This is a genomic window from Massilia eburnea, from assembly GCF_009720745.1.
Lineage (GTDB): Bacteria > Pseudomonadota > Gammaproteobacteria > Burkholderiales > Burkholderiaceae_D > Rugamonas > Rugamonas eburnea.
Genome location: NZ_WNKX01000004.1, coordinates 281,642 through 336,555, shown reverse-complemented (window position 1 = coordinate 336,555; position 54,914 = coordinate 281,642). Strand labels below are relative to the sequence as shown.

Genomic DNA, 54,914 nt, shown 5'->3' with positions numbered 1-54,914 from the left:
AAGTCGATCACGGTGACCGAGCCATCGCTCATGCCCGGCAGGTTAAGCAAGGCATTCTGCACAAAGGCGTATTTGCCGTCCTTGGTAAAGGCCACGTGGTGCGCGCCCTCCGCCGCGGCAATGGACTTGAGCAGCTTGGGTTCCCCCGCTTTGGCCGAAATGTCGAAGATGTGCAGCTGGCCCGGCTTGGCGCTGGTTACATACATGCGCGAAGCCTGCTTGTTGAAATAGATTTCCAGCGGCACGCCGGCCTTGGCATCGGCAAAGTCATAAACCTGCGCCACCTCGAAATCCTTCTTCGCAGGATTCCAGCTGGCGGTCCACAAAGTGCCGCCATACATATTGGTGACATAGGCCACGGCGGGCTTCGCGTTCGGCACGAACAGGACTTCCACCGGCGCCTCGCCCGCAGGCGAAGCCTTCTTCGATACCTTGTAGGTGCCAAGCACTTTGCCGCTGCTCGCTTCCACCGCGCTGATCACCTCCCCGGCGTCGCCCAGGTCGGAACCGCGCACGGTAGACGTCAGCAGGATGCGGTCCGCGCCGCCGGAGACGGCCAGCCCGTGCGGGTAAGGCGCCGCCACTTTGATGGTATTGAGCACCTTGTCGCTCATGGCGTCGCCTACCACCATGGCCTGGCTGCCCATGCAGCTGATGTACCAGCGTTTGTGGTCGGCCGAGAACGCGACGTCCTCGCCCATGACGCAATTGGGGATACTCACGGTCGTCATGGCGTAGTCCTTGGACTTCATGTCCATTACGCGCAGCTCGCTCTTGCCCAGCGCCGTGACATAGGCCTTGCTCATGTCGTGGTTATAGAAGATGTGGTGCGCCACCAGGTCGGAAGGCAGCGGAATGTCCTTGACGATCTTGCCGAAGGTCCTGGAATTCGGGTCGACATCGACGATCGCGATGCCCTCCTTGCGTGCCGCCGGCGCCACAGGATTCTTGAGCGCCTTGAGCGATTCGGGAGACTTGGTTTCGTAGTTCATCATCGCCAGGATTTCGGCGCTGGCCAGGGCGGGGATGCCCAGGGCGACTGCGACGGGAAGCAGGAAACGGATACGCATGGTCCACTCCTTCTTTGCAGGGTCAGACATTGAATATTACGCCTGCGCGGCTAGAATCACCATATGCGCCTGCCCCGCCATGACTGGTTGTTTGCAACGCTAACGCTGTTGGCGGGCGCCCCTGTATGGGCCGCGCAACAGAATGCCAGTTTCGAAGTAAAACAGCAGCGCATTGCCGATCCGGCGCCCACGGTGCGCGTGCCGCAGGGCGATACGCTGGTCCTGGAATTGCGCAGCGATGCCCCGATGGACCTGCACCTGCATGGCTACGACCTGCAACTGGCGCTGAAGGCAGGAACGCCGGGCCGCCTGCAGCTGCAAGCGCAGGTACTTGGCCGCTATCCTCTGGCGGCGCACGGCAAAGGACATCACCACGCACCCGCCCTGCTTTACGTGGAAGTTGTTCCGCGATGAAGCGCTGGCTGCTGGCAGCCATTCCCTTGCCGGCGCTGGCGCACGGCTTCGGCCAGCGCTTTGACCTGCCGCTGCCGCTGTGGATGTTCATGAGCGGGGCCGGTGCGACGGTGGCGGTGACTTTCCTTCTGCTGGCGCGACAAGGCGATTTGCAGCCACGCCCGCCCGGGCAAGCCATCACGGTGCTTGAGCGCATCCCCATGCGCGGCGCACTGGAGACAGCGTTGCGTGCGGTGGTGCTGGCCCTGTACCTGCTGGTCATCTGCGCCGGCTTCATCGGCACCCAGAATCCATTCAAGAATATCGCACCTCCCATGGTGTGGGCGGTCTGGTGGGTCGGCATGGCCTTCATCTCCGCCCTGCTGGGCGACCTGTGGGCGCTGGTCAATCCCATCGACACCATTTACCGCTGGACGCTGGGCGAACGCCCCGGCAAGCTGGCCTGGCCAGCCTGGGCCGGCGTGTGGCCCGCCGCCATCCTCTTCTTCGTGTTCGTGAACATGGAGCTCAATTGGGAAGGCAGCGAGCAGCCCGCCAGCCTGGCGGCGGCGATGCTGGCCTACTCCTGCCTCACGTGGCTCGGCATGTTCTGTTTCGGGCGCCGCTGCTGGCTGGAACACGGTGAAGTATTTGCTGTGGTCTTTGGCCTGCTGGCGCGCTTCGCCCCGAATCAGGTGCAGGGCGGACGCTGGCAGTTGCGCCCCTTCGGCGCAGGGCTGCTGGTGGAAGCTCCGCTCGGCTGGCCGCATATTGTGCTGGTGATGCTGATGCTGTCCTCCGTCAGCTTCGACGGTTTGCTGGAGACACAACCCTGGCTGGACCTGCAAACGGCGTTCGATGCGCCGCCCGCCTTGCTGCGCGCCGGCGCCCTATGCCTGCTGCCCGCGCTGTTCCTGCTCGCCTACCTAGGCGTGTGCCGGGCGATTGCCGGGTGCGGCGGCGGCGCCGGACTGGCGCAAACTGCCGGCTGGTATGTACTGACGCTGGTACCGATCGCCATTGCCTACCATTTCGCCCACTACCTGTCGTTCCTGGCGATGGCGGGGCAATACCTGATTCCCCTGGCTTCCGATCCGCTCAACCTGGGCTGGAACTTGTTCGGCACGCGCTTCTATTTCATCCGCCTGGGCATCGTGGATGCGCGCATGGTCTGGTACGTGTCGCTGTTTGCCATCGTGGCCGGCCATGTGGCGGCCGTGTGGCTGGGGCACCAGACCGCGCTGCGCCAGTTCGGCGCGCGCGCCGCCCGCAGCCAGCTGCCGATGCTGGCGCTGATGGTGACTTATACCTTGCTAAGCCTGTGGATCATTGCCCAGCCGATCGTCAACGGTTGAGCATCGGCTCCAGCGTCTGCCACACCTGGCCGGCGCCGATGCCGTGCATGCAGTTCTGGTGGCCGAGCGGACACTCGCGCTGGCGGCACGGCGAGCAATCCAGGCGCAGCGAAATCGAAGCAGCCATATCGGAAAATGGCGGCGCGTGATCGGGATCGGTCGGGCCGTAGATGGCGATCACCGGCCGGTTCAGCGCGGACGCCACGTGCAGCAGGCCCGAATCGTTGCTGACCACCGCCGCCGAACGGGCGATCAGGGCCACCGCATCGGACAGCGTAGTCTTGCCGGCCAGGCTGGCCAGGCCGGGCGGCGCACCGGCCGCGGCAATCACCTCTTCGCAAGCCGGGCCATCCTTGGGGGAGCCGAGCAGCGCGACCTGGGCCTGCGGGTCACGCTCCAGGATGCGCTGGGCGAGCTGGCCGAAATGGGCCGGCGGCCAACGCTTGGCGCCGCCGAATTCGGCGCCCGGAGCGAATACCACCAGCGGGCGGGCCGGATCGATTCCGGTCTTGGCGCAAGCCGCAGCGATTTGCGCCGCGCCGGCTGCCATGCGCGGCTTGGGCAGGCTGCCGCGCAGCGGGCCGCCCGGTGCATCGGCCAGCGCCGCATAGAACGGCACCATGGGACGCGGCGGCGCATCGTCATGGTGCATCACATTAATCAGGCCGTAACGGCTCTCGCCCTTGTAGCCGACCCGGCGCGGAATGCCGGCTAGCCATGGGATCAAGGCATACTTGATGGTGTTGGGCAGGATGTAGGCATCGGCATAACCGCGCTGGCGCAGCAGCCGCGCATAGCGCCAGCGCTCCTTCAGCTGCAGCGAACCGTGGCGGAACGGCGTTTCCAGCACCTCGGCCACTTCCGGCATCTGGCGCCAGACCGGCGACACGGCCGGCGGCGCCAGCACGTCGATCGGGCGCTCCGGGTGCGCCGCTTTCAAAAGCTGGAGCAGCGGTTGTGCCATGACGGCGTCGCCGATCCAATTGGGCGAGATCACCAGGGTGCGGGCCGATTGCGGGTTCATGTCATCGAATTTCCAGTTCTTTTGGCCAAGCATTATTACCGATTGCAGCTAGGGCAACAACACCGGACTGCACGCAGTCCGCCCCGGCCCGGCTGCTATAATCGACGCTTTTCGGCCACCTTCGGTGACGATATCTCATTGCCTTTAATACAAGATTCAACGCCTGCCAAGATGCCCCTGCTTGCTGCTCTCCTGATTTTTTCCTTACCGGCGATCGCGCTGACAACGAAGTTCGGGGTCGGCACCGTCCTGGGCCTGACGCTGATCCTGTTTGCCTTGAATTTACGCGAAGGCGTGCTTGATTGTTATCGCGACAACTGGCCCAAAGTGCGTCCCATGGTGCTGGCGTTCAGCGCCTTCTTCCTGGTCTCGCTGCTGCGCATGATTTTCGACCACCAGCCGCTGCGCACCCTGGATGGTCCCTCGCGCATGTGGTTCGGCCTGGCAGCCATCGGCGTATTTTGCCACCTGAAATCCGAGCCGCGTCCTTTCTGGCTGGGCCTTTACCTGGGCAGCATCGCTGGCGCCGTGGTGGCCGTGGTGCAGGTGGCGGTGCTGGGCATGGAGCGCGCCGACGGCTTTACCCATCACGCCATCACTTTCGGCGACCTGGCCATCGCCATGGGCATGATGGCCATCTGCAGCCTGAATCCTTCGTCCAGGATGCGCTACCTGCCGATGCTGGCCCTGCTGGCCGGCCTGGTGGCTTCGGTGCTGTCCGGTTCGCGCGGCGGCTGGCTGGCCATGCTGCTGGCCGTGGTGCCGCTGGTGCGCTATGGCCACAGCATGCATGGCAAACACTTGCTGCTGGCGCTGGGCGCGACCGCCGTACTGTCCATATTGGCCTATTTCATCCCGGCGACCGGCATCGCGCTGCGCGTGCACGAGGGCATATCCGACGTCCAGGGTTACTTCGCGCGCGGGGACGCCACGACCTCGCTGGGCATCCGCCTGGAACTGTGGAAAGCGGCCTGGCTGATGTTCCAGGAACATCCTTGGCTCGGCGTCGGGCGCGATAATTTCGACATGGCGCTGCATGCCCTGGCCGACCGCGGCCTGCTGCAGCAGTCGCCGGCGCTGACTTATTCCAGCGCACATAACGATGCGCTGCATTTCCTGGCCACCGGCGGCCTGCTCGACTTCAGCCTGCTGATCGCCATGTACGTGGCGCCGTTCCAGTTCTTCCGCAAGATGTTCCACGCGCCCGATCGCGGCCAGCGCCGGATGGCCCTGGCCGGCATGGTGCTGGTTCTGTGCTTCGTCGGCTTTGGCCTGACGGACGTGATGTTCTGGCTGATGGCGCCCAAACTGTTCTACGTCACGATGGCGTGCAGCATGGCCGGCATGTGCCTGTACCTGACCGGCGGCGCCATCCAGCCGCCGCGCCGCATCCTGATTACCCGCACCGACAATATCGGCGACGTGGTGCTGACCCTGCCGATTGCAGGCTGGCTGAAACAGCACTACCCGGATGTACACATCACCTTCCTGGTACGCCGTTACGCGGCCGACACCGTTCGCCAGTGCCGCCACGTTGATGCCGTACTGGCGGTAGACGACTTGCCGGACCTGGCGCAAGGCCTGCGCGCCGCCGCCTTCGACACGGTCCTGCTGGCCTTCCCGCAGCGCGGCATCGCCAAGGCCGTCAAGCGCGCCGGCATTGCGCGCCGCATCGGAAGCGGGCGCCGTTTCTACCATTGGTGGACCTGCAACGAACTGGTCTACTTCAGCCGCGCCAGGTCGCACCTGCATGAAGCCCAGCTCACCTTCGAGCTGCTGCGCCCACTGGGGCTGCACGACATCCCGCCGCTGCAAGACGTCTGGCCGATGTACGGGCTGAGCGCGCCCGTCAGCGCCAAGGTCGACGCGCTATTGGGCGAGCAGGGCTATCACGTGATCCTGCACACCAAATCCAACGGCAACGGCCGCGAATGGCCGCTGGGTCATTTCACCGAGCTGGCCCGCCTGTTGCAAGCGCATGGCGATATCAAGCTGTGGCTGACCGGCAGCGCCGCGGAAGGCGAACTGCTGGCGCAGCAGGCGCCCGCGCTGCTGGCCCTGCCCAATGTGAACAATATCTGCGGCAAGCTGGAATTGCGCGAGCTGCTGGCGCTGATCGGCCGCGCCGATGGCCTGGTGGCCAGCGGCACCGGGCCGCTGCACGTGTCGGCCGCGCTGGGACGCAATACGCTGGGACTGTTCCCGCCGATCAAACCGATCGACATCGCGCGCTGGGGTGCGCTCGGCCCGCATACGACCAACCTGAGCACCAGCCAGGCTTGCGGCAAGTGCCAGGACAAGGCAGCCTGCAGCTGCATGGAGGCGATCACGCCGCAGCAGGTGCGCGACGTGATCGTCGGCTGGCGCGCGCTGCGCCGGGACGCGGCCTGAGGCTTATTCGCGCAGGGCGACGCGCACCAGGTCGGCCACGTTGTCCACGCCCAGCTTGGCCATCAGGCGCGCCTTGTGCACTTCCACCGTGCGCACGCTGATATTGAGCTGGGGCGCGATCTCGCGGTTGTGGCGGCCCATCACCACCAGTTCGAACACTTCGCGCTCGCGCGGCGTCAGTTCGGCCAGCAGCTGGTCGCGCTGGTTGCGCCGGTCCTGGTCCTGGCGCTGGCGCTGCTGCATCGAGAAGGCTTCTTCGATGGCGGCAATCAGCTTGTCGTCATCGAACGGCTTTTCCAGGAAGTCCACGGCGCGCGCCTTGAAGGCTTCACGCGCCGAGCTCACGTCGCCATGGCCGGTCACGATGATGACCGGCAGCAGGCAGCCCATCTCGCTCAATTTGCGCTGCAGGGTCAGTCCGTCCATGCCGGACATGCGGATATCGGCTACCAGGCAGCCGGACCATTCGGGCAGCCAGGCCTGCAAAAAAGCTTCGGCGCTGGCGAAAACGGCGGTACGGTAGCCGCGCACGCTCAGCAGCAGGCCAAGTGCGTCGCGCAGCGAAGGATCATCATCGACGATGAATACGGTAAGGTTTGACAAGGCTATTCTCCAGAGTCCAGCGCCGGCAGTATAAATCGAAAGACGCCATGGGCGGCAACTTCTGCCCATAAACTACCGCCATGCGCCTCCACGATGGAGCGGCTCAGCACCAAACCCAGGCCCATGCCGGTGGCCTTGGTCGAGACAAATGGCTCGAACAGACGCCCCAGCGCCTGCTGCGTCAAGCCATCGCCGCTGTCCTCCACGGTGAAGCGCAGCTTGCCGCCGGCATTCTCCGCCGTGACGCTGATGCTGCGCTCGCCGGCCGGGCGCATGCGCACCGCATCCAGCGCATTGGCCAGCAGGTTGCGCAGCACCAGCTCAATCTGCAGGCGGTCTACCTGCACCAGCAGCGGCGGCATTTCAGCGATGACCAGCTGCACGCCATGTTCGGCGAACTGGGGCCGGAACTGCTGCACGATGCCGGACAGCAGGTCGGCGGCGCCGACGTTTTCCAGCTGCATGGCGCCGGTGCGGAAGAAGTCACGCAAGCGCTTGACCACGTCCGCCGCCCGCGCCGACTCGTTGATCATCTGGCCAATGGCATTTTTCAGCAGGTCGCCCGCTTCGCCACGCGCCAGCAAATGCTCGCAAGCCTTGCCATACACCGCCAGCGCCGTCATCGGCTGGTTCAATTCATGCGCCAGCGCCGCCGCCATTTCGCCAGCCGCCGCCAGGCGCAGGGTCTGCTTCAATTCCTCCGCCACCTGGCGCCGTTCGTCGACCACGATGCCGATGAAGAAGCCGACCAGGGCCAGAACCGCGTCCAGCATCTGTAGCTCCGACACGGTGATGTTGTTGGCGTGGTTGGCCCGGACCAGCGTGACGATCGCCATCTGCAGCACGAATACCACCAGCACCGCGCCATTCACTCCCTGGCGCGAGGCGGCCCAGATCAGCGGCAGGAACAGGAAATAGAAATGCTTGAATTCGGATGTGACGATATAGCCGAACACCGCCCATAGCACGAAGATCGCCAGCGCCAGGTAGCCCAGGGTTTCCGGCTTCCAGGTCGCCTCGCGCAGCTGCTCGCGCGTTACCGGGTCGGCCAGTTTCAACAGCAGCGGCATGCTGACCACCACCCCCACCAGGTCGCCAAAGCCAAAGCGCCATACGGCGCGCAGCCATTCGCTCCAGGGCACCATGCCCAGCCCCGCCAGCAGGCTGATATGGCCCACCGCATTCAGCATCGTGCCGGCAGCCACGATGGCCAGCCAGCGATAGAAGCTTTCCCGGCTGCTGAAGATCGACAGTCCGCCCAGCACGTGGCGCAAGGCCTCGCCAAGCAGGCCGTAGCCCAGGATCAGCCATGCCGCCGTCAACAAGGTGCCCGGCCAGCCGAGCGGCATGCCGCGCACCAGCACCTCGCCGGCCACCAGGGCCAGGAACCAGGGCAGCGCGGCGCGCCGGCCATAGACCAGCCAGAACACCAGGCCCAGCGCCGTATCCGGGTTCCATGGGGTGATATTCAGGCCGAGCAGCGGCTCGACATAGCTGACCCAGTCGAATAACAGGTAGGCGGCCAGGAACGCGGCCGTCGCCGGCAAAAACGAAAAACGCATAAGGAAAAAAACGCAACTAAGTGTTTAACGTAGCAGGCTTGTTCATTTTTGAAATAAGCCGCATTGAAACATGTGTTGATCCAAGGAAATCCATAAGCGATGCACGTAGGGGTCATCACAGTATTGCTCACCTATTTGTGGGCAATTAGCATTATTAGATTGTAACGCACTGTTTCACTTAAATAACGCAATGTATCTGCACGCAATCACGCTGCGTTCCGGACTGGAACCCAAATCTTCGCTGTCCCGGCTCACCGCGGCGCTGAAACTGCATGCCCGCGCCATGACCACGCCGCGCCTGACGCGCGGCTGGCTGGAATTGCTCAACTCCCACCCATCCTTGCGCGAACTGGCCAACGTCCAGCCGCGCCTGATCCACAAGATTTACCGTCCCTGGCTCAGCAAGCGGCTATGCCAGCGGCGCCGCCTGGCGGCCTTGGGCGACCACTACCGTTTTATCGTCCAGGAAGGCTTGGGGGATGCGGTGCTGCAGGCCGCACGCGGCGGATTGCGGCTGGCCAGTTTCGCGGGAAAGTCGGGGGCCCACTATACCATCGATCTCAGGGCCATTGTCCCGATGGAACGCGAAGGCGAGCTGGTGCTGCAGCTGATGTGCCAGGGCACCCTTGTGTACTCCCTGGCGTTTTCCTTCGTGCAGGAAGGCCAGTTGCGCCAGCTCGGCATCGGCTGCGTGCAGGGTCCGCAATGCGGCGCCGGGCTCGAACTGGCGCGCGAAGCCACGCGCGACCTGCACGGCCTGCGTCCCAAAAATCTGCTGGTGCGCCTGGCGGGCCAGCTGGGCCACGCCTGGGGCTGCGAACACCTGGTCCTGGTGGGCAACCGCAACCGTACTGTCTGCGTCAAATCCGTGCGCAAGGGCAAGGTCAAGGCCGACTATGACAGCCTGTGGCAGGAACTGGGCGCAAGCAGGCGCCCGGATGGCGACTGGCAGATGGGGTGTGCGCCCCTGCAGGCGCCGGATTTGGAGGAAGTTCCATCGAAGAAACGCGCCGAGATGCGCCGTCGCTACGAATTGATGACCCAGGTCAACTTTGCCGTGCTGAGTTCACTCGGCCGCTAATCTTGCATGGCCTGCGCCGCCCAAGCGGAGTAGAATCAAGGCGTTACGCCAGCCTGTGCGTAGGACTTAGTTGAAGGGAGATGAAGATGCGCCTGGATATCTATCGTCGTGCCGAACACAACGGCATTTTTTCCTACCTCGCCGTGCCAGAGGGCAAACCCATCCCGCAAGAAGCCATCAACACCGACTGGCTGCCAGCCGAGCAATCGCTGGAAGTCGATGATGATGTGCAAGTCCTGCCTCATTACCATATCGATAGCCTGACCCAGCAAATGGGAAGTAAAGGCTACGCCATCACCGCGCTAAAAGACATGTAGTTAGCCGAACAGGTCGTCCAGGCCGGGCGGGCGGGTGCCTGTCTGCGGCTTGGCGCGGCCTTTGCGGCCGGTGTACTCTTCTTCGATATTGTCGCGGTAGAAGCTCCACGCGCTGCCCGAGGTGGACAGGCGCTGCCATACGTCGCGGCCGACGCTGTCGTAATCGATGGCGCTGCCGTCGTCGAATTCGACGCGCAGCACGCGCGTGCGCTCGTCGTAGCCGATGGCGCGCAGCTTGCCTGCGTTGATGCGTTTCATTTCCATCTCAAATCCCCTTTCCTTGACGCCGTTGCGCGCGCTCGACCAGTTCACGCGCTTCGGAAAACAATTCCGGATGCGCTGCGGCGCAGGTGGCGCGCTCGCTGGCGATACGCTGGCGGTCCTGCTCCAGGTTCTGCAGGTTCAGGTCCATGCCGAATGTGCCGGCCGGCACACCGGACAGCATACGCTGCATCATCACTTCGCCCAGCGCCGGCTTGTAGTGGCCCGCTTCCCAGTACCAGTGCGTGCGGCCTTTGTCGCCTGGGCCGGGAATCGGCTCGCAGTTGAACTCGCCAAAGCCGCTGAAATCATGCAGCATGATGCGCGCCTGCGGGTAGCGGGCGCGCGCCGCTTCCACTTCTTCCAGCACGATGTACTTCCACTCCTCGAAGCGAGGCCATAAACCGCTCGCTTCATACAGCGCCATCAGCTGCGCGTGGTAGGCGTAGAACAGCAGGTGCACCTCGACGCCCGGGTTGTCGCGCGCGGACGCATCCAGCAAAGTGCGCAGCTCTTCATGCAGGCCGCCGCGATCGAGGTCGCCGGGCGCCTTGCGCACCAGCGTGGCGGCATTCTCTTCCGCGCGCTGGCGGAAGATCTTGTAATAGCCCTCATAGCGCACGTACTTTTCATATTCGCTGAGCGGGTTCAGGCCGCGCTCGGTCATGGTTTCGGCTTCGCTGTCGCGCTGCATGGCGAAGGTGGTGGCGGCATCGCGCAAGGAGCCCAGCGACAGCAGGCTTTCCACCCTCCAGAGCCAGCCCCTCATGGCCGCCGGCACCGGCCGCGCGCCGCCGTGCTGCCCCGGCGCCAGCAGCGCGTCGTGGAACTCGATGCCGGCGATCACGCGCCTGGGCTTCACGCCAGTACTGCGCAAGTACTGCAGCTGCCCCACCGCCACCATGGTGCCGGTGCCGGCCAGGCCGAGGTTGTAGGCGCCGCCGCCCAGCGCAGGGCTGTCCGGATCGAAGCCCACTTCGACGCGAGAATTCCCGACCAGGAACTGGGTTGCGCCAACACGTTCGGCGCCCGCCAGCTTGATCTCGTTGCGGAAGCGGGTCGGCACCGGCTTTTTGGCATTCAGGCCAGGCTTGCGCAGCACGCCGTACAAATCGTAAGGATCGGCCAGCACGACCACGCTGGCGACCAGCATGAAGCCCCCCAGCATGGCCAGGCCCAGTTTGCGCAGGTAATGATGATGCGAGACGTTCGGCATGGTCAGAACTGGAAATAGAGGAATTCGCTGGGACGCGAAAGCGCCAGCATGCAGGCCACGGCCAGCAGGCCGGCGGCCAGTGCGGGACGCGGCGACGGCCGCCAGGAAAGGCGCGCCGGCGCAGCTGTGCCGTCATGGTCCAGCGCCGGCGAGAAGCGGTGCATGATCTGCTGCGTGTTCGGCGCGAAGAATGCGACCAGCGCCGCCACCACCACCCAGGTCCAGGTTTCAATGAACTGCGTACCGCCGCCCAGCGACCAGCCGATGCCCAACTGCTCCAGCGTATGCGCAAAGCCGCCCAGCCGCGCACCGATTGCATCGGGCAAGGTCACGCCTGCATGCCCGGCCATGCCGGCCACGATGCGCAGCGCCGAAGGCAGGTCCGCCGCGCGGAAGAACACCCAGGCGAAAGACACGGCGGCAAAAGTCAGCGCCCACGCCGCCAGGCGTCCCATGCGGCCGCCGCTGCCCTTCCAGCCCATGCGGTCCTTGAACATCTGCCAGGCGTGCGCAATGACCAGGTACAGGCCATGCAGCCCGCCCCACAGCACGAAGTTCCAGCTGGCGCCGTGCCACAGGCCGCCCAGCAGCATGGTCACCATCAGGTTGGCTTTGGCGCGCACCGCACCGTGCCGGTTGCCGCCCAGCGGAATGTACAGGTAATCGCGCAGGAAGCGCGACAGCGTCATATGCCAGCGGCGCCAGAATTCGACGATATTGAAGGACTTGTAGGGCGAATTGAAATTCAGCGGCAGGTGCACGCCGAACAGGCGCGAGAGGCCGATCGCCATGTCCGAATAGCCGGAAAAATCGAAGTACAGCTGGAAGGCATATGCCAGCACGCCGCCCCATGCCACCAGCAGCGTGGGCTCGCCCGGCGCCGCGAACAGCGTGTTGGCATATGGCGCAAGCGTATCGGCCAGCAGCGTCTTCTTGGCCAGGCCGATGATGAAAATCGTGGCGCCGACGGAAAAATTATCGGCGCGCGGGACGGCATTTCGCGGGTCTGCGAACTGCGGCATCATTTCCTTATGGTGCAGGACGGGACCGGCCACCAGGTGCGGGAAGTAGGTAACGAACAGCAGGTAATGGATAAAGCGCCCCTCCTGCACAAAGCCGCGCGCCGTGTCGACCAGGAAGGCGATCTGGGTGAAGGTGAAGAACGATATGCCGATCGGCAGCACCACCTGCAAGGCATCCGAATGATGGCCGGTCAGGCTGGTGTAGAAGAAGTTCGCGTATTTGTAGTAGCCAAGCAGCACCAGATTGGCGGCGACCGCGCCGGCCAGCCACCGCTTGCGCGCCCGGCCCTGCGCACGGCGGATCGCTTGCGCGCAGCCATAGTTGATCAACACGGAGCCAAGCAGCAACGGCACGTAGCGTACGTCCCACCAGCCGTAAAAGAACACGGAGGCCAGCGCCAGCCATGCCACACCCCACGTCGGGTTGCGCCGCGCGAGCAGGAAATAGCCGGCCAGGGTGAGCGGCAGGAAGCCTAGCAGGAAGCTGAATGAGTTAAATAGCATGGTTGAAAATGTTATCACCCATGCAATAGCACATCAATACTCGATAGCGACTTCCTGCGCTCCCAAGCCCTGTTCCAGTGCGATTTTCAGCGCATCGGACGGCGCGACGCGCCAATCGTCGCCCAGTTGTAACACGCAGTCGATGCCTTGTGGTTTCACCCGCATGGAAACCGGCAATCCGTATTCATCGCGGTGCGGTCCCAGGATCTCGGCCAGCTTGGCCGACGGCACGGCCTTCGGCAGCGACAAACCAATCTGGCGGCCGAACTGGATGCGCGCGGCGGTGATGTTGTAGACCTTTTCCGCCGAGATGCGCAGGCCGCCCGAGAAGCGGTCTTCCGACACCTTGCCCGTCACGCACAGGAATTCGTCTTCCTTGAACATATGCTTGTTCGGTTCGAAGACTTCGTTGTAGACGGTGACTTCGACCACGGCAGTCTTGTCGTCCAGCGTGACAATCAGCAGCTTGCCGCGCTGGGTCATCTGGGTGCGGATACCGGAAATCACACCGCACATCATGCGCGGTTCGCGCGAAGGCTCGAGCTCGGACAGCTTGGTGCGCGCAAAGCGGCGCGCTTCCTGCTGGTAGGAGTCGAACATGTGGCCGGACAGGTAGTAGCCCAGCGCAATCTTTTCTTCCGCGAGCTTTTCGCGGTCGGTCCACGGTGTCGCCTGCACGTAATCCGGCGGCGCCACCAGGTCCGAATCGTCGCCGCCGAACAGGCTGACCTGGTTGGCCGACTTGGCTTCCTGGTCCGCGTATTCCATGGCGAAGCCCACGGAGGCAAACAGCACCGCACGGTCGACGCCGAAGCAGTCGAAGGCGCCGGAGCGGATCAGCGCTTCCACCGTACGGCGGTTGATCTGCTTCTTGTCCACGCGCTTGCAGAAGTCGAACAGGCTGGTGAACGGCCCGCCCGCCTCGCGCGCCGCGATGATCGCTTCAATCGCGTTCTGGCCTGCGCCTTTCACGCCGCCCATTCCGTAGCGGATCTTGGTCGCCTTCTTGCCCGGCTCGCCGTCCGGACGGAAGCGGTAGGAAGACTGGTTCACGTCCGGCGGCAGGATGGTCAAGCCGCAGACGTCGATCGAGTCCTCGACCAGGATCTTGACCTTCTCGGTATCATCCATGGCCAGCGACATGTTGGCTGCCATGAACGCTGCGGTGTGGTGATGCTTCAGGTAGGCGGTGTGATACGACAGCAGCGCATACGCGGCCGCGTGCGACTTGTTGAAGCCGTAGCCCGCGAACTTTTCCATCAAGTCGAAGATCTCGTCGGCCTTCTCGATGGTCAGGCCGCCCTCTTGCGCGCCCTTGCGGAAGATCTCGCGGTGCTCCGCCATTTCCTCGGCTTTTTTCTTACCCATCGCACGGCGCAGCATGTCCGCGCCACCCAGCGAATAGCCGCCGATGATCTGCGCCATCTGCATCACCTGTTCCTGGTAAACCATGATGCCGTAGGTTTCGGACAGGATGCCCTCGGTGCGGGGATCGGGATAGTCGAACTTTTCGCCGTGCTTGCGTTTGCAGAAGTCCGGGATCAGGTCCATCGGGCCCGGACGGTACAGCGCCACCAGCGCAATAATGTCTTCAAAGCGGTCGGGACGCGCATCTTTCAGCATGCCCTGCATGCCGCGCGATTCAAGCTGGAACACGGCGACGGTCTTCGCCTTGGTCAGCAATTCGTAGGTCGGGCGGTCGTTCAGCGGCAGCTTGGCCAGGTCGAAGTCCTTGGCCCCTTCCGGATCGAGGTCCTTGATGTAGTTGACCGCGCGGTCCAGGATGGTCAGCGTGGTCAGGCCCAAAAAGTCGAACTTCACCAGGCCGACGGCTTCCACGTCGTCCTTGTCATACTGCGACACCACGCCGGCGTCGCCGCCCTGGGTGTACAGCGGGCAGAAGTCGGTCAGCTTGCCCGGCGCGATCAGCACGCCGCCGGCGTGCATGCCGATGTTACGGGTAATGCCTTCCACCTGCTGCGCCAGGTCGAGCAGCTGGCGCACTTCCTCTTCGTTTTCCTGGCGCTCTTTCAGCAGCGGTTCTTCCTCGATCGCCTCCGCAATCGAGACCGGCTTGCCCGGCTTGAACGGGATCAGCTTCGACACGCCGTCGCAGAAGTTGTAGCCGAAGTCCATCACGCGGCCCACGTCGCGGATCGCGCCTTTCGCCGCCATGGTACCGAAGGTGGCGATCTGCGACACCGCATCGCGGCCGTACAGGTCCTTCACGTGCTGGATCACCAGCTCTCGTTTCTCCTGGCAGAAGTCGATGTCGAAGTCGGGCATCGAAATACGTTCTGGGTTCAGGAAACGCTCGAACAGCAGGTTGTACTTCAGCGGGTCCAGGTCGGTGATCTTCAGCGCATACGCCACCAGCGAGCCGGCACCGGAGCCGCGGCCCGGGCCGATCGGCACGCCGTTGTTCTTGCCCCACTGGATAAACTCCGCAACGATCAGGAAGTAGCCCGGGAACTTCATCTTGATGATGGTGTCGTTCTCGAACTTCAGGCGCGCCTCGTAGCGCGGGCGCTCCTTCTCCCGCTTCTCGGGATCGGGGAAGAGCTGGACCAGGCGTTCTTCCAGGCCTTTCTGGGTCTCGGCCACCAGGAATTCGTCGATCGACATGCCCGGCGTCGGGAAATTCGGCAGCTGCGGCTTGCCCAGGGTCAGCACCACGTTGCAGCGCTTGGCGATTTCCACCGAGTTTTGCAGCGCGGCCGGCAGGTCGTGGAACAGCTCCGCCATCTCCGCTTGCGTCAGGAAGCGCATCTGCTCGTTGAAGCGCTTGACGCGCTTGGCGTTGGCCAGCATTTCGCCTTCCGCGATACAGACGCGCGCTTCGTGGGCGATGTACTCGTCCTTGGACAGGAATTGCACGGGATGCGTTGCCACCACCGGCAAGCCAAGCTTGGCCGCCAGCGCGACCGACTGGCGCACCTGGACTTCCTGGTTGGCCTGGCCGGCGCGCTGGATCTCGACGTAGAAATGCCCGTTCGGGAAAATCTCGGCCCATTTGCGGGCGTTGGCCTCGGCCAGTTCCAGGTTGCCGTTGTCGATAGCCTGTCCGATGTCGCCGAAGTGGGCGCCGGACAGCGCAATCAGCGCATCGGCGCCGCTCTCGCCCGGCAGCAGTGCATATGCCTTGTTGGCCCGTTCGCGCAGCCACTCGGTGCGGATCTCGGCGCGTCCCTTGTACTGGTTGGTCAGCCATGCTTCCGACAGCAGTTCGCATAGCTGCAGGTAGCCCATGCGGTTCTTCGCGAACAGCATGAGGCGGTGCGGCTTGTCGCGGTTTTCGTCGTTGGTGATCCATGCATCGACCCCGACCACCGGCTTGATGCCCTTGCCGCGTGCCGCCTTGTAGAAACGCACCATGGCGAACATATTCGCCAGGTCGGTGATCGCCAGCGCGCCCTGCTTGTCCTTGACCGCCGCCTTGATCATGTCGTCGATGCGCACCAGGCCATCGACAATCGAATACTCGGTGTGCACGCGCAGGTGGACGAATCCTGGTCCCACGGGCGCGGCGGCTGGCGAGGCGTCTACTGGCTGGTCGATTGTTTCAATGCTCATGTGGCAGGCGGCTTTTTAGTCGAATATCCGCCTATTTTACCTGTTGAGCTGGCTCCACTGCTATCCACATTCCTGATGACTTCCAGGGCCTCGCGCATGGCACGCCGGCGTTTCCGCTGGCGCGACGGCACGAGATTGGCGACTTCTTTTCCATTCAGCGAGAGTGTGAAACTTTCGTCGATTTTCTTGTGCATTTTGCACCTCCATTCGACTTGTTGGTGCATTCAGTCTATCCCGCGCCATAATTGCTTACAAATGAGACGGTTGCTACCGTCCGGCAACGCTAGAATCACCTTACCAATCCACCCTGGAGCTGATGATGAAAATTGCAATTGCTGCCCTGCTGATGTCCGCCGCGCTGGTCGCCCATGCGGATGACACCGAGCAGTTGGCCAAGTCGAAAAGCTGCTTTGCCTGCCACGCGATGGCAAAAAAGCTGGTCGGACCGTCGTTCAAGGATGTCGCGGCTAAATATAAAAACGACAAGGGCGCCGAGGACAAGCTGATCCTGAAGATCCTGCAGGGCGGTTCCGGCACCTGGGGCGCCGTGCCCATGCCGCCCAACCAGGTGACCGATGCTGAAGCGCACCAGCTGGTGCGCTGGGTGCTGGCGCAGAAGTAAGCGCTAACCGAAGCGGCCTTCCACCGCCAGCGTGCCGCCAGTCCAGACCTGGTAGCTGCCGGCCGGTTCCAGCAGGCGCAATTCCGCAGCGGCGCCCAGTGGTATCGGCGCCTTGAAACGAGCCGTAATGGCCTTCAGGCGCCGGCTTTCCCGCTGTTCCAGCATGGCGGCCGCCTTGGCCACGGTATGCATGCCGTGGATGATCGGCGTTTTCATGCCAAGCAGGCGGGCCGACCATGGCCACAGGTGGATCGGGTTCCAGTCGCCGGAGACCGAGGCGTACTGCCGCCCTGCGTTGGCCGCGAGTGACCACTCACCTGCCGGCTGTCCGGCTGCCGGGGCCACTGCCGCGCTGCCGCGTTCCCCGCCAGCGGTTCGCCGCTTGCCCCGCACCGCCAGGTAGCGGCTGCGGCACTCAAAAATATCCTGTTCCTGCTGCTTGCCCATGGTGTGCAACTCACAATAACGTGCACCGTTTTCTGCCGGGGGTTCAATCGTCACGTTGGTCACAATTTCCATCGCCCGATCGCGATCGGGCGCCCTCAATTCGCGAATCTCGTTCTCGACATGGATCATGCCCGCCAGGCGGAACGGGAATTCCGCTCCCAGCATCGTGGCCAGATGCGCGCGCTGCGTCGGCAGATAATAAAAAGACAATGGCAACGCATCGGCTGCGAAGCCGAGCAAGGCGTTGTAACGCTTGATCTGGCGGTTATCCAAGCGTTCAAGCCGGAATGCGGTCCGAGGTATTTCCGGCGCACCAGCAGCGACCGGGCCTTTGAACAAGGCCCGCAGCAAAGTCGCCGCCCCAGCCTCAGGGAGTATTTGGAGCTGTGTCATGCGCGCCATTGTGCCTGACACCCAGGGTTACCGGAAGTACAAGCCCACCAGCAAAGCTACTGCCAGGCCGATCATCCACATCAGCTTCCTGTCCGTGTCTTTTCGCAGGCCATCGAGCTTTTGGTCGAGCCCCTGGCGCCAATCCTCAAGCTTATGGTCGTTCTCCTTGCGCCAGTCCTCAAGCTTGTGATCGTTTTCTTTGCGCCAGTCCTCAAGCTTGCGGTCGTTTTCCTTGCGCCAGTCCTCAAGCTTGCGTTCGTTTTCCTTGCGCCACTCTTCAAGCCGTTGATCCAGCTTTTCACTGAACCAGACCTTTAATGCAGCCATCTCTACAGTCAACTGCTGGCTTAACGATTGCAGACCGGTCGAAAGGTCTTGTACGTGCTTTTCCAATTTAACTATCCTTGCTTCATGATCCTCGTGCTCTGAATCAGGGGCTGCGTTTGGAAGTTCCATGATAGCCTCGATTTTTGTCGATCAGCGCTATGACGCGCTATCTTGCGTCGCAGGCCTGGCGACGCAACTCGTCGAGCCGGTTCAGGATATCCTTGCCGCGATACCCGACCTCCAACCTGGTCATGCTCGCCAAATACTCAATCAGGTGACGTTGGTTCGCAAAAAGATAATCAATATTTATCGACAACATCCTCAACTCATATGAGAGATCCCTCAGCTGTTTCTGTACGTCGGCCATGTCCTGGTTCATGATCTGCTCCTCAAGTCAGTAAGACGCGCAGATAGACAGGACGTGGCGCGGAAAGTTCCGTCTGCAGTGCCTAATATTTGAGCATGCCGCTGAGAGCGGCTATAATGTCGGCTGTTCCGGATTCAATCGATTACCAATCCCATGCAAGCAACCATTGAAAACGCGCCTGCAACACCTGGCGCGGCACCAGCCGTTTACGTCAACATCGCGGCCTACAAATTCATCACGCTGGATAAGCTGGACGAGCTGCGTCCGCAGTACCAGGACATCTGCGCCCGCCTGGGCCTGAAAGGCACCATCCTGCTGACCCCGGAAGGCATCAATATGTTCCTGTCCGGCACCCGCGCCAATATCGACGAGTACCTGGCCTGGGTGCGCAGCGATGCGCGCCTGGCAGACCTGGAAGTGAAGGAAAGCCTGTCCGCCGAGCAGTCGCACCGCCGTATGCTGGTGCGCATCAAGAAAGAAATCATCACCATGCGCCACCCGCTGATCCGTCCGGAAGACGGCCGCGCGCCGCATGTGAAAGCCAAAGACCTGAAGCGCTGGCTGGACCAGGGCCACGACGACAACGGCAAGCCGGTCGTCATGGTGGAAACCCGCAACGACTACGAAGTCGATGTCGGCACCTTCGACAACACCGTCGACTACCGCTTGACCAAGTTCACCGAATTCCCGGAAGTCATCGAGAAGCACAAGGCCGACTTCGAAGGCAAGACCGTGGTGACCTTCTGCACCGGCGGCATCCGCTGCGAAAAGGCCGCGATCCATATGCAGAACATCGGCTACGACAATGTGTACCAGCTGGAAGGCGGCATCCTGAAGTATTTCGAGGAAGTGGGCGGCGCCCACTACACCGGCGACTGCTTCGTGTTCGACTACCGCACCGCGCTCAATCCGCAGCTGGAACCGACTGAAACCAAGCAGTGCTTCGCCTGCCGTGCCGTGGTCACGCCACGCCAGCAGCTGGCGCCGGAATATGTGCCGGGGGTTTCGTGCCCGGCCTGCTTCGGCAAGCACTAAAAACAAAGGGCCCGTTCGACGGGCCCTTTTTCTTGCTGCTGGCGAAAGCTTAGCCTTTCGGCAGACCGCCCAGCAGGGCAGCAACCTTTTGCTTCGGCTTGGCCGGCGCGGCTGGCGCGGCGGCTGCCGGCGCGCCATTGCTGCGGGTCGGCTCGTACGGCTTCAGGAACCATGGATCGACCTTCTCGCGGCGCGGCAGTGGCGACGAGCCTTCGCGGCGCTCGCCGCTGCGCGGTGCGCGGTCAGCCTGGGTGCGGTCGCGGCGGCGGTCGCCGTGGCGCTCGTCGCTGCGGAAGCCGCCCGGCACAAAGCCGTCCAAGGTGCCGCGCGGGACGGTCTGCTTGATCAGCTTTTCGATGTCGGCCAGCAGACGTTCGTCCTTGTCCGAATAGATAGAGATCGCGTCGCCCGATGCGCCGGCGCGGCCGGTACGGCCGATACGGTGCACGTAGTCTTCCGCGTTGTATGGCAGGTCGAAGTTGATCACGCACGGCAGGTCGGAGATATCCAGGCCGCGCGCGGCCACGTCGGTAGCCACCAGCACATCGATCTCGCCCTTCTTGAATGCGTCCAGCGCCTGCATGCGTTCCTGCTGCGTCTTGTCGCCATGGATGGCGGCCGCCTTCATGCCTTCTGCCGCCAGGCCGCGCGCCAGGCGCGAGGCGCCGATCTTGGTGTTGGAGAAGACGATCACCTGCTTCAGCTCACGCTGGCGCAGGATGTGGGCGACGGCATCGCGCTTGTGGTCTTCGTTGACCTTGTAGACAACCTGGGTCACGCGTTCGGCGGTGGCGTTGGAGCGCGCCACTTCGATCGTGATCGGGTCGGTCAGGAAGCTGGACGCCAGCTTCTTGATCTCCGGCGAGAAGGTGGCCGAGAACATCAGGTTCTGGCGCTTCTTCGGCAGCAGGTTGATGATGCGCTGCAGGTCGGGCAGGAAGCCCATGTCCAGCATGCGGTCCGCTTCATCCATGACCAGCATCTGCACCTGGCCCAGCGAGATATTCTTCTGCTCCACGTGGTCCAGCAGGCGGCCAGGGGTAGCGATCACGATTTCCACGCCGCTGCGCAGCTTTTCAGTCTGCGGCTTCATGTCCATGCCGCCGAAGACGACGGTGGAACGCAGCGGGGTGTGCTTGCAATAAGCCGCCACGTTCTCGGCCACCTGCACCGCCAGTTCGCGGGTCGGCGCCAGCACCAGGGCGCGCACCGGGTGGCGCGCCGGGCTCATGGAGGTATTGGCGTGGGCCAGCAGCAGCTGGATGATCGGCAGGGAAAAACTGGCCGTCTTGCCGGTACCGGTCTGGGCGGCGCCCATCACGTCGCGACCCTGCAGCAGGATCGGGATCGCTTTCGCCTGGATCGGCGTCGGGTGCACATAGCCCTGGTCGGTCAGTGCGCGCTGGATTTCCGGCGCCAGGCCGAAATCGGCGAACTTTACTTGCTCAGGGGTGTTCTCAATGTCAGACATACAATTCTTAGAGGTTAACAGCGGCCAACCCCACATGATACCTGAGAACTGTGGTAAAGCGCATGGAATGGGGCTTGGCAACGGTAAATTATTGCTGAGACGGAAGCTATAATGACACTAAATGAATGCTATCGACGCCCGCGGCTGGCACTTGAGCCGCTATTTTTTGCTGCTGCTTTTGCTGACGGGCACTTTGCTCGCAGCGGCGGCCGATGCCGCTCCCTCCTTGCGCTTCCGCAAACTTGGGCCGCTCGGCAATGATGAACCATCAATGTTGTCGCTATTGCAAGATCAACGCGGCTTCATGTGGATCGGCACCCAATCTAACGGCCTTTACCGTTACGACGGCTACCGCGCTACCAAGTACCACAGCAAGGCCGGCGACAGCAGCAAGCTGCCGCATGACCGCGTGGCGGCCCTGTATGAAGACGGCAAGGGACGGCTGTGGGCAGGCACCCAGAACGGCCTGGCGCGTTTCAACGCGGACAGCAACGACTTCACCACCTTCCTGCCGGCCGATGCGCCCAGCAATGGCCGCATCATCAAGGCCATCGTTCCGGATGGGAAGGATGGCATGTGGCTGGCCACCTGGGGCGGCTTGCAGCATTTCGACCCGGCCAGCGGCAAGTTTACCGTGTATGTGCACGACCCGGCCCGCCCGGGCAGCCTGGGCGGCAATGACTTGAACGCTCTGGCGGTCGACGCCAAGGGCGCTGTGTGGACCGCCACCTGGCCCGGCGGCCTGGATGTGCTGCCGGCCGGCGCCAGCGAATTCGAACACCGCCGCGTCGACAAGGGCAGCGATCCCAACGCGCGCAGCAATATCGTGCGCGCGCTGCGCTTCGACCGCCACGGCATGCTATGGATCGGCACCGAAGGCGGGGTGCTGCGCTGGGATAGCAGCAAGCCCTGGGACAGCCGCGAAACCGTGGCCACCCCCGACAGCCGCATCACCAGCTTCTACGTCGACCGCGACGGCACGCTGTGGGCCACCACGCTGTCGGCCGGCCTGCTGCGCTGGGACGAGGCGGCGCAGCGTTTCGACCAGTACAGCCACAATAGCGACGACCCGTATTCGCTGCCGGGCGATAACCTGCGCGCCATGATGCAAGACCGCGGCGGCATGCTGTGGATCGCCTCTTTCACCGATGGCATCGCCCTGGTCAACCTGAGCAGCAGCGGCTTCACGCGCTACCTGCCCTACCGCCTGGATGGCCGCCACGGCCGCGCCAACAACGCCTTGCTGAGCCTGGAGAACGGCCCCAAGGGTACGGTCTGGATGGGCGGCAGCCTCGGCATGGGCCTGTTCGATCCGCAGCGCGGCGAAGTGCTGCGGCGCTACCAGGCCGACGACAAGCCGGGCTCGCTCAGCAACAATATCGTCTACAGCCTGTACCAGCAGCCGGAAGGCACATTGTGGGTCGGCACAGCCAATGGCTTGAACCGGCTGGACAAACCCGACGGCAAATTCAAGCTGATCCGCTTCGGCAATACCGCCAGCGACTTCATCAACACCATCGCTCCCGGCAAGGATGGCGTGTTGTGGCTGGGCACCGGCAACAGCCTGGTGCGCTACGACACGCAGCGCGAGCGCTCTACCCTGTTCTACCATGACCCGTTCAACCCGCACAGCCGCAGCGTGGGCGGCACCAGCGCCGTGCTGGAAGACAGCAAGGGCCGCGTCTGGATGGGTTCCGAATTCAATGGCGGCGGGCTCGACCTGCTGGACCCGGCCAGCGGCAAATTCCGCCACTTCCTCAACGGCGGCCCGGAGGGCATGATCGACGACAACGTCACCGCGCTGCACGAAGACGCCGCCGGCCACGTCTGGATCGGCACCTCGCGCGGCCTGCTGCAACTCGAGGAATTGCCCAACGGCGGGCTGCGCCTGCGTTCGCATGCCGCCGCCGTACAGCATCACAAGGTGCTGTCGATGCAGTCCGACGCCAGCGGTAAGCTGTGGCTCAGCACCCTGGCCGGCCTGTTCCGCCTGAACCCCAGCAACGGCTCGGCCCAGCTGTTCACCGTCGCCGACGGCATGACCGACGGCTTCACCGTCGGCGCCTCGGCGCCCGGCGCAGACGGCAAGCTGTATTTCGGCGGCGTGCACGGCATGACCGGCATCGACCCCGACCAGGTGCACAGCGCCTCGGTGCCGCCGCAAGTGGCGATCACCGACATCAAGCTGTTCAACCATTCGCTGAGCGAAGGCCGCTTCCGTGACCAGGCCCGGCTGGAAGGCCCGCTGACCGCGCCCAGCGGCCTGGTGCTGTCTTCGCAAGCGACCGCCTTCACCCTTGAATTCGCCGCCCTGCACTACACCGAACCCTCGCAGAACCGCTACGCCTACCGGCTGGAGGGCTTCGACCCCGACTGGCAGGAAACCGACGCCGAACGGCGCGTCGCCACCTACACCAATCTCGACCCTGGCCGCTATGTGTTCCGTGTGCGCGCCGCCAACCACCACGGCAGCTGGAGCGAAGAAGCGGCGACGCTCAACGTCACCATCACGCCGCCGTTCTGGCAGACCACCTGGTTCCGCGTCGGCGCCGCGGCCCTGGTGCTGGGCGGACTGTGGGGCCTGTACCGCTGGCGCATCCGGCGCCTGACGCGCCACCAGGCCGAGCTCGAGCAACTGGTGCACGCCCGCACCGCCGAGCTGGAAGAATCCAACCGCAAGCTCGAAGCGCTGAGCCAGACCGATGGCCTGACCGGCGTCGGCAACCGGCGCGGCTTCGACCTGGCGCTGGAGGCGGAATGGCGGCGCGCCCTGCGCACCGGCCAGCCGCTGGCGCTGTCGATGCTCGATGTCGACTACTTCAAGAAGTACAATGACCGTTATGGCCACCTGGCCGGCGACACCACGCTGCGCACCGTGGCGCACCTGATCACCGAACATGGGCGGCGCAGTTCCGACCTGGTAGCGCGCTATGGCGGCGAAGAATTCGCGCTGCTGTCGGTGGCGACACCGGGCGCCGACGCGATCGGCGTGGCGCAAACCATTTGCGACGAACTGGCGCGCCTCAAGCTGCCGCACGACGCCTCGCCGCTCGGCCACGTCACGATCAGCATCGGCGTCGCCGTCCTGGTGCCAAGCGAGAATGGCCGCCCGGAACAACTGGTACGCCTGGCCGACGAAGCGCTGTACCGCGCCAAACAGCGCGGCCGCAACCAGGCCCTGCTCGCAATGGAAGAATGATGCAAGCGCAAGACGACCCCAAGCCCCAGCCGCCGGCCGAACCCGGTCCGGACGACTGTTGCCACAGCGGCTGCACCTGGTGCGTGCTCGACCTCTACTACGAAGACCTCGAGCGCTACCGCACTGCCCTCGCCGCCTGGGAAAAGCGCCATGTGAGCGAACGTACAGATAAGAAAGTCCGCCGCCGCTAGCATCGGTGGCATGGAACAGCAGAGCCAATCATGGCTGGACAAGCTCGGGCCCGGCCTTATCTCCGGCGCCGCCGACGATGATCCCAGCGGCATCGCCACCTACTCCCAGGCCGGGGCCCAGTTCGGCTTCGGCATGCTCTGGCTCGGCCTGTTCACTTACCCGCTCATGGTCGGCATCCAGGAGACCAGCGCCCGCATCGGCCGCACCAGCGGGCGCGGGCTGGCGTCGAATATCCGGCGCTGTTTCCCGGCCTGGCTGCTGTATGCCATGGTCAGCCTGCTGCTGTTCGCCAACACCATCAATATCGCGGCCGACCTGGCTGCCATGGGCGACGCCCTGCACCTGGTGGCGGGTGGTCCGCCGCATTGGCATGCGCTGGGCTTCGGACTGCTGTCGGCCGCGCTGCAGGTCTTCATTCCTTACCAGCGCTATGCGCGCCTGCTGAAGTGGCTGACGCTGGCGCTGCTGGCCTACGCCGCCACCGTCCTGATGATCGACGTGCCGTGGCGCGAGGTGGTGAAATACACGTTCATGCCGCATATCACCTGGAACAAGGATTACCTGACCACCATGGTGGCGGTATTCGGCACCACCATCAGTCCTTACCTGTTCTTCTGGCAGGCCGCGCAGGAAGTCGAGGAGCTGCAGGCCGACCCGGAAGCGGAACCGCTGAAGCACGCGCCGCGCCAGGTGCAGCCGCAGCTGCGCCGCATCAAACTCGATACCGCGATCGGCATGGGATTTTCCAATCTCGTGGCCTGGTCGATCATGCTGACCACCGCCGTTACCCTGCACGCGCACGGCATCCTGCAGGTCGATTCATCGGCGCGCGCGGCGGAGACGCTGCGGCCGATCGCGGGCGAGCTGGCCTTTGCGCTGTTCGGGCTGGGCATCATCGGCACCGGCCTGCTGGCCATACCGGTGCTGGCCGGGTCGGCGGCGTATGCAATGGCGGGCGCCTTCAACTGGCGCAGCAGCCTGGAACTGGAACCGCAGGCGGCGCGCAAGTTCTACGCCATCATCACCGCCGCCACCCTGGCCGGCGTCGGCATCGGCTTCCTGCCGATGGACCCGATGCGGGCGCTGTACTGGAGCGCCGTGATCAACGGCGTGGTGGCGGTGCCGGTCATGGTGGTGACCATGCTGCTGTCCACCCGCCCCGGCGTCATGGGCAAGGTGACGCTGTCGCGCCGCCTGCGTTTCCTGGGCTGGTCCTGCACGGTGGTGATGGCGATTTGCGTACTGGCGATGTTCGCCAGCATGGTAAGCTAGCGCGCATGAACAAACGACACTTCCTGCTGGCCCTTGCGGCCACCATCGCCTTCCCCGCCCTGGCCCAGGAGGCCGGCCGCGAGCCCCGTCCATTCCCGCCGAACGCCAAGCGCGGCAGGATGACGCTCGGCTACGCGCCGGACATCATCATCGACGGCAAGCTGCGCCAGCTGTCGCCGGCCGCGCGCATCGTCAGCGAAGACAACCTGAGCGTGGTGCCGGGCTCCCTCAGCGAGAAGGACATTCCCGTCATCTACACGGAAGACATGAACGGCAATATCGACCGGGTCTGGATCCTGACGCCCGAAGAAGCGAACATGAAGGCGCCCTGAGGCACTACTTCAAGCTGTCGATAAAGGCCTGCACCGCCCCGGTATAAGCGCTGTCTGCACCCAGCTGCAGGTTGATTTCGCGGTGGCTCTTGGCCTCCTCCAGCACTTCGGCGCGGGCGCCGCCGGCCTTCATGCGCTGCGCGAAGGCGTTGGCCTGGCTGCAGGACGTTTCTCGCTGGCTGGAACATACCAGCAGCATCGGCTGCGCGCCGGGCTGCAAGGCATGCATCGGCGAGACCTTGCGCCAGAAGGCGGGGTCGCTGCCGAAGGCTTCGTCATACAGCCGCATGTGGCGGTGTTCCATGATCTCCGGCACGTCCAGCGCGCCGCTATCGAGCGCCACGGTGCCGAGCCAGCGGCTGCCCGCCGCCAGCGACGGCTGCGCCGAAATCAGCGCCACCAGGTGGGCGCCGGCCGAATGTCCCATCAAAATGAATCGTTGCGGATCGCCGCCCCAGCTGGCGGCTTTCGCCTGAGCGGCGGCCAGCGCCAGCGCGACGTCCTGCGCCTGCACGTAAGGATCGGCGTCGGGCAGCATGCGGTAATTGATGGTGACGAAGATGACTCCGCGCCCCGTGAAATACGGCGCCTTGTTTTCCACCACGGCCGTTTCGCCCTTGCCGCCGGTGCGCCAGCCGCCGCCGTGCACCATGAAGATGACGGGCGCGCTGGCCGCCGCCTGGGCCGGCAGGTAGACGTCCATGCGCTGGCGCGGGTCGCTGCCGTAGGAAATATCGCGCAGGACCTTGCCGGAAACGGTGGCTTCGCCCGCGCTGCGCGCCGCGCGCCGCTCCAGCAGCTTGTCGCGCAGGGGCCCGCAAGTGGCGGGGATGATGGTAGCGGCGCCAAGCACGATGGCCAGGACGCCGCCCAGAAATGGGTGCCGCATGCTGCCTCCTTTATGCGAGGCAGCGCGGGCCGCCTCAGATGTAATAGATTGCTGCTGCGAGGCCGATGATAAGGCCAAATTTGGTGATTTTGTAGAGGGTCTTGTTCCAGGCCTTGAAGGCGCGGCGGTATTTGCCGGCGTAGAAGGAAACACGGAACAGCTTCGACACCATGCCGACCTGGTCGCCCTGCTCATTGGGCGAGGCGGCGGCGGTCATCATGGTGCGGCCGAGGAAGCGGTTGACCGCCTGCGCCCAGCGGTAGCGCATCGGGCGTTCCACGTCGCAGAACAGGATGATGCGGTCGCTCTCGGAACCGTTGATGGCCCAGTGGATATAGGTTTCGTCGAAGATCACGCCCTGGCCGTCGCGCCAGCTATGGCGTTCGCCGTCGACGTCGATGAAGCAGCGGTCGTCGTTCGGCGTAGCCAGGCCCAGGTGGTAGCGCAGCGAACCGGCGAAGGGGTCGCGGTGCGGATTGAGCTTGCCGCCCGGCGGCAGCTCGGCGAACATGGCGGCCTTCACCGACGGGATCGCCGCCAGCAGCGCATAGGTCTGCGGGCACAGTTCCTGCGCCGATGGGTGGCTGGCGTTGTACCATTTCAGGTAGAAGCGCTTCCAGCCGTTCTTGAAGAAGGAATTGAAACCGGCGTCGTCGTTCTTTTCCGAGGCCTTGATCTTCTGCAGGCGCAGCAGGTTTTCCGCTTCGGCCCGGATCACTTCCCAGTTTTCCTCCAGCGGCTTGAGTTCCTTGAAGGTGTCAACCGGCAGGTAGGGCGTGGACGGCACGCGCGAGAACCAGTGCATGAAGATATTGATCGGCGCCATGAACGACGAGTGGTCGAACAGCTGGCGCCCGATCGGCAGGCGCACCTTGCCGCGCCAGTGGATATGCACGACGGACAGGATGTAGAAAACGACAACAGCCCATTTCATTGCGAAACCTCGGAAAGATCCAAACCTGCGATTTTACCTTAGTCCGCGCAGTCGCCAGATGCGTGTTTTCCAACAATGCCAGCCTGCTAAGCGCTACGCCATAAGGCCAGCGCCTCCTGCGCCACCAGGTCCGGGCGCTCCTCCGGCCAGAACAATTTGCTGCCCTCGATGCGGCGCACGCCCTTGCTGTTGCCGAAGGCCTGCTCCAGGTAGTCGGCGCCGCGCGGCAGGAAGATGGTGTCGGCCATGCCCCACAAGACGCGCACCGGCGCCGTGCTGGCTTGCAGCGCGGGCTTGATGCCGTACAGGGCGTTTCGCTCCAGGGCGGTGATATAGGCGTGCAGGCGCTGCGGATGGTCGACCAGGGGCCGCAGATAGGTCTCGAACACTTCATCCGCCAGTGCGGACGGACGGGCGTAGCAGGCCCCGCCCAAGGCGTCGGCGGCACGCGCCTTGTCCTTATCGGCCAGCCATGGCGCCAGCCATTCCTCGGCGAAACTGCCTTTCTTGGCCAGCGCGATCACCGGCAGCATGGCAGGCGGCGGGCTGTCGACTTCCGTGTCGCAATTGGCCAACAGCAGGCTGCGCACGCGCTCCGGGTGCAGCACCAGCAGCAGTTGCGCCACGGCGCCGCCGCTGTCGCTGGCCACTACGTCGACCTTGTCCACGCCCAGCTTGTCGAGCAGTTCGGCCAGCATGGCGACCTGGCCTTCCGGATCGAGGCTGGCGCCGGGCGCCGGCTCGCTGTAGCCCAGGCCAAGGAAGTCGGGCGCGATGCAGCGGCGATGCGGCGCCAGGCGCGCTACGGCGCCGCGCCACTGGAAGCTGTTCAGCGGCAGCCCATGCAGGAACAGCGCGGCTTGCGGGCCGGCGCCGCGCTGCACTACCGCCACGCGTCCCATGCTGGTCGCTACGAAGCGGCGGACGGCGCGCCAGTCGCGCGCATCGCGGGCCGCTTCGGCGCGCAACGCCGCATCCTGGCGCTGCAACTCATTGCCTTGTACGGCACTGGCCGCAAGCCGCGCTGCACCGGCCACGCGCGCAGCGCTTGCCCCGGCCGCAGCCAACGCAGAAGCAAAACCCAATTTCAATAAGTTCCGGCGATTCATGCGCATCTCCTTGATGAGAGGTTTTCGATGGTTTGCATGATCGGTGCACCGGGACCCGGAATCAATGACCTCGGAGGTCATGGAAGTGCGGCGCAAATCCTTGCTAATATCGCCACATGAACGACAATCTTGCCCCCATTGCCCACGTCGGCGCGCTGCTGCGCGAGTGGCGCGCCGCCCGCCGCCTGAGCCAGATGGACCTGGCGCTGGACGCCGGCCTCTCCACCCGCCACCTGAGTTGCATCGAGACCGGCAAGGCGCAGCCCAGCCGCGACATCCTGGCCCGCATCGCCGACACGCTGGAAATGAGCCTGCGCGAGCGCAACGCGCTGCTGGTGGCGGCCGGCTATGCCCCGCGCTACACGGAATCGGCGCTGGCCAATCCCGAACTGGCGCCGATGCGGCGCGCCATCGAGGCGATGCTGAAGCAGCAGGAACCGTACCCGTCCTTCCTGCTGAACCGGCACTGGGATATCGTGATGGCCAATGACGCCGCCGTGCGCATGAATCGCTGGCTGCTGGGAGGGCGCGACAGCCCGCACCGCAATATGCTGCACCATGTCTTCGACCCGCAGGATTTACGCAGCGTGCTGGTGAACTGGGAAGAGATCGCAGGCCATTTGCTGGCCCACCTGCACAAGCTGGTCGCCAGTACACCCAGCGACAGCAAGGCGCGCGCGTTACTGGAGGAAGTGCTGGCCTATCGGGGCGTGCCACAGCAATGGCGCCAGCGCGACCTGCGCGCAGCGCCGGCCTTGCTGATGGAATCGGTGTTTGAGCGCGATGGCCAGCGGGTGGCCTTCTTCTCCACCATCACCACCTTCGGCACGCCACGCGATGTGACGCTGGAAGAACTGCACATCGAATCGTGCTTCCCGGCCGATGAGGCCAGCGCGGCGTTCTGCCGCTCACTTTCGGATACGCGATGAACGACTATATCCTTTTCATGCATGACGATGCAGTGGAGCGCGCGATCGCCGACGACGGCGCGCGCTGGGGGCAATATCTTGCAGCCTTGCGCGCTTCGGGACAGTTCGATGGCGGCAGCGCGATCGGGGCAGGCATCCTTGCCGGCAAAGGCCGCAGCGACAAGCCTGCCGCAGCCAACGTCACCGGCTACCTGCGCGTGCGCGCCGAAAGCCTGGAAGCCGCCAAACGCTTCCTGCACGGGAACCCGGTCTACGAAGCTGGCGGCACTGTCGAAGTCCGCGAACTCCCCAAGACTTGATCAGCGTCGAACGCGCCGCAACGCCATGGCGAGAAAACCAGTGGCAAACAGCAGCGGCGCCGACGGCTCGGGAACTGTCGACGTCGTAGCTTCAAAATCGCCATACCACTGCTCAAATCCGGTCAAGCGCGGGTTATTCACGTCAGACACCTCCAGAACATCCCATTGCGTGAAAAACACCTGCTTCGTGAACATCCCCGCGCTCCAGATTCGATTGACGAACTCGTTGTCGATCACCGTGGCTGGAGCGATTCCTGCCCCTTCATACCAGAACTGGTAATTGGTATTCAGCGTCGATTGATAAGTTCCAGTTTGGTCGATATTGGTTTCAACCTTGGTTTGCACAAAAGAGAACGTTCCGAAGTAATTCCCATCGTTGCCCACGCTAAGCTCTGTATAAAACTCACTTCCCATCGGCACATCTGTCTTCAAGCGCGATCTGAATTCAGTCTCATATGGCGACACGAGGCCGGAGAAATCGCCTTCATAAAAACATCGCGAATACTTCAACCCCATGCGGATACTGGACCGGCAGCTAGGCAGGTGATGCATATTGAGTGGCTTGAGGCTGGACGCCAGCGTGCCTTCGAATGGAATCGCTGGGCGGCCGTCATCCTCGTCATATTGATTCACATGCGATGCGCTGCTGACTTTGATGGTGGCCAGGATTCCGGCGTGTGCCGGGAAGGCGGCTACGGCGAGCAGGGCCGCATAAACCGCGTGCAGGAAGAGTCTTGAGCGCATGCTTATTTTCAAAAAAGATAAAAATATCAAATAAGCAATTTTCATGCCGGAAATTTTCCCTGCGAAGAATCAACAGCTTGCGATTGCGACGTGACGGAAATGTAAAGATTTCCGACATTTTGGCTGACTCTGCCCCGCCTGCTCAGGCAAAAAGCGCTTCCGGGAGCCCCTGTGCACCTGGACGAAGCAGGAGGACGGCGCCGGGCCAGCCGTGCGCGCCAGCCGTGCCGGGGTCGATGGAAGTGACCAGCAAGGTGGACAAATCAGGGCCGCCGAAGCTGCACATGGAGGGTTTGGCGAAAGGCAGCGCGATTTCGCGGTCGAGTACCCCGGCCGGGGTGTAGCGCTGCAGCAGGCCGCCATCGTTGGCGCAGCTCCAGTAACAGCCGTCGGCATCGACTGCGGCGCCGTCGGGGCGGCCTTTCTGCGCGCCGAGGTCGAGGAAGACGCGCTTGTTGTGCGGGCTGCCGCTGGCGATGTCGTAATCGAAAGCCCACACCATGCGCCGCTGCGGATGCGAGTCGGACAGGTACATCACGTCGCCGCGCGGCGAGAAGGCGGTGCCGTTCTGCGTCAGCATGCCGGTAACAAAAGGCCTGGACAGGCCTTCGCCGGTGGTGAAACGGTACAAGTTGCCCACTGCGCGTTCGGCCGCCATGTCCATGAACATGGTGCCGGCCCAGAAGCGGCCCTGCCGGTCGCAGCGGCCGTCGTTGAAGCGCATGCCTTCGCCCAGTTCCGAGGCCGGCGGTGCGGCCAGCCTTTCGGCCGACACGCTGCCGTCTTCGTGTAAAGCGAGATGGAAGATGCCGCTTTCCATGCCGGCGATCAAACCGCCGCGCGCGGCGGGCGAAATGCAGGCCGCCATCTCCGGCACTTGCCAGTAGCGGGTTGCGCCGCTGGCGCAGTCCAGGCGCCAGACGCGCCGCGCCGGTATATCGACCCAATACCAGGCGCCCTCTCCTGCATGCCAGGTCGGGCTTTCGCCGGTCTTGCAGTGAACTCCGCTGACTTTTTCCATCACAGGTCCGTGATTTCCTTGTGGGCCGGCACCAGCGCCTTCATGATGCACCATGCGCTCAGGTAGGCCAGCGCGCAGAAGGTGAACATGATCATGTAGCCGGTCTGGATATGGCCCAGCGCGCCGTAGTAGTCGAACAGCTTGCCGGCCACCTTGGTGATCAGGACGCCGCCGAGGCCACCGGCCATGCCGCCGATGCCGACCACCGAGCCGACGCTGTGCTTCGGGAACATATCGGACACGGTGGTGAACAGGTTGGCCGACCAGGCCTGGTGCGCGGAGGCGCCAATGCCGATCAGGATCACCGGCACCCAGATGCCCAGGTAGCCAAGAGGCTGCGCCAGCAGCACCGCCAGCGGGAACACCGCGATGGTGAGCATGGCGCGCATGCGGCCGTGGTAGACGCTGGCGCCGCGATTGATGAAGAAGGTGGGGAACCAGCCACCGCCAATGGAGCCGAACATGGTCATCGAATACAGCACCGCGAGCGGCATCACCATTTCGGTGCCCGATACGCCGTACTGCGCCGACATGAACTTGGGCAGCCAGAAAAGGAAGAACCACCACACGCCGTCGGTCATGAACTTACCGATGGTGAAGGCCCAGGTCTGGCGGTAGGACAGCAGCTTGAACCAGGATGCCTTGCGCGGCGCCCCGCCAGCGGCGGCCGGCGCAGCGGGCGCTTCGGCGTCGCTGTTGATGTAATCGAGTTCCGCGCGCGACAGGCGTTTCTGCCTGGCGGGCGTTTCGTAGAACACCAGCCAGAAGCCCATCCACACGAATCCAATGGCGCCGATGATGATGAAGGCAGCCTGCCAGCCCCACACTTCGGCGATCACCGGCACCGTGATCGGCGCCAGGATGGCGCCGATATTGGCGCCGGAGTTGAAGATGCCGGTGGCGAAGGAGCGTTCCTTCTTCGGGAAGTATTCCGCAGTGGCTTTGATGGCGGCCGGGAAGTTGCCCGCTTCGCCCAGCGCCAGCACGGCGCGGCCGACCATGAAGCCGGCCACCGAAACCGGCACGGCAGCGATGCCGACGGCGGCCAGGAGATTCGAAACGGTAGTGCCGACAGAGACCGAATAGGCGTGCAGCACGGCGCCCAGGGACCATACGACGATCGCCAGCACGAAGGCGCGGCGGGTGCCCATCTTGTCGATCACGCGGCCGGCGAACAGCATCGCGATGGCGTACACGAACTGGAAGACGGCGGCGATATTGGCGTAGTCGGTGTTGGACCAGCCGAACTCCTTCGACAGCGAAGGCGCCAGCAGCGACAGCACCTGGCGGTCGAGGTAGTTGATGGTGGTGGCGAAGAACAGCAGGCCACAGATGGTCCAGCGGTATTTACCGATGGCGGCTGCCGGTTCGGCTGCGAGGCCGGCGGCTTGCGGGTTGGGCTGATTCATGGTTTCTTTTAAAAGCTAAAGCGGCCGGTGTCTCCCCCGGCCGTACTACCTGATCAAACTGCCGTACGCAGCTCTCCATCCACCAGGCGCGCAAGGCCCAATGGATTATCGTCCTGCAGCGCCGGCGGCAGCAAGGCTGGTGGCACGTTCTGGTAGCTTACCGGACGCAGGAAGCGCTCGATCGCCAGTGCGCCGACGGACGTGGTGCGGTTGTCCGAGGTGGCCGGGAACGGGCCGCCGTGCACCATGGCGTGGCACACTTCGACGCCGGTCGGGAAGCCGTTGAACAGCACGCGGCCCGCCTTGCGCTCCAGCGTCGGCAACAGTCTGGCCGCCAGCGCGTGGTCGTCGGCCGTGCAGTGCACGGTGGCGGTCAGTTGCCCTTCCAGTCCGGCGGCGAGACGCAGCATTTCGGCTTCGTCGCGGCAGGCGATCAACAGCGAGGCCGGGCCGAACACTTCTTCCTGCAGCGCGTGGCTGGCGGCAAAGGTGGCGGCGTCGACGCGGAACAGTGCAGCCTGCGCTGCGCAGCCTGCGCCTTCCGGCCGGCCTTTTGCCAGCACTTGCACGCCATCGGCGCCCGTCAGGCGGCCGATACCCGATTCGTAGGCATCGTGGATGCCGGCGGTCAGCATGGTGCCGGCGCCCTTCGCCTGCAACGCGGCCGCAGCGGCGGCGGCGAAGCGGTCGAAGCCGGGACCGGCCACGCCGATCACCAGGCCGGGGTTGGTGCAGAACTGCCCCACGCCCATGGTCAGCGATTCGACGAAGGCGGCGCCCAATGCTTCGGCGTTCGCTGCCAGCACTGACGGCAGCATGAAGACCGGATTAATGGAGCTCATCTCGGCGTACACGGGAATCGGCTCGTGGCGCGCAGCGGCAGTGCGCATCAGTGCGGTACCGCCCTGGCGCGAACCGGTGAAGCCAACCGCCTTGATGAACGGGTTGGCCACCAGCGCCTGGCCGATCACGCGGCCATTGCCGTGGACCATGGAGAACACGCCTTCCGGAATGCCGCAGTCGGCGACAGCTTTCTGCACGGCGCGCGCCACCAGCTCGGAGGTGCCAGGGTGGGCGGCATGCGCCTTCACCACCACCGGGCAGCCGGCGGCCAATGCGGAGGCGGTATCGCCGCCCGCCACCGAGAAGGCCAGCGGGAAGTTGGAGGCGCCGAAGACGGCGACAGGACCGACCGGGATCTTGCGCAAGCGCAGGTCAGGGCGCGGCGGGGTACGCTGCGGCAGCGCGGAATCCAGCGTGGCGCCCTGCCAGTGGCCATCACGCACGACTTTGGCGAACAGGCGCAATTGGTTGACGGTGCGGCCGCGCTCACCTTCCAGGCGGGCTTGCGGCAGGCCGGTTTCGGCCATGGCGCGTTCGGTCAGGGTGGCGCCCAGCGCGTCGATATTGCCGGCCACAGCCTCCAGGAAGGCGGCGCGCACTGCCGGCGTGGTGGCGCGGTAAGCGTCGAAAGCCTGTTCGGCCAACGCGCAGGCGCGCTCCACGTCCGCCGGCTCGGCCTGGCCGAATGCCGGCTGCAGGTCTTGCCGCGTGGCGGGGTTGAAGGCCAGCTGGGTGCCGGCTGCGCCGCGCACCAGCTGCTGGCCGATGATCATGTGACCGGTGATCTGCATTATTGCGCACCCGATTTTTTGATCAGCGCCAGCAGCATCTGGTCTTCTTCCGCAGTCAGGTCGGTCAGCGGAGCGCGTACCGGGCCGCCGGAATGGCCAACCAGGCGGGCGCCGGCCTTGACGATCGACACTGCGTAGCCGGCCTTGCGGTTGCGGATTTCCAGGTATGGCAGGAAGAACTCGTCCAGCATGCGGTCGGTTTCGGCGGTGTTGCCGGCGGCGGTGGCGTGATAGAAGTCCATCGCCAGCTGCGGCACGAAGTTGAACACGGCGGAGGAGTAGACCGGGGTGCCCAGGGCCTTGTAGGCGCCGGCGTAGACTTCCGCAGTCGGCAGGCCGCCCAGGTAGGAGAAGCGGTCGCCCAGCTTGCGGTAGATCTGCACCATCAATTCGATGTCGCCCACGCCGTCCTTGAAGCCGATCAGGTTCGGGCAGCGCGCCGCCAGGATGGCGAGCGAGTTGGCAGTGAGGCGGCAGTTGGCGCGGTTGTAGACGATAACGCCAATCTTCACGGACTCGCAAACCTGGGCCACGTGTTCGATCAGGCCATCCTGGCTGGCTTCGGTCAGGTAGTGCGGCAGCAGCAGCAGGCCGTCGGCGCCCAGGCGCTCGGCTTCCTGTGCGTAGGCGATCGCCTGGCGGGTCGGGCCGCCGGTACCGGCCAGCAGCGGCACCTTGCCTTTGCACGATTCCACGGCGACCTTGATCACTTGCGAGTACTCAGGGCCGGTCAGCGAGAAGAACTCGCCGGTGCCGCCGGCAGCGAACAGTGCGCTCGCGCCGTATGGCGCCAGCCAGTCGAGGCGTTCGGCATAGGTCTTGGCGTTGAAGTTGCCGTCAGCGTCAAAATCGGTGATCGGGAAGGACAACAGGCCGGAGGACATGACTTTCTTGAGTTCTTGCGGGGACAGCGACATGGTGCAACTCCTAAGTGTGGTTGTTTTGATGAAGATCAGTTGTAAGTCATCGTACAACCTAGTTTAAACGAACGCAAGCGAAAAAAAGGGACGTAACGCTTTTTCTGCGAAAAAGCGTTACGTCCCCTTTTTTTTCTAGGCGGCGTTTTCGAAACGTTGCTGGGCTTGCAGCAGGCGTTCGCGCGAGTTGGAAAGGTGGGTGCGCATGGCGGCGCGTGCTGCTTCGGGGTCCTGGCGCTGGATGGCGCGGAAGATGTCTTCGTGCTCGCGGTGCACGCGTTCCAGATAGTCGGCCGGGCGGTCTTGCGCCAGGCCGGCGGTGTTGACGCGGGCGCGCGGGATGATAGCCTGGCCAAGCTGGCCGAGGATGTCGACGAAATAGCGGTTGCCGGTCGCCTTGGCGATCACCAGGTGGAAGCGGCGGTCGGCTTCCACCGAGGCGCGGCCCTGCTCCATCGCCTGCCGCATGTCTTCCAGCGCCTGCGCCAGTTCAGCCACTTGCTGCTCGTTGCGGCGGGTCGCGGCCAGGCCTGCGGTCTCGGTTTCCATGCTGATGCGCAGTTCGAGGATGGCCAGCACGTCGCGCACGGTGACGATGCTTTCGGCGTCGATGCCAAGGCCTCCGTTGCCGCGCGGTTTCTCCAGCACGAAGGTGCCGATGCCATGGCGGGTCTGCACCAGGCCGGCCGCCTGCAGGTGCGAAATCGCTTCGCGCACCACGGTGCGGCTGATGCCATGCTGCTCCATGATGGCCGATTCGGTGGGCAGCTTGTCGCCGGGTTTCAGCACGCCGCTGTTGATGCTGGCGCTGATCTGTTCGACGACGCCCTGGGCCAGGGTATGTCGCTTGCGTGGAAGGATAGTCATGCCGGCATTATACATGTCAAAAAGATGTCAGACATCTTATCAGAGACATCCAGGATGTTGTTTTCTTGCGAAATTGGCCAGACCAAATTAAAATCGGGCGACCAATCCCCTTCAGAAAGCGGTCGCCGCATGACCAAGAAAACTGCCGCAACGGAGCCCCATCCAGCCGAACAACGGCTGTACCGCGTTGTCGCCGCCAAGATCCAGGACCTGATCCGCGCCGAGAACATCAAGCCCGGCACGCGCTTGCCGGCCGAGCGGGAACTGTCCGTCAAACTCAATGTCAGCCGCGCCTCCCTGCGTGAAGCGCTGATTGCGCTGGAGCTGTCCGGAATCGTCGAAGTGCGCGGCGGCTCCGGCGTCTATGTCAGCGAGCAAGCCAACTCCCCTTCCGACGTGACCGAAGGCGGCCCGGGACCGTTCGAAGTGCTGGCGGCGCGCCGTTTGATTGAGTCCGAAGTGGCGGCCATTGCAGCCAAGATGGCGACCGATTCGGCGATCGATGCGATCCTGCGCGCCGCGGCGGAAATGGAACAGCATCACGCAGACCGCGCCAGCAATGAGGCAGCCGACCGCAACTTCCACCTGGCCATTGCGCGCGCTACCGGCAATACGGCGCTGGTCGGCGTGGTGGAAACGCTGTGGAACCAGCGCGGCTCCATGTGGCATAAGCTGAAGGAACACTTCCAGACAGAAGACCTGCGCCAGAACACGCTGAACGACCACCGCAATATCGTGGCGGCCATCGCGGCGCACGACGCGGCCGGCGCCCGCCAGGCCATGCGCGCCCACCTGGAACGCGTGACCAAGACCTTCTCGCGCGGCTGATTTTTTTGGCCTGACCACTTGAAACCTCGGTCAGGCCAAAATAAAATGGGACGAACTTCAGGGGAGTCTCATGCTGCGCCATATCCTTTCGTTGTCCCTCGCCTTTGCCTTGACCGTTCCGGCCTGCGCCGCTGACCGCATCATCCTGGTCGGCGATTCGACTGTCGCCAGCGGCGGCGGTTACGGCGATTACCTTTGCCGCCGGCAGCGTGCCGATACCATCTGCATCAATCTCGCCATGAACGGGCGCAGTTCCAAATCCTTCCGCGCAGAGGGGCGGTGGGACCAGGTGCAGGCGCTGCTGCGCGATGGCGCTGGCTTCCGCACAACGTATGTGCTGGTGCAGTTCGGCCACAACGACCAGCCCGGAAAACCGGGGCGCTCGACGGACCTGGTGCAGGAGTATCCCGCCAACCTGGCGCGCTATGTCGCGGACGTGAAGGCCGACGGCGGCGTGCCGGTCCTGGTCACATCGCTCACCCGCCGCAGCTTCCGCAACGGCTATGTGTGGAACGACCTGGCGCCGTGGGCATCGGCCGCGCGCGAGGTGGCGCGGCGCGAAGGCGCGGCATTGCTGGACCTGAATGCGCTGTCGCTGGCGGCAGTGCAGTCCATGGGTTCGGCCGAGGCGGATGCGCTGGCGCAGCCGAAAGGCGCGGGCTTCGACTACACCCACCTCGGCCCGAAAGGCGGCCGCTTCTTCGGCGATATGGCGGCGCAAGAATTGCTGCGGCTGTTCCCTGCTCTTGGTCCGCTGACCAAACCTGCCATTACCTCGGAGTGAACGTTCCCCGCTCAGAGATCCTCGGCGGTGAAGACCACGGTGCGCGACAGGGCCTGGCCGGGCGCCAGCACGCTTAGCCCATTGGCCGATACGCCGCCCGGCAAGTTGTGGGCGTTGATCGGATGATCGACGGGCTCGAAGCAGAAAAAGTCCTTGCCCGGCGGCGCGTACAGGATGAAGCAAGACATATCGGCTTCAATCTCCAGCCGCAGCTTGCGCGCCGGCCAGTCGACCTGGGCGCGGCCATCCCAGCCCGTGAAAGCGTTGTCCACACCATCGCGCGGCAGCGGCTGCGGCGCGGCGCCGCAGAAGTTCCAGGCGGGCGGCAGCGCGACACGCTTTGCGGGCAGCTTGTCTGCGCCCGAGAGCCACACGCCATCAGCCTTGGCTCGCAAAAGCGCATCTTCAGGACATGGCATCCACGGATGCAGGCCCAGGCCGAATGGCAGCGCGTACGCGCCCCGGTTGCGGACTCGCAGCGTGATGCGCAAGGCGCTTCCTGCGAGCGCGTACTCCAGGCTGGAGGTGAAAGCGAAAGGCGACCCATCGCAGCGGTCAAGAGTCAGCACGGCGCTGCTTTCGCTGCGGGACTCGATTTGCCAGGGCAGGCGCCAGCCGTCGCCGTGAATCGGGCATGGCTCGCCTTCGCGCGTGGGCGCAGGCGCAATGCGGCGTCCCTCGAATTCGAAGCCTTCGGGAGCGATCCGGTTGGACCAGGGGACAAGGGGGAAACAGGCCAGTTGTCCGGGCAGCGGCTGCGCCACGCCGTCGGGTGCGGGACGCAGGACAGCCATACCGCGCCAGTCAAGGCGCGCCAGGCCGCCGCCGGCAGCGGGCAGCACTAGCGCCCGCAAGCTGCCGCTGCGCAGTTCAATCACTTGAACATCGGGCCGTCGAGCAGGAATTTCCCGCCCTGGTAGATGGTCGTGATGTCGTCCTTCTCCGGGAACTCGGCGGAGTCCGGGAACAGGTGCGCAAACTTGGACGACGAATCTTTCGGCCGATAGCCCAGGTGCGCGGCGTAACGGTTATCCCACCAGACCGAATCGTTGTCCGACATGCCGAACACGATGGTATGTCCCACGCGCGGCGCGAACAGCGAGCAGCGCAACAGCTCGGTCAAATCGTCATACGACAAATAAGTCGACATCATGCGCTTGTTGGCGGGCTGCGGGAAGCTGGAACCGATGCGGATGCATACCGTCTCCAGGCCGAAGCGGTCGTAATAGTAGCGCGACATCTGTTCGCCGAACACCTTCGAAATGCCGTACATGCTGTCAGGCCGGGTCGGCATGTTCGCATCAAGCATATCGGTGGTGCGGTAATAGCCGATCGCATGGTTGGAGCTGGCAAACACCAGGCGCTTCACGCCATGCTTGTGCGCGGCCTCGTACAGGTTGGCCACGCCCAGGATATTGGCCTGCATGATCGCTTCGAACGGCGCCTCGGTCGAAATGCCGCCGAAGTGCAATACCGCATCGACGCCTTCCATCAGCTTCAGCACGGCGGCCTTGTCGGACAGGTCGCACTGCACCAGTTCCTCGCCGGACCGCGCCTCGCCCATGTCGGCGATGTCGCTCAAACGCACCACTTCCGACCAGGCTTTGATGCGATCGCGCAGCACCTTGCCAAGGCCGCCCGCAGCGCCCGTCAGCAGGATGCGCTTGAATGGTTTTGCCGTCATAGTTCTTCCTCCGCTATCAGGTAACCGGCGCTGGATTGAACAGCGCCAGGGAATTATGGATCTTCCAGTGCTCGGCCCAGGTCTGCTTGCCGCTTGCCACGTCCAGCATCAGGCGGAACAGCTCCCAGCCTATGTCCTCGATCGTCGCTTCGCCACTGGCGATGCGGCCCGCATTCACGTCCATCAGGTCGTGCCAGCGCTGCGCCAGTTCGTTGCGGGTGGCGACCTTGATCACCGGTACCGCTGCCAGGCCGTAAGGCGTGCCGCGTCCAGTCGTAAAGACGTGGATGTTCATGCCGGCCGCCATCTGCAGCGTACCGCAAATGAAATCGCTGGCCGGCGTGGCGGCGTAAATCAGTCCTTTGCGCATCAGTTTCTCGCCCGGCGACAGCACGCCGTTGATGGCGCCCGAGCCGGATTTGACGATCGAGCCCATGGCCTTCTCCACGATGTTGGACAGGCCGCCCTTCTTGTTGCCCGGTGTGGTGTTGGCGCTGCGGTCAACGCCGCCGCGTTTCAGGTAATCGTCGTACCACTGCATTTCGCGGATCATGGCGGCCGCCACTTCCGGCGTCTCGGCGCGGGAAGTCAACTGGTCGATGCCGTCGCGCACCTCCGTTACTTCCGAGAACATGACGGCGGCGCCGGCGCGCACCAGCAAGTCGGTGGCAAAGCCCACCGCCGGGTTGGCCGTCACGCCCGAGAAGGCGTCGCTGCCGCCGCACTGCACGCCCACCACCAGCTCGGAAGCCGGCACTGTCTCGCGGCGGCGCGCGTCGAGCGCCTTCAGGTGATGCTCGGCCGTGCGCATGATCGAATCGATCATCGCGTTGAAGCCGACGTGGGCGCCATCCTGCAGGCACACCACGTCCGGCTCGCCCGCCGCCGCATTCAGGTTGGCCGAGGCAATCGGGATGCTGCCAGCCGGGAACAGGCGCGCCGGCGGCAGCTTTTCGCAGCCCAGGCTGACCACCATCACCTGGTTGCCGAAGTTGGGATTCTTGCTGATATTGCGCAGCGTGCGGATCGGCACGTCCGCGCCCGGCGCGTCGATCGCCACCCCGCAGCCATAAATATGTTCCAGCGCCACCACGTCGTCCACGTTCGGATAGCGCGGCAGCAGTTCCTCCTTGATGCGCTTGACTGCGTGCTCCACCACGCCCGACACACACTGCACGGTGGTGGTCACGGCCAGGATATTGCGCGTTCCCACCGAGCCGTCGGCATTTCGGTAGCCCTGGAAGGTATAACCCTCCAGCGGCGGCAACGGGGCCGGCTTGCGGGTGCCGACCGGCAGCCCTTCCAGCGAACGCGCGCCCGGCATGCGCAGCACTTTCTCCGACACCCAGGAACCGCGCGCAATTGCCTGGCTGGCGTATCCGATCGTGACGTTATAACGCATTACCGGATCGCCCTCGGCCAGGTCGGCCAGCGCCACCTTATGCCCCTGCGGCACGCCCTCGGCCAGCACCAGGCCGTCCGCGAATACCGCCCCGGCCGGCAAGCCGCCGTCATTGACCACGATGGCAACGTTGTCTGCCTCGTGCATCTTGATGTAGCGTGCAATTTCCATAAAAGTCCTTTTGATGATCCCAACCTACGTTTTCAGTATGCCACACAAAAAACACGATTGGCTAGTCCACCTTGCGATTTTGGCCTGACCAAATTAGAATGGCCTGACCAGATGACGCACTTTCACCACACCGGAGACCCATGAAACCGACATCGCCCCTGCTGGCAGCCGTCCTGGCCTGCCTGTTCGCCCTGGGCCCGGCCCAGGCAGAAGGCCCCTACCGCAATGCCGACAACAAGAACCCAAACGATGCGGGCGAAGGCAGCTACCCGGTGCCGTACCAGATGCCGAGCGTGGCCGGCATCACCGCCACGCTGCTGAAAGTGCGCGGCTACATGGACAGCGTGACGCCGACCCGCATCGTCCACAAAGGCAGCGGCGCCGCCGTCACCGACCTGCAAAACCCGGTGGCCGACGCCATCTTCGAGCCAAGCCAGGGCGACTTCGGCATCCTGGTGTACGAAATGGGCGTGGTGCATTCAGGCCTGCTGCGCGCCGCCGCAGCGACGGGCGACCGCAGCTTCGTCGCCATGACCGAGCGCCACTTCAACTTCCTCAAGGCCAGCAAGCCCTACTTCGCCGCGCAGGAAAAGCTGTACAAACTCGAACGAGGCAACAGCTTCGCGCGCTTCCTCGATCCGCGCTCGCTCGACGACGCAGGCTCGATGTGCGCCGCCCTGATGCGCGCCCGCGCCGCCGGCGTCGGCCCAGACCTGTCGGACATGATCGCCACCTGCAGCGACTGGGTCGCCAACAGGCAGTACCGCCTCAAGGACGGCACCCTGGCACGCAAGCGCCCGCAGGCCGAATCGCTGTGGGGCGACGATATGTACATGGGTATCCCGGCCCTGGCCGAAATGGGCCGCATGACCGGCCAGCGTGCTTATTACGACGATGCCGTCAAAAATGTGCTGAACATGTCCGGCTACCTGTTCAACGCCCAGGCCAGGCTGTACACGCATGGCTGGCACGCCGGCATGCAGGATGCGCCGAATTTCTACTGGGCGCGCGCCAACGGCTGGGCGGTACTGGCCATGTCCGACCTGCTGGACGTGCTGCCCAAGGACCATCCCGGCTACCCCCGGGTGCTGGCACAACTGCGGCTAGCGCTGCAAGGCATCGCCGAACGCCAGTCCGGCACTGGCCTGTGGCACCAGATGATCGACCGTAACGACTCCTACCTCGAAACCTCGGCCTCCGCCATCTTCACCTATGTCATCGCGCACGCCGTCAACCAGGGCTGGATTTCGCCCGCACCGTACGGCTCCATTGCGCAAGCCGGCTGGTCGGGCCTGCAGACCCGCATCACCGCCAAAGGCGAAGTGCAAGGCACCTGCGTCGGCACCACGCTGGCCGGCGACATGGTGTATTACTACAACCGCCCAACCAGCAAGGATGCCCTGCACGGCTACGGCCCGGTGCTGCTGGCCGGCGCCGAGATGATCAAGCTGGTCACCAACCCGAAGCTCGACATCCAGTACCGCCTGCGCACTTACCACTACGTGCCCAAGGGCGGCCAGACCGACTACCGCGAACACCAATGAGGAGCAGCATGAACAGCACCCGCATCCTGGCCGCAGCATTGGCCACCGCCCTGCCCGCGCTGGCGGCGTCTGGCGCCGAACGCCTCACCATCACGCTGCAGCAAGACCTCGACATCGCACGCCCGTCGGAAACGGTGAGCGTGCCCTGGTCGGAGGTGAACAAAGCCCTGCCGCACGCACTGGTGCAGAAAATCGCCGTGCGCGACGCCAGCGGCCGTTTGGTGCCGCACCAGGTCACCAACGTTGCACCGCAAGCCAAGGATCCGCAGAACGTCGGCATCGCCTATGGCGAGCTGATTTTCCAGCACAGCTTCCAGGCCGGCGAAAAGAGCGCCACCTACACGGTTGAAAAGATCGACAGCGTGGCGCCGGTATTCCCGGCACAGACTTTCGCCCGCTACGTGCCCGAACGGCTGGACGATTTCGGCTGGGAGAACGACAAGATCGGCCACCGCACCTACGGCCCCGCCCTCGCCGCCCCGGCGCCGGCAGGCTCCGGCAAGGAAGTGCTGGTCACCTCCGGCCTGGACCTGTGGTTCAAGCGCGTGCCCTACCCCATTGTCGACCGCTGGTACAACAAGGGCCACGACCACTACCACCACGACGAAGGCGAAGGGATGGACATGTACAACGTCGGCCGCTCGCGCGGCGCCGGCGGCAGCGGGGTGTGGGAAGGCGGCAAGCTATACGTGTCCGGCAACTACGCCAGCTGGAAGGTACTGGCCAACGGCCCGGTGCGCAGCGTCTTCGAACTGACGTATGCCGCCTGGGACGCCGCCGGCCTGCCCGTCACCGAAACCAAGCGCTTCACCGTCGACGCCGGCCAGCAGCTGGACATGATCGAATCCACCTTCAGCTACGCGGGCGACAAGCCGCTGACGATCGGCATAGGCCTCAACAAGACCCCGGCCGACAAAGGCCAGGACCCGAAAATCACCACCGCCAAAGAAGGCAAGGTCCTGCTGCAATGGGTCGAACAAGCCAGCAACGGCGCCTTCGGCACTGCCGTCATTGTGCCGGCCGCGCAAGGCTTCGCTGAAGATGCGCAGAATGAGCTGATCCTCGCCCCGACCATGGCCGGCAAGCCGCTGCGCTACTACGCCGGCGGCGCCTGGAGCCGCGCCGGCGAAATCACCACGCGCGAGCAATGGCAGGCCTACGTCGCCAACGCCGCCGCGCGCGCCGCCCACCCGATCCGCGTCCGGCTAGCCAATTAAAATTCGGGGCAGGTCTGGCTTTCAGTACAATGAAATGTCCATTTGCCGGACCTGACCCCGACTTTCCCAATTGGAGGCACCGTGGCTAGCGAAACGCAATTAACTGAGGCGACTAGCGAGAGCCCGCATTTCGTGCGCGCGGTGACCGAGATGGGCGATAAGCGCGACGTCGTCGCCAGCGCGGATATCTACGCCAGCAACGGCACCAAGCTGCTGGCCAAGGGCGCCCGCATCGACAGCAAGCAGTTTGAAAAACTCACGCGCTACAAGCTGTCCGCACCGCTCGACCAGGTGCTGGCTTCCGACAAGGCCATCGATGCCGCGGCGCTGGCGATCGAATTCGACCGCATCCTGGAGCACGATGCGCTCTACCGCCAGCTGCTTGCGCGCGCCGGCGATTCGGGCCAGCTGAAACACTGCACCGCTAACCTGCGCCTGCATTCCACCATCGAATTGCGCCTGACCGTGATGGCGGACAAACATCCCGAAATGTTCAGCCATACCCTGCGCAGCGCCATCATCGCCTTTGCCTGCGCCCAGCGGCTGGAAGTGGCGCAAGGCGACATGCCGGCCGTTTTGCTGGCCGCCCTGTGCCACGACTTTGGCGAGATGCATACCGACCCGCGCATCCTGGAACATTCGCATCAGGTCACGGCGGACGAGAGGCGCTTCGTGCACGTGCATCCGGTCACCGGCTATCTGCTGCTGAAGGACCTGCCGGGCTTTCCCGCGTCCGCCAGCAAGGCAGTGCTGCAGCACCACGAACGGCTCGATGGCAGCGGCTACCCGCACGCCCTGCGCGGCAGCCAGGTCGAACCGCTGGCGCGCCTCGTCGCGGCGGCTGACGTGACGGAGACCGTGTTGCGCCGCCGCGATATGCAGCGCCTTGAAATGCTGTACCGGATTAACAAGAGCCGCTTCGACGCCGACGTCCTGGCCATCCTGCGCGACCTGCTGCAGCTGCAGTCGCTCGCGCCCGACGACAGCGCCGGCAGCGAAGATCCCACCGCGCGCCTGACGCATTTATCGGACCTGCTGCAGGCCTGGTTCGAGCTGAAGACGATGCTGGCGCAGCGGCCCGCTGCCGATGCCCCTGGCTCGCCGCTGGCCTTCCTGTTCGACCGCATGGCGTCGGTGCGTTCGCTGGTGCTGCAGGCCGGCTTCGATCCGGACAATATGGGCAGCATGCTGGCCATGGTGCAGGGCGACCCGCTGCTGCTGGCCGAACTGCGCGCCATGCTGGACGAGATGGATTGGCTGCTGGCCGACCTGGCCAACGAAATCGAGCGCCGCTCGCCGGAACTTGCCGGCCTGCCGCCCGGCGCGCTGCAAGGACTGATGCAGCAACTGCGGGCCGAAGTTCACTAACAAAATGGTTTCAATTGCTTACATCGATTACACTGCCTGATGTTTTTCCTCCGAATGGCCTGCCCTATACTGCGACCACGCACTCGCGCTAACCAACAACCGAAAGGGAACGCCATGAAAACCACCAAGCTGCTCGCCGCCATGCTGGTATCGGCCTTTGTCTTGCCTGCCTTCGCACAATCCACGCCAAACCTGGACAAGCGCGAGGAAAACCAGCAGCAGCGCATCGCGCAAGGCGTCCAGTCCGGCCAGTTGACCGCAAAAGAAACGCAGCACCTGGAAGCGCGCGAGACCAAGCTGGCCAGCGACGAAGCCGCTGCCAAGGCTGACGGCAAAGTGACCCGCAAGGAGCGCCGTAAGCTGCAGCGCGAAGCGGACCGCGACAGCGCGGCGATCCACCACCAGAAGCATGACAAGCAGACCCGCTGATCTCCCGACGCTTTCGCACTATGACGCCATCGTGGTCGGCAGCGGCCCCGGTGGCGCCAGCGTAGCGCATGCGCTGGCCCGTCAAGGGCAGCGTGTGCTGGTACTGGAACAAGGCAGCGCCGCCCCCTTGCGCGGCACGCTGGCGCAAATGGCCGGCATCGGCGCCATCCCCGGCAAGGGCGCATTCTTTCACCGCGATGCTTCGCTGCTGGTACGCGGCATTGCCACCGGCGGCAGTTCGGCCCTGAACTTCGCCACCGCCTCACCTCCCCCTCTGGAACGTTTTGCCGCACTGGGAATCGATCTGGCGCCGGCCCTGGCATCGTGCCGCAGCGAGCTGCCGATCGGCCAGCTGCCGGACCAGCTGATGGGGCCCATGGCCCAGCGCATCATGCAGGCGGCGCACGCCGAAGGCCTGCCGTGGCAAAAACTCGACAAGATGATCCGCCCCGCCATCTGCCGCACCGGCTGCTGGCGTTGCGTCTACGGCTGTCCTTACGGCGCCAAATGGACCGCGCGCGACCTGCTGGACGAGGCGCGCCTGAGAGGCGCCCATATCCTCGACCGCGCGCAGGCTGGGCGCATGCTGATCGAACACGGCCGCGCGACGGGCGTTGAATACCTGCGCGGTGGCGTTGCGCATACAGTTCGCGCCGGCGTGCTGGTGCTGGCCGGCGGCGGCATCGGCAGCCCGCGCCTGCTGCATGCCTCTGGCCTGGCGCCGCGCAGCCTGCCCTTCTTCAGCGATCCGGTGGTGGCCGTGATGGGCGCGGTCGACGATATCGACGGCGGCGCCGAGGTGCCGATGGCCGCCGGCATGGCGCTGCCGGAAGACGGCTTGTCCTTCTCTGACCTGACGCTGCCCGCTCCGATGTACCAAGCCTTTGCCCTCCAAGTGGGCCGCATCGACCGCCTGTTCGCGCACCGGCGCACACTCAGCATCATGGTCAAGATCCGCGACCAGGCCGGCGGTGGCATCGGTCCGCGCTGGGTCGACAAAACGCTGCAGCAGCCCGATCGCGAACGCTTCAAGCGCGGCACTGCGCTGGCGCGCCGTATCCTGGCCCAGGCCGGGGCACGCCATGTGTTCCAGAGCTGGCATTTCGCGGCCCATCCCGGCGGAGCGCTGGCCGTTGGCGGCGGCGGGCCCGCAGCTGTGGACAGCAACCTGCGTACATCGACGCCCGGCCTGTACGTGTGCGATGCTTCCGTGCTGCCGGCGCCCTGGGGCCTGCCGCCGACCCTTACCCTGCTTGCGCTGGGCAAGCGCCTGGGGCAGCATTTGCAGCGGGCGGCCTAATCGGGTTTCAGCCGCAGGATCGCGTGCTGGGTGGCCACATAGAGCACACCCTTCCTGTCCAGCGCCAGGGCGCGCAGTTTGCCCACTTCCTTGAACAAGTCTTTCGCCAGCGTCGTCACTTCCCCCTGTGCAGACAGCTTGCGCAGCACGCCGTCGTCGAGCAGGTATATATTGTTGCCAGCGTCCGGCACCGCGTGGGTGACGTGCCAGAAGCGCGCCATCAGTCCGGCGCCATCCGCGCTCCCCTTACGTTCGCGGCTGCCGGCCACCAGCCATTGGTAGCCATCGGCGCCGACCCGGGTCAGGTACTGCCCATGCAGCATGAAGACGTCGTCGCTGGGCGCTACCACCACATCACCGCAACCGTCCGTATCGCCTTGCAGGGATGTCTTGCGCGCCACGCCGCGCGGACGGATACGCCACAGCACATTGTCGGCGCAGTACCAGGCTTGGCCGGTGGCGTCGGAGGCAATGCGGTGCTGGCCCAGGCCGGGCAGCATGAATGGTTCGGCGTCCTGGCTGGCGTAAGCCCAGATGCGGCGCAGCGCCGGCACCAGGCCGGCCTGGTCCGGGGCCATGCCGGGCGGCCCGCTGACCACGGAAATCAGGCCTTCCGCGCTGACCCCGGCCAGCGCGCCGTTGGCGGTGACGTAAACGCCCGTGCTGGAGCCGGCCACCATGGCGCCATGCAGGTCGACCTGGGCCGCAGTGCGCGCCTCGCGCAGCTTGTGGAAGCCGCCCTCTTCCTGCAGCGTGCGCACCACGCCTTCCCTGTCGATGCGGCGCAACTGGTCGCCGTCAAGGACGTATATTCCGCCATCGCGGCCAACCGCCAATTGGGTGATGTCGCCAAAGCGCGCCTGCTTGGCCGGACCATCGCGGTTGAGCGATGCTGCATACTGCAAGGTGAAGGGCTGCGGCTTGCCACCGGCGTCCCAGCTGGCGGCCGTCTGGCCCACGGCCAGCAGAACAAACAGACTGCCTTCGCGATCGCGCGCGGCGCCGGAAAGCTCGCCTGTAACGTCACCGGCGCCTAGCAAGGGCGTCACAATGCCATCGCGCTCAATGCGGTAAATGGTGCCGGTGGCGGGTACGGTCACCAGCAGGCGGCCCTGCGAATCGGCCGCCATTTGACCGGCCGGCATTGCGGATGCATTCCCGGCATCCGGCATGCTTGGCGCCTGGAAGCGGCGCAGGCATTTTCCGCGCTGGCATTCCGCCTCCGCATCGGCGATGGCGCTGGCGCGCCGCTCCTGCGCCGATGCCGGCGAACGCGGGAGCGCTGCCGGCGACTGGGCTTCGCCAGCGGCCGGGATCTGCGGGCGCCACGGCGCCAGCGATTTCTGCTGAACTTGAGCGGCGACGGACTGCGGCAATGCCTGCGGTTTGCCATCCTCGCCAATGCGCAGCGCGCTGGACGCGTCATACACCACCACGCCTCCGCGCGCATCAAGCGCCAGGCCTTGTGGCCGCAGGGGCAAATGCGGGGCCAGCGTGCTGACGACACCGTTGGCCGAGATCTTGCGTAGCGCATGGTTTCCCGTATCAGCCACCAGCAAACCGCCCGCTCCATCGAGCGCCATCCCGGCCGGCTGGTCGAAGTGCGCAGCGATGCCCTTGCCGTCGTTTCGCCCTGCCGTGCCAGCCTGGCCGGCCACCGTGCGCACCTCTCCCGCCGGCGTGATCGCCTTTACCACATGGTTGCCCGCATCGGCGACGAATACCGTTCCGTCCGCGCCGATGGCCAAACCCGCCGGCGCAATGAAGTGGCCCGGCAGCGCCACCAGGGCGCCGTCGGAGCGCAATGCGCGCACGCTGGCGCCATCGGTGAAATAGATGGTGTCATCCGGTCCCACGGCGATGCCGCGCGGTGCGTCAAGGTGTTTGGTATGCAGCGCGGCAGGCGCGCCCGCGACCACCTCCCACGAGGTGGCGCATGCAGCTTGGGACAGCAGCAAGGCGGCAGCAGCGGCGATCAGGCTTTTCATGGCCGCTAGTGTAGCAAATAGACGCTTGCGTTTCGCCTGGCGCCGGGGCTCAGGCAGGTGAAACGGCAGCGCCGTGCAAGTGCACAGCCAGCCACATGGCGCCATCGGAAACCCGAAGCACCGTGTGCGGCGTGCGCGAAGGCAGGAACAGGTAGTCGCCGGCGCGCAGCGGCACTGCGCGCCCCGCGACCTCCAGCAGCGCTTCGCCAGTCAGCAGCACCACCCATTCGTCCTGCTCCTGCACATACCGCTGCGATTCGATCTTCGACGTGCTGACGATCCGTTCAATGACCAGCCCCCGGTGGGATAGCAGCGTATCAAAGCGCTCACCCGTTGCGGGCGGCAGTGCATCCTCGTACAGATTCCCCATTTTTGCTTTCCTGGTAGGTGCGTGCCATCATGGCAGGCGTAGCATACACCTTGCCCTGGGCATCGATCAGCATCGCCTCCTTCAGTCCCAGGCGTTGCGCCATCTCGCACCAGCCCTGCGGACCGACCACAAACAGCGGTTTGGAGTTGCCGTCCGAACGCAGCCCAGCATCGGCTCCGCCGGAGGTGATGATGGTGACGGATGCCACCAGGTCCACGGTCTGCCCGGTGCGGGCATCGATGATGTGGGCGTGGCGTTTGCCATCCTTCATGAAATAGCGTTCATAGTCGCCGCTGGTGCCGATCGCCTCGTTGTCGTGTAAAGCAACCCGCGCCACCGTATCAGGGCCGCGCGGATCGCGGATGCCGACGGTCCAGGGGCGTGCGCCGGGTTGGCCAAGGGCGATCATGTTGCCGCCTACGTTGACCAGCGCCGCCTTGACCCGCGCCTGGCGCAATATCTGCGCCGCACGGTCGAGCGCATAACCCTTGGCGTAGCCGCCCAGGTCGAGCATGACGCTGCGGTTGCTGCTGGTGATGCGGTGGCCGTCGAAATGCAGGTCCGCCATGCGCGGATTGGCCTTTACCAGGCGATCGATGTCCGACGACGACGGGCCGCCGGCGCCGATATCGTTTTTCTGGAAACCCCACAAGCGGATCAGGCGTCCAATGGCGGGGTTGAAGGTGTCGCCCGAACGGGCGGACAATTCTGCGGCGGAGCGCAGCAGCCCCACCATTTCCTCGTCCGCTTCGAACGGCTCGCCGCGTGCGATGGCATCGTTCAGCGCCGTCAGCTGGCTTGGCTGCCAGGCGTGGTACTTGTGGTGCAGGCGGTCGAATTCGCGCAATACGGCGGCGCCCTGCCGCTGCGCCTCTTCCTCGGAAGGACCGTAAATGCTGACCTCCACCTGCGTGCCGAACACGTGGCCTCGCACATGATGCACTTCGTCCTTGCCTGCGCAAGCCGCCAGCATCGGCAGCAGGGCGGCACAAGCCAACAGCCGTCGGCGCTGCATCATCAGCTCTTGGCCATGTAATCGATGGCAGCCTTCACTTCGTCGTCTTTCAGGCCTGGGTTGCCGCCCTTAGGAGGCATCATCTTGAAGCCGTTCAGGGCATGGGTATAGAGCACTTCCTTGCCTTGCTTGACGCGCGGGCCCCATGCCGCCTTGTCGCCGAACTTCGGTGCGCCGAGAACGCCGGCGCCGTGGCAGGAGGCGCAGTTGGCGGAATAGATCTTCTCGCCGCTGATGCCCCCCTTGGCTGCAGGTGCGGCGGCCATGGCGGCCGGCGCCAGGATGGCGGCGGCGACGGCAATAATCATTGATGCTTTCATGGTTGTCTTCCTTATGGGTTGGTGGTGAAAATTGTTCAGCGCATGGAGTCGTCGTGCGCTTCGTGCACTGGCTTTGTGCTCGATGCGCGCATGGCCGCCTGCACCTGCGCGTAATCAAGAACACGGCCGCCTTCACGCGCAGCGAAAGCCTGCGCATCCTGCTGGCGCGCGAAAGTACCGATCGTCGGCCCCATTGCCCCCTGGGCCCGGCTATCGAGCACATAAAAGGCAGTATTGGCAGCAATCCAATGGCCGCGCGGCCTGTTCCAGTCAGCCTGGCCCATGTCCTGCACGAAGCTGGCGCCGGCGTGCCGGACATCCGCGCCTTCAAACAGTTCAGCCAGGGTGCAGAAGTAATCGATGTGGCCATCCTTGAAGACTACTTGCGCCTTGGGACCGGGATAATCCTTGATGCTCATGCCGTCCAGCGCGCAGACTGCGTCGTCGCCCGGTTCCCCGGCGGCCAGTGAGCGCGCGGCATCGCCACAAGCGGCCAGCAACAGCAACGCAGTGATGGCGGCGGCATTGCGATTGAATGTCATTTGAATCTCCAGCTGGCAACGGCAAAGGGAACGGCGATCCAGGCCAGCATCACGCCAGCCAATAGCGCCGGGCTGGTCATCTGCTCCGGCATCACGGTGGCCAGGCCGTACAAGCCTTGCACCTGGTCGGAGCTGAAGATATTCAGCAGGCGGAATACGTCGGCAGGGTTCAGCATCAGCAAGGCCCCGAACACGCTGCTCCCAAGCGCGCCGTTGGACAGGACCAGGACGCCCATCAACACCATGTCGAAGACCAGCACGAACAGGAACCACAGCCCGATCGCCAGGCCGCTGGCGCCGATGCGGTTGCGCGCCAGCACGGACAGGCATAGGGACATGCTGAGGAAGGCCAGCCCGAGCAGGAGCGCGCTGCCGGCAAAGCTGAAGAAATGCATGGCGTCGCGCCCATCGAGCTCGTTCGACAGCGCCAGCAGGGCCGCCCCGAATCCCAGCGCGGTGGATACAGCCAGCGCTGCGGCGAGTCCAGCGAACTTCCCCAGCAGCAGTTCGAAGCGCGTGATCGGCATCGACAGCAACAGCTCCAGCGAACCGCGTTCGCGCTCGCCCACGATGGCGTCGTAGCCGAGCAGCAGCGCAATCAGCGGTACGAGGTAGGTGACAAGGCTGGAGAGGCTGACGATGGTGACGTCGATGCCGCGGTAACCCACACTGCCCTGCTGGGCCATGCCGAACCAGGCAATGGCTAGCGCGAACACGGCAAACACCAGCGCCACCGCCAGCACCCAGCGGTTGCGCAGGCGGTCGCGGAATTCACGGGCGGCGATGGTCCGGGCCGCCGACCAGTCAAGCTGCGCGCGCATGGCGGCCTCCCATGCCGAAGAACAGGTCTTCCAGCGACGGTTCGTGGATTGCCAGGTCGTCGATGGCATCGCCCAAAGTCGAAATCAACTGCAGCATCTGCATCTTCTGCCACGGCTCGCACGGCACGCGGATGCAGTCGCTCTCGACTTGCACGCGATGGCCGCGCAGCGCGGCGATCACGCGCCCGGCGCCGCCCGCACGCGCCACCAGGCGAAACTCCGCGGGCATGGCGGCGCCGGCGCGCAGCTGCGCCAGCGTACCCTGCGCGGCAATACGTCCCCCGCTCAGGATCACAAGTTCGTCCACGCGCTCCTGGATTTCCGCCAGGATGTGGGATGTGATGACGATGGTCGCCCCCTCGGCGCGCAGCTGGTGCAGGATGCGGTAAAAGTCGTGAATGCCGTCCGGATCGAGCCCATTGGTTGGCTCGTCCAGGAACACCAGTTCCGGCGCGCCAAGCAGCAGCTGGGCGAACCCCAGGCGCTGGCGCATGCCCTTGGAATAGCCGCCGACCCGGCGATCTGCTGCAGCCGACAGGCCGACACGCTCGAGCACATTGCCGCAGGCGCTGCGCGCTACCTTTTTCAGGTCGGCGAACAGGTGCAGCAGCTCCATGCCGGTCAGGTTGTCGTAGGCGACGAAGCTCTCAGGCAGGTAGCCAATCCTGCGCCGAACGTCGCGGAAGGCGCCGTCACCGGTGCGGACGCCGCAGATGCGCACCTCGCCGGCAGTCGGCTCCAGCAAGCCAAGCATCATCTTGAACAAGGTGCTCTTGCCGGCGCCGTTATGTCCGATCAGGCCGACCATGCGGCCGCGCCCCACCGCCAGGTCGACTCCATCGACCGCCTGCAGCGCGCCATAGCGCTTGCCCACGGAGCGCAAGTCAATCAGCTTGTCGTCCATGCCATTTCCTCCAATCTGTGTGCCACGGCTGCATGCGCGGGTGCTTGTCGACCACGCTTGGCGCGCGCAGCAATGGGAATTGCCGCGACACGAAGCGCAGCGTTTGTACGGACGGACTGCTAAGCAGGAGCTTGAGCAGCGGGTATTGCCAGTGCAGGCGGTCTACCACGTCGTTGGCCTGGTACAGCACGTCGCCGTAGCCATCGTTGTCCTGGTCCCAGCCGCTGTAATTGCTCCAGTAATTGCCCTGGCTGCGGCCCCACTCCACGTCCTTCGAGGCTACGAACTTGACCTGCTCGGCGTTGTGGATAAAGTCGTTTCCATCCACTGCGTTATTGCTCGATCCGGCCGTCAGGTGCACACCGGTGCGGTTGCCGATCACCAGGTTGCCGCGCAAGGTATTAAATTCGGCGTCATAAATGAAGAAGCCTCGCCCGTTGCCGGCCACGATATTGTTTTCGATAACCGAGTCCTGGATCGTGCGCAGCATGATGCCGTGGTCCTCGTTTCCCCAGGCGACGTTGTTGCGCACGGTCAGGTTGCGTACTTCCATCAGCGCCAGGCCGCCGCGGCTTTGCCGCACGGTGTTACCTTCCCACGTACTGTCGTGGGTGTTCATGTAGTGCGTACCGTAGCGCACGTCGTGTATTTCGTTGCCGCGGAAGGTGGCATGACGCGAATAATCGACGTAAATGCCATCGCGCACGTAGCTGATGGTGTTGCCGATCACCTGGGTGTCGTCGGTGTTGTAGACCTGGATGCCGTTGCCGCGCATTTGCGACATCATGTCGCGCCGGCCGACCACCAGGTTGTCCTGCAGGAGCGCGCCACGCGACTGCTCGACCCAGATGCCGAACAGGTTGGTCACCAGGTCGCAGTTGGCGATGACGATGCGGTGGGAACCCGGCATGACGTAGATGCCGGCATTCTGCGCGCCCAGGTCGGTGCCGCTATCGCGCACGATCAGGCCGCGGATCGCCACGTCCTGCGCCTTCACGCGGATAACATCGCCCGCATGGCCGGCGGCGATGGTCGGCTTGCCCACACCTTCCAGCTGCAGCGGCTTGTCGATCACCAGGCGTTCGTTGTACGTGCCAGCCATCACTTGCACGGTGTCGCCGGCATGCGCCTGGCGAATGGCCTCGGCAATCGATTCGCCGGGATGCACCTGCCGCACGTAGGCCTGCCCGGGCGGCGCCAGGATCGCGGCCAGTACGGCCGCGCAAACCCTGAGAACACTCATGGCTTTACCCTGCCTTCCTTTTCAGCTCATTGCGCAGTGTTTCCAGCGGAATGAAGTAGCCGCGCTCATTGATCGGCGTCAGCGGCTGGCCATTCTTCTCGCGCGTCTTGCGCTCCTTGGCCAGCGGCGGGCAGGCATGGTCGTCGTAGTACATCACCATGCAGTCCAGGCAAAGCAGGCATTCCTTCTGGTCGATTCGGCCC

The 54,914-nt window shown here is 64.5% G+C and carries 54 protein-coding genes (2 of these 54 running past the window's edge); 20 read left to right on the top strand and 34 right to left on the bottom strand.

Going from position 1 to position 54,914, the window contains the following annotated elements; translation table 11 throughout:
• Positions 1-1,070, bottom strand: partial view of a YncE family protein gene (locus GM658_RS07705; protein WP_155453415.1) — the 5' portion only. Its footprint begins 106 nt before the window's first position; only the first 1,070 of its 1,176 coding nucleotides appear in the window; its start codon is at positions 1,068-1,070; its stop codon lies beyond the left edge, outside the window.
• Positions 1,071-1,133: 63 nt separating this feature from the next.
• On the opposite strand from GM658_RS07705, the gene GM658_RS07700 reads away from it, so the two are divergent.
• Positions 1,134-1,484 (top strand): cupredoxin domain-containing protein, encoded by a 351-nt coding sequence (locus tag GM658_RS07700; RefSeq protein ID WP_155453414.1) that lies wholly within the window; start codon positions 1,134-1,136, stop codon positions 1,482-1,484.
• Positions 1,481-2,818: a hypothetical protein gene (locus tag GM658_RS07695; protein WP_155453413.1), complete on the top strand. Its 1,338-nt coding sequence runs from the start codon at positions 1,481-1,483 to the stop codon at positions 2,816-2,818. The genes GM658_RS07700 and GM658_RS07695 overlap by 4 nt, the downstream gene beginning before the upstream one ends.
• Here GM658_RS07695 and waaF read toward each other — a convergent pair.
• On the bottom strand, positions 2,808-3,875 hold the full coding sequence (waaF, locus tag GM658_RS07690; protein WP_229416802.1) for a lipopolysaccharide heptosyltransferase II: 1,068 nt from the start codon (positions 3,873-3,875) through the stop codon (positions 2,808-2,810). The genes GM658_RS07695 and waaF overlap by 11 nt on opposite strands.
• Positions 3,876-4,013: 138 nt before the next feature.
• Between waaF and GM658_RS07685 the strand changes: the two genes are divergently transcribed.
• Positions 4,014-6,233, top strand: coding sequence for a glycosyltransferase family 9 protein (locus GM658_RS07685; RefSeq protein ID WP_229416801.1), 2,220 nt, complete (start codon positions 4,014-4,016; stop codon positions 6,231-6,233).
• A gap of 3 nt (positions 6,234-6,236) precedes the next feature.
• Here GM658_RS07685 and GM658_RS07680 read toward each other — a convergent pair whose 3' ends face one another.
• Together GM658_RS07680 and GM658_RS07675 are read right to left on the bottom strand one after the other, a co-directional pair.
• A complete protein-coding gene (locus GM658_RS07680; RefSeq protein WP_229416800.1) occupies positions 6,237-6,836 on the bottom strand; it encodes a response regulator transcription factor in 600 nt (199 codons plus the stop codon).
• A 2-nt stretch (positions 6,837-6,838) separates the two neighbouring features.
• Positions 6,839-8,398, bottom strand: coding sequence for a sensor histidine kinase (locus GM658_RS07675; protein WP_155453410.1), 1,560 nt, complete (start codon positions 8,396-8,398; stop codon positions 6,839-6,841).
• 190 nt (positions 8,399-8,588) lie between these two features.
• Here GM658_RS07675 and GM658_RS07670 point away from each other — a divergent pair, with 190 nt between their 5' ends.
• Positions 8,589-9,479: a VirK/YbjX family protein gene (locus GM658_RS07670; RefSeq protein WP_155453409.1), complete on the top strand. Its 891-nt coding sequence runs from the start codon at positions 8,589-8,591 to the stop codon at positions 9,477-9,479.
• Between the two features lie 86 nt (positions 9,480-9,565).
• A complete protein-coding gene (locus tag GM658_RS07665) occupies positions 9,566-9,796 on the top strand; it encodes a DUF6139 family protein (RefSeq protein WP_155453452.1) in 231 nt (76 codons plus the stop codon).
• On the opposite strand, the gene GM658_RS07660 is transcribed toward GM658_RS07665, so the two are convergent.
• The 5 genes from GM658_RS07660 to GM658_RS07640 are packed head-to-tail and all read right to left on the bottom strand — an operon-like array spanning position 9,797 to position 16,566.
• On the bottom strand, positions 9,797-10,054 hold the full coding sequence (locus tag GM658_RS07660; RefSeq protein ID WP_229416799.1) for a KTSC domain-containing protein: 258 nt from the start codon (positions 10,052-10,054) through the stop codon (positions 9,797-9,799).
• Positions 10,055-10,061: 7 nt separating this feature from the next.
• Entirely contained in the window at positions 10,062-11,273 is a 1,212-nt protein-coding gene (locus GM658_RS07655; RefSeq protein ID WP_155453407.1) for a hypothetical protein, read from the bottom strand.
• Positions 11,274-11,275: 2 nt separating this feature from the next.
• Positions 11,276-12,799: an MBOAT family O-acyltransferase gene (locus GM658_RS07650; protein ID WP_155453406.1), complete on the bottom strand. Its 1,524-nt coding sequence runs from the start codon at positions 12,797-12,799 to the stop codon at positions 11,276-11,278.
• A 33-nt stretch (positions 12,800-12,832) separates the two neighbouring features.
• Positions 12,833-16,372, bottom strand: a complete 3,540-nt coding sequence (dnaE, locus tag GM658_RS07645) for a DNA polymerase III subunit alpha (RefSeq protein ID WP_155453405.1) — start codon at positions 16,370-16,372, stop codon at positions 12,833-12,835.
• On the bottom strand, positions 16,369-16,566 hold the full coding sequence (locus GM658_RS07640) for a hypothetical protein (protein WP_155453404.1): 198 nt from the start codon (positions 16,564-16,566) through the stop codon (positions 16,369-16,371). Before GM658_RS07640 ends, dnaE begins: the two co-directional genes overlap by 4 nt.
• Before the next feature lie 122 nt (positions 16,567-16,688).
• On the opposite strand from GM658_RS07640, the gene GM658_RS07635 reads away from it, so the two are divergent.
• Complete coding sequence (locus GM658_RS07635) at positions 16,689-16,994, top strand: c-type cytochrome (protein ID WP_155453403.1); 306 nt, start codon at positions 16,689-16,691, stop codon at positions 16,992-16,994.
• A 3-nt stretch (positions 16,995-16,997) separates the two neighbouring features.
• On the opposite strand, the gene GM658_RS07630 is transcribed toward GM658_RS07635, so the two are convergent.
• Genes GM658_RS07630 through GM658_RS07620 form a run of 3 tightly spaced genes read right to left on the bottom strand, consistent with a single transcriptional unit; the run spans position 16,998 to position 18,540 of the window.
• Complete coding sequence (locus GM658_RS07630) at positions 16,998-17,834, bottom strand: MaoC/PaaZ C-terminal domain-containing protein (RefSeq protein WP_170298719.1); 837 nt, start codon at positions 17,832-17,834, stop codon at positions 16,998-17,000.
• A 27-nt stretch (positions 17,835-17,861) separates the two neighbouring features.
• Positions 17,862-18,290 (bottom strand): hypothetical protein, encoded by a 429-nt coding sequence (locus GM658_RS07625; RefSeq protein ID WP_155453401.1) that lies wholly within the window; start codon positions 18,288-18,290, stop codon positions 17,862-17,864.
• Between the two features lie 37 nt (positions 18,291-18,327).
• A complete protein-coding gene (locus GM658_RS07620; protein ID WP_155453400.1) occupies positions 18,328-18,540 on the bottom strand; it encodes a hypothetical protein in 213 nt (70 codons plus the stop codon).
• Between the two features lie 141 nt (positions 18,541-18,681).
• Here GM658_RS07620 and GM658_RS07615 point away from each other — a divergent pair, with 141 nt between their 5' ends.
• The gene (locus GM658_RS07615; protein WP_155453399.1) at positions 18,682-19,563 is read left to right on the top strand and encodes a sulfurtransferase; all 882 of its coding nucleotides are present in this window, start codon (positions 18,682-18,684) and stop codon (positions 19,561-19,563) included.
• Between the two features lie 49 nt (positions 19,564-19,612).
• Here the strand turns inward: GM658_RS07615 and GM658_RS07610 are convergent, their stop codons facing one another.
• Entirely contained in the window at positions 19,613-21,034 is a 1,422-nt protein-coding gene (locus GM658_RS07610) for a DEAD/DEAH box helicase (RefSeq protein ID WP_229416798.1), read from the bottom strand.
• A gap of 121 nt (positions 21,035-21,155) precedes the next feature.
• Between GM658_RS07610 and GM658_RS07605 the strand changes: the two genes are divergently transcribed.
• From GM658_RS07605 to GM658_RS07590, 4 genes are read left to right on the top strand one after another with little or no spacing between them, the layout of a single operon-like run.
• The gene (locus tag GM658_RS07605) at positions 21,156-24,233 is read left to right on the top strand and encodes a diguanylate cyclase (protein ID WP_155453397.1); all 3,078 of its coding nucleotides are present in this window, start codon (positions 21,156-21,158) and stop codon (positions 24,231-24,233) included.
• A complete protein-coding gene (locus tag GM658_RS07600) occupies positions 24,230-24,424 on the top strand; it encodes an oxidoreductase-like domain-containing protein (protein WP_155453396.1) in 195 nt (64 codons plus the stop codon). The genes GM658_RS07605 and GM658_RS07600 overlap by 4 nt, the downstream gene beginning before the upstream one ends.
• A gap of 10 nt (positions 24,425-24,434) precedes the next feature.
• Complete coding sequence (locus tag GM658_RS07595; protein ID WP_155453395.1) at positions 24,435-25,697, top strand: NRAMP family divalent metal transporter; 1,263 nt, start codon at positions 24,435-24,437, stop codon at positions 25,695-25,697.
• 5 nt (positions 25,698-25,702) lie between these two features.
• Positions 25,703-26,029 (top strand): hypothetical protein, encoded by a 327-nt coding sequence (locus GM658_RS07590; protein WP_155453394.1) that lies wholly within the window; start codon positions 25,703-25,705, stop codon positions 26,027-26,029.
• Between the two features lie 4 nt (positions 26,030-26,033).
• Here the strand turns inward: GM658_RS07590 and GM658_RS07585 are convergent, their stop codons facing one another.
• The 3 genes from GM658_RS07585 to GM658_RS07575 form a co-directional block, all read right to left on the bottom strand.
• Positions 26,034-26,918: an alpha/beta hydrolase gene (locus tag GM658_RS07585; protein ID WP_155453393.1), complete on the bottom strand. Its 885-nt coding sequence runs from the start codon at positions 26,916-26,918 to the stop codon at positions 26,034-26,036.
• A gap of 34 nt (positions 26,919-26,952) precedes the next feature.
• Positions 26,953-27,852: a lipid A hydroxylase LpxO gene (gene lpxO, locus GM658_RS07580; protein WP_155453392.1), complete on the bottom strand. Its 900-nt coding sequence runs from the start codon at positions 27,850-27,852 to the stop codon at positions 26,953-26,955.
• Positions 27,853-27,938: 86 nt separating this feature from the next.
• Entirely contained in the window at positions 27,939-28,961 is a 1,023-nt protein-coding gene (locus GM658_RS07575; RefSeq protein WP_155453391.1) for an alpha/beta fold hydrolase, read from the bottom strand.
• Positions 28,962-29,077: 116 nt separating this feature from the next.
• Between GM658_RS07575 and GM658_RS07570 the strand changes: the two genes are divergently transcribed.
• Positions 29,078-29,890 carry a helix-turn-helix domain-containing protein gene (locus GM658_RS07570; RefSeq protein WP_155453390.1) on the top strand — a complete coding sequence of 271 codons (813 nt, stop codon included), beginning with the start codon at positions 29,078-29,080 and terminating at the stop codon, positions 29,888-29,890.
• The gene (locus GM658_RS07565) at positions 29,887-30,189 is read left to right on the top strand and encodes a YciI family protein (RefSeq protein WP_155453389.1); all 303 of its coding nucleotides are present in this window, start codon (positions 29,887-29,889) and stop codon (positions 30,187-30,189) included. The genes GM658_RS07570 and GM658_RS07565 overlap by 4 nt, the downstream gene beginning before the upstream one ends.
• Here the strand turns inward: GM658_RS07565 and GM658_RS07560 are convergent, their stop codons facing one another.
• The 6 genes from GM658_RS07560 to GM658_RS07535 all read right to left on the bottom strand — a co-directional run bounded on the left by GM658_RS07560 (position 30,190) and on the right by GM658_RS07535 (position 36,781).
• On the bottom strand, positions 30,190-30,978 hold the full coding sequence (locus tag GM658_RS07560) for a PEP-CTERM sorting domain-containing protein (RefSeq protein ID WP_155453388.1): 789 nt from the start codon (positions 30,976-30,978) through the stop codon (positions 30,190-30,192). It abuts the gene before it with no gap.
• Positions 30,979-31,075: 97 nt separating this feature from the next.
• The gene (locus GM658_RS07555) at positions 31,076-31,954 is read right to left on the bottom strand and encodes an SMP-30/gluconolactonase/LRE family protein (RefSeq protein WP_155453387.1); all 879 of its coding nucleotides are present in this window, start codon (positions 31,952-31,954) and stop codon (positions 31,076-31,078) included.
• On the bottom strand, positions 31,954-33,363 hold the full coding sequence (locus GM658_RS07550) for an MFS transporter (RefSeq protein WP_155453386.1): 1,410 nt from the start codon (positions 33,361-33,363) through the stop codon (positions 31,954-31,956). Before GM658_RS07550 ends, GM658_RS07555 begins: the two co-directional genes overlap by 1 nt.
• Positions 33,364-33,416: 53 nt before the next feature.
• Positions 33,417-34,997: an aldehyde dehydrogenase (NADP(+)) gene (locus GM658_RS07545; RefSeq protein ID WP_155453385.1), complete on the bottom strand. Its 1,581-nt coding sequence runs from the start codon at positions 34,995-34,997 to the stop codon at positions 33,417-33,419.
• On the bottom strand, positions 34,997-35,914 hold the full coding sequence (kdgD, locus tag GM658_RS07540; RefSeq protein ID WP_211841829.1) for a 5-dehydro-4-deoxyglucarate dehydratase: 918 nt from the start codon (positions 35,912-35,914) through the stop codon (positions 34,997-34,999). Before kdgD ends, GM658_RS07545 begins: the two co-directional genes overlap by 1 nt.
• A 135-nt stretch (positions 35,915-36,049) precedes the next feature.
• On the bottom strand, positions 36,050-36,781 hold the full coding sequence (locus tag GM658_RS07535; RefSeq protein ID WP_155453384.1) for a FadR/GntR family transcriptional regulator: 732 nt from the start codon (positions 36,779-36,781) through the stop codon (positions 36,050-36,052).
• A 129-nt stretch (positions 36,782-36,910) separates the two neighbouring features.
• On the opposite strand from GM658_RS07535, the gene GM658_RS07530 reads away from it, so the two are divergent.
• Together GM658_RS07530 and GM658_RS07525 are read left to right on the top strand one after the other, a co-directional pair.
• The gene (locus tag GM658_RS07530) at positions 36,911-37,609 is read left to right on the top strand and encodes a FadR/GntR family transcriptional regulator (RefSeq protein WP_211841828.1); all 699 of its coding nucleotides are present in this window, start codon (positions 36,911-36,913) and stop codon (positions 37,607-37,609) included.
• A 70-nt stretch (positions 37,610-37,679) separates the two neighbouring features.
• Positions 37,680-38,393: a rhamnogalacturonan acetylesterase gene (locus tag GM658_RS07525; protein WP_155453382.1), complete on the top strand. Its 714-nt coding sequence runs from the start codon at positions 37,680-37,682 to the stop codon at positions 38,391-38,393.
• A gap of 11 nt (positions 38,394-38,404) precedes the next feature.
• Here the strand turns inward: GM658_RS07525 and GM658_RS07520 are convergent, their stop codons facing one another.
• Genes GM658_RS07520 through garD form a run of 3 tightly spaced genes read right to left on the bottom strand, consistent with a single transcriptional unit; the run spans position 38,405 to position 41,650 of the window.
• On the bottom strand, positions 38,405-39,271 hold the full coding sequence (locus tag GM658_RS07520; protein ID WP_155453381.1) for an aldose 1-epimerase: 867 nt from the start codon (positions 39,269-39,271) through the stop codon (positions 38,405-38,407).
• A complete protein-coding gene (locus GM658_RS07515) occupies positions 39,268-40,077 on the bottom strand; it encodes an NAD-dependent epimerase/dehydratase family protein (protein ID WP_155453380.1) in 810 nt (269 codons plus the stop codon). The genes GM658_RS07520 and GM658_RS07515 overlap by 4 nt, the downstream gene beginning before the upstream one ends.
• A gap of 16 nt (positions 40,078-40,093) precedes the next feature.
• On the bottom strand, positions 40,094-41,650 hold the full coding sequence (gene garD, locus GM658_RS07510; protein WP_155453379.1) for a galactarate dehydratase: 1,557 nt from the start codon (positions 41,648-41,650) through the stop codon (positions 40,094-40,096).
• A 140-nt stretch (positions 41,651-41,790) separates the two neighbouring features.
• Between garD and GM658_RS07505 the strand changes: the two genes are divergently transcribed.
• From GM658_RS07505 to GM658_RS07485, 5 genes are all read left to right on the top strand, one after another.
• Positions 41,791-43,194: a glycoside hydrolase family 88/105 protein gene (locus tag GM658_RS07505; RefSeq protein WP_155453378.1), complete on the top strand. Its 1,404-nt coding sequence runs from the start codon at positions 41,791-41,793 to the stop codon at positions 43,192-43,194.
• Between the two features lie 8 nt (positions 43,195-43,202).
• On the top strand, positions 43,203-44,411 hold the full coding sequence (locus tag GM658_RS07500) for a BT3233 family polysaccharide utilization protein (protein WP_155453377.1): 1,209 nt from the start codon (positions 43,203-43,205) through the stop codon (positions 44,409-44,411).
• An 81-nt stretch (positions 44,412-44,492) separates the two neighbouring features.
• Positions 44,493-45,779 (top strand): HD-GYP domain-containing protein, encoded by a 1,287-nt coding sequence (locus tag GM658_RS07495; protein ID WP_155453376.1) that lies wholly within the window; start codon positions 44,493-44,495, stop codon positions 45,777-45,779.
• Positions 45,780-45,893: 114 nt separating this feature from the next.
• Positions 45,894-46,208 (top strand): hypothetical protein, encoded by a 315-nt coding sequence (locus tag GM658_RS07490; RefSeq protein ID WP_155453375.1) that lies wholly within the window; start codon positions 45,894-45,896, stop codon positions 46,206-46,208.
• Positions 46,189-47,508 (top strand): GMC family oxidoreductase N-terminal domain-containing protein, encoded by a 1,320-nt coding sequence (locus tag GM658_RS07485; protein ID WP_155453374.1) that lies wholly within the window; start codon positions 46,189-46,191, stop codon positions 47,506-47,508. The genes GM658_RS07490 and GM658_RS07485 overlap by 20 nt, the downstream gene beginning before the upstream one ends.
• Here the strand turns inward: GM658_RS07485 and GM658_RS07480 are convergent.
• The 9 genes in view from GM658_RS07480 to GM658_RS07440 are tightly spaced (at most 49 nt apart) and all read right to left on the bottom strand, a layout consistent with a single transcriptional unit that may run on beyond the window.
• Positions 47,505-49,496 carry an NHL repeat-containing protein gene (locus GM658_RS07480; RefSeq protein ID WP_170298718.1) on the bottom strand — a complete coding sequence of 664 codons (1,992 nt, stop codon included), beginning with the start codon at positions 49,494-49,496 and terminating at the stop codon, positions 47,505-47,507. The two genes, GM658_RS07485 and GM658_RS07480, sit on opposite strands and share 4 nt — an antisense overlap.
• 49 nt (positions 49,497-49,545) lie before the next feature.
• Positions 49,546-49,866 carry a cupin domain-containing protein gene (locus GM658_RS07475; protein ID WP_155453372.1) on the bottom strand — a complete coding sequence of 107 codons (321 nt, stop codon included), beginning with the start codon at positions 49,864-49,866 and terminating at the stop codon, positions 49,546-49,548.
• Positions 49,823-50,884 (bottom strand): FAD:protein FMN transferase, encoded by a 1,062-nt coding sequence (locus GM658_RS07470; RefSeq protein ID WP_211841827.1) that lies wholly within the window; start codon positions 50,882-50,884, stop codon positions 49,823-49,825. Before GM658_RS07470 ends, GM658_RS07475 begins: the two co-directional genes overlap by 44 nt.
• Positions 50,884-51,201, bottom strand: coding sequence for a c-type cytochrome (locus GM658_RS07465; RefSeq protein WP_155453371.1), 318 nt, complete (start codon positions 51,199-51,201; stop codon positions 50,884-50,886). The genes GM658_RS07470 and GM658_RS07465 overlap by 1 nt, the downstream gene beginning before the upstream one ends.
• A 35-nt stretch (positions 51,202-51,236) precedes the next feature.
• Positions 51,237-51,743 carry a nitrous oxide reductase accessory protein NosL gene (locus GM658_RS07460; RefSeq protein WP_155453370.1) on the bottom strand — a complete coding sequence of 169 codons (507 nt, stop codon included), beginning with the start codon at positions 51,741-51,743 and terminating at the stop codon, positions 51,237-51,239.
• The gene (locus GM658_RS07455; protein ID WP_155453369.1) at positions 51,740-52,564 is read right to left on the bottom strand and encodes an ABC transporter permease; all 825 of its coding nucleotides are present in this window, start codon (positions 52,562-52,564) and stop codon (positions 51,740-51,742) included. Before GM658_RS07455 ends, GM658_RS07460 begins: the two co-directional genes overlap by 4 nt.
• Positions 52,548-53,468, bottom strand: a complete 921-nt coding sequence (locus tag GM658_RS07450) for an ABC transporter ATP-binding protein (protein WP_155453368.1) — start codon at positions 53,466-53,468, stop codon at positions 52,548-52,550. The genes GM658_RS07455 and GM658_RS07450 overlap by 17 nt, the downstream gene beginning before the upstream one ends.
• Positions 53,449-54,711, bottom strand: a complete 1,263-nt coding sequence (locus GM658_RS07445; protein WP_155453367.1) for a nitrous oxide reductase family maturation protein NosD — start codon at positions 54,709-54,711, stop codon at positions 53,449-53,451. The genes GM658_RS07450 and GM658_RS07445 overlap by 20 nt, the downstream gene beginning before the upstream one ends.
• 4 nt (positions 54,712-54,715) lie before the next feature.
• Positions 54,716-54,914, bottom strand: partial view of a 4Fe-4S binding protein gene (locus tag GM658_RS07440; protein ID WP_155453366.1) — the 3' end only. The gene runs 1,964 nt beyond the window's last position; the window shows 199 of its 2,163 coding nt (coding positions 1,965-2,163); the start codon falls outside the window, past its right edge; its stop codon occupies positions 54,716-54,718.

What these genes read in the sequence shown, in the direction of transcription:
- GM658_RS07700 (WP_155453414.1), top strand. Translation starts at nt 1,134, where the DNA reads ATGCGCCTGCCCCGCCATGACTGGTTGTTTGCAACGCTAACGCTGTTG.
- GM658_RS07695 (WP_155453413.1), top strand. Translation starts at nt 1,481, where the DNA reads ATGAAGCGCTGGCTGCTGGCAGCCATTCCCTTGCCGGCGCTGGCGCAC.
- waaF (WP_229416802.1), bottom strand. Translation starts at nt 3,875, where the DNA reads ATGCTTGGCCAAAAGAACTGGAAATTCGATGACATGAACCCGCAATCG.
- GM658_RS07685 (WP_229416801.1), top strand. Translation starts at nt 4,014, where the DNA reads ATGCCCCTGCTTGCTGCTCTCCTGATTTTTTCCTTACCGGCGATCGCG.
- GM658_RS07675 (WP_155453410.1), bottom strand. Translation starts at nt 8,398, where the DNA reads ATGCGTTTTTCGTTTTTGCCGGCGACGGCCGCGTTCCTGGCCGCCTAC.
- GM658_RS07670 (WP_155453409.1), top strand. Translation starts at nt 8,589, where the DNA reads ATGTATCTGCACGCAATCACGCTGCGTTCCGGACTGGAACCCAAATCT.
- GM658_RS07665 (WP_155453452.1), top strand. Translation starts at nt 9,566, where the DNA reads ATGCGCCTGGATATCTATCGTCGTGCCGAACACAACGGCATTTTTTCC.
- GM658_RS07660 (WP_229416799.1), bottom strand. Translation starts at nt 10,054, where the DNA reads ATGAAACGCATCAACGCAGGCAAGCTGCGCGCCATCGGCTACGACGAG.
- GM658_RS07655 (WP_155453407.1), bottom strand. Translation starts at nt 11,273, where the DNA reads ATGCCGAACGTCTCGCATCATCATTACCTGCGCAAACTGGGCCTGGCC.
- GM658_RS07650 (WP_155453406.1), bottom strand. Translation starts at nt 12,799, where the DNA reads ATGCTATTTAACTCATTCAGCTTCCTGCTAGGCTTCCTGCCGCTCACC.
- dnaE (WP_155453405.1), bottom strand. Translation starts at nt 16,372, where the DNA reads ATGAGCATTGAAACAATCGACCAGCCAGTAGACGCCTCGCCAGCCGCC.
- GM658_RS07640 (WP_155453404.1), bottom strand. Translation starts at nt 16,566, where the DNA reads ATGCACAAGAAAATCGACGAAAGTTTCACACTCTCGCTGAATGGAAAA.
- GM658_RS07635 (WP_155453403.1), top strand. Translation starts at nt 16,689, where the DNA reads ATGATGAAAATTGCAATTGCTGCCCTGCTGATGTCCGCCGCGCTGGTC.
- GM658_RS07630 (WP_170298719.1), bottom strand. Translation starts at nt 17,834, where the DNA reads ATGACACAGCTCCAAATACTCCCTGAGGCTGGGGCGGCGACTTTGCTG.
- GM658_RS07625 (WP_155453401.1), bottom strand. Translation starts at nt 18,290, where the DNA reads ATGGAACTTCCAAACGCAGCCCCTGATTCAGAGCACGAGGATCATGAA.
- GM658_RS07620 (WP_155453400.1), bottom strand. Translation starts at nt 18,540, where the DNA reads ATGAACCAGGACATGGCCGACGTACAGAAACAGCTGAGGGATCTCTCA.
- GM658_RS07615 (WP_155453399.1), top strand. Translation starts at nt 18,682, where the DNA reads ATGCAAGCAACCATTGAAAACGCGCCTGCAACACCTGGCGCGGCACCA.
- GM658_RS07610 (WP_229416798.1), bottom strand. Translation starts at nt 21,034, where the DNA reads ATGTCTGACATTGAGAACACCCCTGAGCAAGTAAAGTTCGCCGATTTC.
- GM658_RS07605 (WP_155453397.1), top strand. Translation starts at nt 21,156, where the DNA reads ATGAATGCTATCGACGCCCGCGGCTGGCACTTGAGCCGCTATTTTTTG.
- GM658_RS07600 (WP_155453396.1), top strand. Translation starts at nt 24,230, where the DNA reads ATGATGCAAGCGCAAGACGACCCCAAGCCCCAGCCGCCGGCCGAACCC.
- GM658_RS07595 (WP_155453395.1), top strand. Translation starts at nt 24,435, where the DNA reads ATGGAACAGCAGAGCCAATCATGGCTGGACAAGCTCGGGCCCGGCCTT.
- GM658_RS07590 (WP_155453394.1), top strand. Translation starts at nt 25,703, where the DNA reads ATGAACAAACGACACTTCCTGCTGGCCCTTGCGGCCACCATCGCCTTC.
- GM658_RS07585 (WP_155453393.1), bottom strand. Translation starts at nt 26,918, where the DNA reads ATGCGGCACCCATTTCTGGGCGGCGTCCTGGCCATCGTGCTTGGCGCC.
- lpxO (WP_155453392.1), bottom strand. Translation starts at nt 27,852, where the DNA reads ATGAAATGGGCTGTTGTCGTTTTCTACATCCTGTCCGTCGTGCATATC.
- GM658_RS07575 (WP_155453391.1), bottom strand. Translation starts at nt 28,961, where the DNA reads ATGAATCGCCGGAACTTATTGAAATTGGGTTTTGCTTCTGCGTTGGCT.
- GM658_RS07570 (WP_155453390.1), top strand. Translation starts at nt 29,078, where the DNA reads ATGAACGACAATCTTGCCCCCATTGCCCACGTCGGCGCGCTGCTGCGC.
- GM658_RS07565 (WP_155453389.1), top strand. Translation starts at nt 29,887, where the DNA reads ATGAACGACTATATCCTTTTCATGCATGACGATGCAGTGGAGCGCGCG.
- GM658_RS07560 (WP_155453388.1), bottom strand. Translation starts at nt 30,978, where the DNA reads ATGAAAATTGCTTATTTGATATTTTTATCTTTTTTGAAAATAAGCATG.
- GM658_RS07555 (WP_155453387.1), bottom strand. Translation starts at nt 31,954, where the DNA reads ATGGAAAAAGTCAGCGGAGTTCACTGCAAGACCGGCGAAAGCCCGACC.
- GM658_RS07550 (WP_155453386.1), bottom strand. Translation starts at nt 33,363, where the DNA reads ATGAATCAGCCCAACCCGCAAGCCGCCGGCCTCGCAGCCGAACCGGCA.
- GM658_RS07545 (WP_155453385.1), bottom strand. Translation starts at nt 34,997, where the DNA reads ATGCAGATCACCGGTCACATGATCATCGGCCAGCAGCTGGTGCGCGGC.
- kdgD (WP_211841829.1), bottom strand. Translation starts at nt 35,914, where the DNA reads ATGTCGCTGTCCCCGCAAGAACTCAAGAAAGTCATGTCCTCCGGCCTG.
- GM658_RS07535 (WP_155453384.1), bottom strand. Translation starts at nt 36,781, where the DNA reads ATGACTATCCTTCCACGCAAGCGACATACCCTGGCCCAGGGCGTCGTC.
- GM658_RS07530 (WP_211841828.1), top strand. Translation starts at nt 36,911, where the DNA reads ATGACCAAGAAAACTGCCGCAACGGAGCCCCATCCAGCCGAACAACGG.
- GM658_RS07525 (WP_155453382.1), top strand. Translation starts at nt 37,680, where the DNA reads ATGCTGCGCCATATCCTTTCGTTGTCCCTCGCCTTTGCCTTGACCGTT.
- GM658_RS07515 (WP_155453380.1), bottom strand. Translation starts at nt 40,077, where the DNA reads ATGACGGCAAAACCATTCAAGCGCATCCTGCTGACGGGCGCTGCGGGC.
- garD (WP_155453379.1), bottom strand. Translation starts at nt 41,650, where the DNA reads ATGGAAATTGCACGCTACATCAAGATGCACGAGGCAGACAACGTTGCC.
- GM658_RS07505 (WP_155453378.1), top strand. Translation starts at nt 41,791, where the DNA reads ATGAAACCGACATCGCCCCTGCTGGCAGCCGTCCTGGCCTGCCTGTTC.
- GM658_RS07500 (WP_155453377.1), top strand. Translation starts at nt 43,203, where the DNA reads ATGAACAGCACCCGCATCCTGGCCGCAGCATTGGCCACCGCCCTGCCC.
- GM658_RS07490 (WP_155453375.1), top strand. Translation starts at nt 45,894, where the DNA reads ATGAAAACCACCAAGCTGCTCGCCGCCATGCTGGTATCGGCCTTTGTC.
- GM658_RS07485 (WP_155453374.1), top strand. Translation starts at nt 46,189, where the DNA reads ATGACAAGCAGACCCGCTGATCTCCCGACGCTTTCGCACTATGACGCC.
- GM658_RS07480 (WP_170298718.1), bottom strand. Translation starts at nt 49,496, where the DNA reads ATGAAAAGCCTGATCGCCGCTGCTGCCGCCTTGCTGCTGTCCCAAGCT.
- GM658_RS07475 (WP_155453372.1), bottom strand. Translation starts at nt 49,866, where the DNA reads ATGGGGAATCTGTACGAGGATGCACTGCCGCCCGCAACGGGTGAGCGC.
- GM658_RS07470 (WP_211841827.1), bottom strand. Translation starts at nt 50,884, where the DNA reads ATGATGCAGCGCCGACGGCTGTTGGCTTGTGCCGCCCTGCTGCCGATG.
- GM658_RS07465 (WP_155453371.1), bottom strand. Translation starts at nt 51,201, where the DNA reads ATGAAAGCATCAATGATTATTGCCGTCGCCGCCGCCATCCTGGCGCCG.
- GM658_RS07460 (WP_155453370.1), bottom strand. Translation starts at nt 51,743, where the DNA reads ATGACATTCAATCGCAATGCCGCCGCCATCACTGCGTTGCTGTTGCTG.
- GM658_RS07455 (WP_155453369.1), bottom strand. Translation starts at nt 52,564, where the DNA reads ATGCGCGCGCAGCTTGACTGGTCGGCGGCCCGGACCATCGCCGCCCGT.
- GM658_RS07450 (WP_155453368.1), bottom strand. Translation starts at nt 53,468, where the DNA reads ATGGACGACAAGCTGATTGACTTGCGCTCCGTGGGCAAGCGCTATGGC.
- GM658_RS07445 (WP_155453367.1), bottom strand. Translation starts at nt 54,711, where the DNA reads ATGAGTGTTCTCAGGGTTTGCGCGGCCGTACTGGCCGCGATCCTGGCG.